The sequence below is a fragment of the Mycobacterium kansasii ATCC 12478 genome, assembly GCF_000157895.3.
In the GTDB taxonomy this organism is placed as follows: Bacteria; Actinomycetota; Actinomycetes; order Mycobacteriales; family Mycobacteriaceae; genus Mycobacterium; species Mycobacterium kansasii.
Genome location: NC_022663.1, coordinates 3799435 through 3857105, shown reverse-complemented (window position 1 = coordinate 3857105; position 57671 = coordinate 3799435). Strand labels below are relative to the sequence as shown.

At 64.7% G+C, this 57671-nt stretch carries 43 protein-coding genes and 2 pseudogenes (2 of these 45 only partly in view); 24 read left to right on the top strand and 21 right to left on the bottom strand.

The features are described from left to right. The 4 genes from MKAN_RS16765 to MKAN_RS16750 form a co-directional block, all read right to left on the bottom strand. Positions 1-1403, bottom strand: partial view of an aerobic carbon-monoxide dehydrogenase large subunit gene (locus MKAN_RS16765; RefSeq protein ID WP_023370107.1) — the 5' portion only. 1009 nt of this gene lie to the left of the window's left edge; only the first 1403 of its 2412 coding nucleotides appear in the window; the start codon lies at positions 1401-1403; the stop codon falls past the left edge of the window. After that, positions 1400-1879 (bottom strand): (2Fe-2S)-binding protein, encoded by a 480-nt coding sequence (locus MKAN_RS16760; RefSeq protein ID WP_023370105.1) that lies wholly within the window; start codon positions 1877-1879, stop codon positions 1400-1402. The genes MKAN_RS16765 and MKAN_RS16760 overlap by 4 nt, the downstream gene beginning before the upstream one ends. A gap of 85 nt (positions 1880-1964) precedes the next feature. Further along, entirely contained in the window at positions 1965-2855 is an 891-nt protein-coding gene (locus MKAN_RS16755) for an FAD binding domain-containing protein (protein ID WP_023370103.1), read from the bottom strand. Positions 2856-2886: 31 nt separating this feature from the next. Further along, positions 2887-4047 carry an XdhC family protein gene (locus MKAN_RS16750; protein ID WP_023370101.1) on the bottom strand — a complete coding sequence of 387 codons (1161 nt, stop codon included), beginning with the start codon at positions 4045-4047 and terminating at the stop codon, positions 2887-2889. Positions 4048-4080: 33 nt separating this feature from the next. Between MKAN_RS16750 and MKAN_RS16745 the strand changes: the two genes are divergently transcribed. Both MKAN_RS16745 and MKAN_RS16740 read left to right on the top strand, forming a co-directional pair. Then, complete coding sequence (locus tag MKAN_RS16745) at positions 4081-5046, top strand: LysR family transcriptional regulator (RefSeq protein WP_023370099.1); 966 nt, start codon at positions 4081-4083, stop codon at positions 5044-5046. A gap of 17 nt (positions 5047-5063) precedes the next feature. Next, positions 5064-5282 (top strand): dodecin family protein, encoded by a 219-nt coding sequence (locus tag MKAN_RS16740; RefSeq protein WP_023370097.1) that lies wholly within the window; start codon positions 5064-5066, stop codon positions 5280-5282. Positions 5283-5448: 166 nt separating this feature from the next. Here the strand turns inward: MKAN_RS16740 and MKAN_RS16735 are convergent, their stop codons facing one another. Genes MKAN_RS16735 through ttfA form a run of 5 tightly spaced genes read right to left on the bottom strand, consistent with a single transcriptional unit; the run spans position 5449 to position 9193 of the window. Next, a complete protein-coding gene (locus MKAN_RS16735) occupies positions 5449-6093 on the bottom strand; it encodes a TrmH family RNA methyltransferase (protein WP_036394739.1) in 645 nt (214 codons plus the stop codon). Beyond that, positions 6090-6980 (bottom strand): hypothetical protein, encoded by an 891-nt coding sequence (locus MKAN_RS16730; RefSeq protein ID WP_023370093.1) that lies wholly within the window; start codon positions 6978-6980, stop codon positions 6090-6092. The genes MKAN_RS16735 and MKAN_RS16730 overlap by 4 nt, the downstream gene beginning before the upstream one ends. Before the next feature lie 10 nt (positions 6981-6990). Beyond that, positions 6991-7530 (bottom strand): orotate phosphoribosyltransferase, encoded by a 540-nt coding sequence (gene pyrE, locus MKAN_RS16725; RefSeq protein ID WP_036394736.1) that lies wholly within the window; start codon positions 7528-7530, stop codon positions 6991-6993. Continuing rightward, positions 7517-8290 (bottom strand): SDR family NAD(P)-dependent oxidoreductase, encoded by a 774-nt coding sequence (locus tag MKAN_RS16720; RefSeq protein WP_023370089.1) that lies wholly within the window; start codon positions 8288-8290, stop codon positions 7517-7519. The genes pyrE and MKAN_RS16720 overlap by 14 nt, the downstream gene beginning before the upstream one ends. A gap of 45 nt (positions 8291-8335) precedes the next feature. After that, complete coding sequence (ttfA, locus tag MKAN_RS16715; protein ID WP_023370087.1) at positions 8336-9193, bottom strand: trehalose monomycolate transport factor TtfA; 858 nt, start codon at positions 9191-9193, stop codon at positions 8336-8338. 178 nt (positions 9194-9371) lie between these two features. Between ttfA and MKAN_RS16710 the strand changes: the two genes are divergently transcribed. Together MKAN_RS16710 and MKAN_RS16705 are read left to right on the top strand one after the other, a co-directional pair. After that, entirely contained in the window at positions 9372-9812 is a 441-nt protein-coding gene (locus MKAN_RS16710) for a DsrE family protein (protein WP_023370085.1), read from the top strand. Positions 9813-9866: 54 nt separating this feature from the next. Next, entirely contained in the window at positions 9867-10709 is an 843-nt protein-coding gene (locus tag MKAN_RS16705; protein WP_023370083.1) for an enoyl-CoA hydratase/isomerase family protein, read from the top strand. On the opposite strand, the gene clpB is transcribed toward MKAN_RS16705, so the two are convergent. Further along, entirely contained in the window at positions 10706-13252 is a 2547-nt protein-coding gene (clpB, locus tag MKAN_RS16700) for an ATP-dependent chaperone ClpB (RefSeq protein WP_023370081.1), read from the bottom strand. The two genes, MKAN_RS16705 and clpB, sit on opposite strands and share 4 nt — an antisense overlap. Before the next feature lie 313 nt (positions 13253-13565). On the opposite strand from clpB, the pseudogene MKAN_RS16695 reads away from it, so the two are divergent. The 4 genes and pseudogenes from MKAN_RS16695 (at position 13566) to MKAN_RS16680 (ending at position 26688) form a co-directional block, all read left to right on the top strand. Continuing rightward, positions 13566-14203 (top strand): annotated as a pseudogene (locus tag MKAN_RS16695) (GAP family protein). A gap of 137 nt (positions 14204-14340) precedes the next feature. Beyond that, on the top strand, positions 14341-15519 hold the full coding sequence (locus tag MKAN_RS16690; protein WP_023370075.1) for an FAD-binding oxidoreductase: 1179 nt from the start codon (positions 14341-14343) through the stop codon (positions 15517-15519). Positions 15520-15609: 90 nt separating this feature from the next. Continuing rightward, positions 15610-16500: an aldose 1-epimerase gene (locus tag MKAN_RS16685; protein WP_023370073.1), complete on the top strand. Its 891-nt coding sequence runs from the start codon at positions 15610-15612 to the stop codon at positions 16498-16500. A 168-nt stretch (positions 16501-16668) separates the two neighbouring features. Further along, positions 16669-26688 carry a PPE family protein gene (locus MKAN_RS16680; RefSeq protein WP_023370071.1) on the top strand — a complete coding sequence of 3340 codons (10020 nt, stop codon included), beginning with the start codon at positions 16669-16671 and terminating at the stop codon, positions 26686-26688. A gap of 241 nt (positions 26689-26929) precedes the next feature. Here MKAN_RS16680 and MKAN_RS16675 read toward each other — a convergent pair whose 3' ends face one another. Continuing rightward, a complete protein-coding gene (locus tag MKAN_RS16675) occupies positions 26930-28180 on the bottom strand; it encodes an MFS transporter (protein WP_042313729.1) in 1251 nt (416 codons plus the stop codon). 1115 nt (positions 28181-29295) lie between these two features. Between MKAN_RS16675 and MKAN_RS16670 the strand changes: the two genes are divergently transcribed. From MKAN_RS16670 to MKAN_RS16655, 4 genes are all read left to right on the top strand, one after another. Then, positions 29296-30246, top strand: a complete 951-nt coding sequence (locus tag MKAN_RS16670; RefSeq protein WP_036394653.1) for an NAD-dependent epimerase/dehydratase family protein — start codon at positions 29296-29298, stop codon at positions 30244-30246. A 124-nt stretch (positions 30247-30370) separates the two neighbouring features. Continuing rightward, a complete protein-coding gene (locus tag MKAN_RS16665) occupies positions 30371-31672 on the top strand; it encodes a UDP-glucose dehydrogenase family protein (protein WP_023370065.1) in 1302 nt (433 codons plus the stop codon). A gap of 11 nt (positions 31673-31683) precedes the next feature. Then, the gene (locus MKAN_RS28820; RefSeq protein WP_160937843.1) at positions 31684-32607 is read left to right on the top strand and encodes a Gfo/Idh/MocA family protein; all 924 of its coding nucleotides are present in this window, start codon (positions 31684-31686) and stop codon (positions 32605-32607) included. After that, complete coding sequence (locus tag MKAN_RS16655) at positions 32604-33779, top strand: FAD-dependent oxidoreductase (RefSeq protein ID WP_023370061.1); 1176 nt, start codon at positions 32604-32606, stop codon at positions 33777-33779. Before MKAN_RS28820 ends, MKAN_RS16655 begins: the two co-directional genes overlap by 4 nt. On the opposite strand, the gene MKAN_RS16650 is transcribed toward MKAN_RS16655, so the two are convergent. From MKAN_RS16650 to dnaK, 4 genes are read right to left on the bottom strand one after another with little or no spacing between them, the layout of a single operon-like run. Next, positions 33739-34110, bottom strand: a complete 372-nt coding sequence (locus tag MKAN_RS16650; RefSeq protein WP_023370059.1) for a heat shock protein transcriptional repressor HspR — start codon at positions 34108-34110, stop codon at positions 33739-33741. The two genes, MKAN_RS16655 and MKAN_RS16650, sit on opposite strands and share 41 nt — an antisense overlap. Continuing rightward, positions 34110-35297 (bottom strand): molecular chaperone DnaJ, encoded by a 1188-nt coding sequence (gene dnaJ, locus MKAN_RS16645; RefSeq protein ID WP_023370057.1) that lies wholly within the window; start codon positions 35295-35297, stop codon positions 34110-34112. Before dnaJ ends, MKAN_RS16650 begins: the two co-directional genes overlap by 1 nt. 58 nt (positions 35298-35355) lie before the next feature. After that, on the bottom strand, positions 35356-36021 hold the full coding sequence (grpE, locus tag MKAN_RS16640) for a nucleotide exchange factor GrpE (protein ID WP_023370055.1): 666 nt from the start codon (positions 36019-36021) through the stop codon (positions 35356-35358). Beyond that, the gene (gene dnaK / locus MKAN_RS16635; protein WP_023370053.1) at positions 36018-37883 is read right to left on the bottom strand and encodes a molecular chaperone DnaK; all 1866 of its coding nucleotides are present in this window, start codon (positions 37881-37883) and stop codon (positions 36018-36020) included. The genes grpE and dnaK overlap by 4 nt, the downstream gene beginning before the upstream one ends. Positions 37884-38417: 534 nt before the next feature. Here dnaK and MKAN_RS16630 point away from each other — a divergent pair. Further along, positions 38418-39848: an amino acid permease gene (locus tag MKAN_RS16630; protein WP_036394650.1), complete on the top strand. Its 1431-nt coding sequence runs from the start codon at positions 38418-38420 to the stop codon at positions 39846-39848. A 4-nt stretch (positions 39849-39852) separates the two neighbouring features. On the opposite strand, the gene MKAN_RS16625 is transcribed toward MKAN_RS16630, so the two are convergent. Then, positions 39853-40404: a nucleotidyltransferase family protein gene (locus MKAN_RS16625; RefSeq protein WP_225722787.1), complete on the bottom strand. Its 552-nt coding sequence runs from the start codon at positions 40402-40404 to the stop codon at positions 39853-39855. Between the two features lie 52 nt (positions 40405-40456). Here MKAN_RS16625 and MKAN_RS16620 point away from each other — a divergent pair, with 52 nt between their 5' ends. The 10 genes from MKAN_RS16620 (at position 40457) to MKAN_RS16575 (ending at position 50678) form a co-directional block, all read left to right on the top strand. Continuing rightward, entirely contained in the window at positions 40457-42796 is a 2340-nt protein-coding gene (locus tag MKAN_RS16620) for a xanthine dehydrogenase family protein molybdopterin-binding subunit (protein WP_023370047.1), read from the top strand. Then, positions 42793-43680, top strand: coding sequence for an FAD binding domain-containing protein (locus MKAN_RS16615; protein WP_023370045.1), 888 nt, complete (start codon positions 42793-42795; stop codon positions 43678-43680). Before MKAN_RS16620 ends, MKAN_RS16615 begins: the two co-directional genes overlap by 4 nt. Then, on the top strand, positions 43673-44176 hold the full coding sequence (locus tag MKAN_RS16610; protein ID WP_023370043.1) for a (2Fe-2S)-binding protein: 504 nt from the start codon (positions 43673-43675) through the stop codon (positions 44174-44176). The genes MKAN_RS16615 and MKAN_RS16610 overlap by 8 nt, the downstream gene beginning before the upstream one ends. Before the next feature lie 58 nt (positions 44177-44234). Beyond that, positions 44235-44783: a hypothetical protein gene (locus MKAN_RS16605; RefSeq protein WP_023370041.1), complete on the top strand. Its 549-nt coding sequence runs from the start codon at positions 44235-44237 to the stop codon at positions 44781-44783. Positions 44784-45171: 388 nt separating this feature from the next. Beyond that, positions 45172-45987, top strand: coding sequence for a TIGR04255 family protein (locus MKAN_RS16600; protein WP_023370039.1), 816 nt, complete (start codon positions 45172-45174; stop codon positions 45985-45987). Further along, a complete protein-coding gene (locus tag MKAN_RS30580) occupies positions 45984-46631 on the top strand; it encodes a hypothetical protein (RefSeq protein ID WP_129111855.1) in 648 nt (215 codons plus the stop codon). Before MKAN_RS16600 ends, MKAN_RS30580 begins: the two co-directional genes overlap by 4 nt. A gap of 259 nt (positions 46632-46890) precedes the next feature. Continuing rightward, positions 46891-47328 carry a hypothetical protein gene (locus tag MKAN_RS30575; RefSeq protein ID WP_129111854.1) on the top strand — a complete coding sequence of 146 codons (438 nt, stop codon included), beginning with the start codon at positions 46891-46893 and terminating at the stop codon, positions 47326-47328. 310 nt (positions 47329-47638) lie between these two features. Continuing rightward, positions 47639-48226 carry a hypothetical protein gene (locus MKAN_RS16585; RefSeq protein WP_023370030.1) on the top strand — a complete coding sequence of 196 codons (588 nt, stop codon included), beginning with the start codon at positions 47639-47641 and terminating at the stop codon, positions 48224-48226. A gap of 70 nt (positions 48227-48296) precedes the next feature. After that, positions 48297-48833 carry a hypothetical protein gene (locus tag MKAN_RS32090; protein WP_023370028.1) on the top strand — a complete coding sequence of 179 codons (537 nt, stop codon included), beginning with the start codon at positions 48297-48299 and terminating at the stop codon, positions 48831-48833. A gap of 90 nt (positions 48834-48923) precedes the next feature. Further along, on the top strand, positions 48924-50678 hold the full coding sequence (locus MKAN_RS16575; RefSeq protein WP_023370026.1) for an Hsp70 family protein: 1755 nt from the start codon (positions 48924-48926) through the stop codon (positions 50676-50678). 4 nt (positions 50679-50682) lie between these two features. Here the strand turns inward: MKAN_RS16575 and iniC are convergent, their stop codons facing one another. From iniC to MKAN_RS32085, 3 genes are all read right to left on the bottom strand, one after another. Beyond that, positions 50683-52164, bottom strand: coding sequence for an isoniazid-induced dynamin-like GTPase IniC (gene iniC / locus MKAN_RS16570; protein WP_023370024.1), 1482 nt, complete (start codon positions 52162-52164; stop codon positions 50683-50685). Positions 52165-52180: 16 nt separating this feature from the next. Further along, complete coding sequence (gene iniA, locus MKAN_RS16565; RefSeq protein ID WP_023370022.1) at positions 52181-54004, bottom strand: isoniazid-induced dynamin-like GTPase IniA; 1824 nt, start codon at positions 54002-54004, stop codon at positions 52181-52183. Positions 54005-54106: 102 nt separating this feature from the next. Beyond that, the gene (locus MKAN_RS32085) at positions 54107-55504 is read right to left on the bottom strand and encodes an Isoniazid-inducible protein iniB (protein ID WP_155254705.1); all 1398 of its coding nucleotides are present in this window, start codon (positions 55502-55504) and stop codon (positions 54107-54109) included. On the opposite strand from MKAN_RS32085, the gene MKAN_RS32080 reads away from it, so the two are divergent. Beyond that, entirely contained in the window at positions 55493-56176 is a 684-nt protein-coding gene (locus MKAN_RS32080; protein WP_051480529.1) for a hypothetical protein, read from the top strand. The genes MKAN_RS32085 and MKAN_RS32080 overlap by 12 nt on opposite strands. Positions 56177-56761: 585 nt before the next feature. On the opposite strand, the pseudogene MKAN_RS32075 reads toward MKAN_RS32080, so the two are convergent. Both MKAN_RS32075 and MKAN_RS16555 read right to left on the bottom strand, forming a co-directional pair. Further along, positions 56762-56854, bottom strand: a pseudogene (locus tag MKAN_RS32075) (IniB N-terminal domain-containing protein); the annotation flags it as partial. A 283-nt stretch (positions 56855-57137) separates the two neighbouring features. After that, positions 57138-57671: the 3' portion of an Rv0340 family IniB-related protein gene (locus MKAN_RS16555; protein WP_023370018.1), read on the bottom strand. Its footprint extends 6 nt past the window's final position; 534 of the gene's 540 nt are visible here — the last part of the coding sequence; the start codon falls outside the window, past its right edge; the stop codon is at positions 57138-57140.

Genomic DNA, 57671 nt, shown 5'->3' with positions numbered 1-57671 from the left:
TCGCCTTGCTGCCTTCTGCGCCGTTGTTCCTCGCGTAACGCGTCGTAGCCGATCATGTCCATGGCCTTGCGCATGGTGGCCTCGTAGTCACCCGAGTCGTACACCCAGCCCGTCTTGGTGGTGTACGGGAATTGCTCGGGCTTCAACAGGTTTCGCAGTCGCAGCTCGGCCGGGTCCATCTTCAGCTCGAAGGCCAGACAGTCCACCAGCCGCTCGACGAAGTACACGGCCTCGGTAATCCGGAAGGAGCACGCATAGGCCACCCCGCCGGGCGCCTTGTTGGTGTACACCGCCGTCATATGGCAGTAGGCGGCTTCCAGGTCGTAGCTGCCGGTGAACACCCCGAAGAAACCGGCCGGGTACTTCGTCGGAGCCGCCTGGCCGTTGAACGCGCCGTGATCGGCCAGCACGTTGGACCGCAGCGCCAGAATCTTGCCGTCCTTGGTGGCCGCGATCTCGCCGACCATGATGTAGTCGCGGGCGAAGCTGGTGGAGGTCAGGTTCTCGCTGCGGTCCTCCATCCACTTGACGGGCTTGCCCAACACCAGCGAGCCGACGATCGCGCACACATAGCCGGGGTAGATCGGCACCTTGTTGCCGAACCCGCCGCCGATGTCGGGTGAGATGACCCGGATCTTGTGTTCGGGAAGCCCCGCGACCAACGCGTACAGCGTGCGGTGGGCGTGCGGTGCCTGCGAGGTGGTCCACAGCGTCAGTTTGCCGGTGACCGGATCCAAATCGGCTACCGCACCGCAGGTTTCCATCGGCGCGGGGTGTACCCGCGGATAAACCATCTCCTGCTTGACGACGACATCGGCCTTGCCGAACACCGCTTCGGTAGCGGCCGCGTCGCCGGTCTCCCAGTCGAAGATGTGGTTGTCTGTCTTGCCCTCCAGGTCGGTGCGGATCACCGCCGCGGTCGGGTCGAGCGCCTTGCGGACGTCCACGACAGGATCGAGTGGGTCGTACTCGACGTCGATGAGCTCCAGCGCATCGCGGGCCGAATACCGGTCTTCGGCAACGACGAACGCCACCTCTTGGCCCTGGAAGCGCACCTTGTCGGTGGCTAGCACGGCCTGCACGTCATTCGCCAGTGTCGGCATCCAGGCCAGGCCCTTCTCCGCCAGGTCGGCGCCGGTCACCACCGCCTTGACCTTCGGATGGGCAAGGGCTGCAGTGGTGTCGATACTGACGATGCGGGCGTGCGCATACGGGGAGCGCAGGATCGCCAGGTGCAGCATGCCGGGCAGCGTGACGTCGTCGACGTAGGTGCCGCGGCCGCGGATGAAACGGGGATCCTCCTTGCGGAGCATCCGGCCGTGGCCGCACGGCTTCTGGTCGTTGTCAGCGGTGTCTTCCGGCCGTCCCTCCGGGGCCGGCGGACGTGACTCGATGGTGGTCATGACTCTGCCTTTGCGGTGGAGTTCTTCGCGGCCCATTGGATGGACCGCACAATTGTGGTGTATCCGGTGCACCGGCAGATCTGTCCGGAGATCGCCTCCCGGATGGTCTGCTCGTCGGGATCGGGGTTGCGGTCCAGCAGCGCCCGGGCGGTGATCATCATGCCCGGTGTGCAGAAGCCGCATTGCAACCCGTGGCAGCGCATGAACCCTTCTTGCACCGGGTCGAGTGATCCGTCAGCCCCCGCCAATCCTTCAACGGTCCGCACGTTGTGTCCGGATGCCATGACGGCCAGCATCGTGCACGATTTCACCGGGACGCCGTCGACGTCGACCACGCAGGTTCCGCAGTTGCTGGTGTCGCAGCCCCAGTGAGTTCCGGTGAGCCCCAACTGATCCCGGAGGAAGTGCACTAGCAGCATCCGGGGTTCGACCTCGGCGGTGACCTGTTCACCGTTGACGGTCATGTTTACCTGCATGGCTTCTCCTTATCGGGTCGGTATCTGGGAGCACCTCGCGCTTGCGGGGGACTGCGCCCCGGCTTCGCCGTGCTTGCGATCGTCTTTAGTTCCCTTCCGGCTCAGGGATGTTGCGCACCCGCTCGGTCGCGGTACGCAGCGTGCGAATCGTTAATTCGGAAGCCAGGTGCCGCTTGTACTCGGCGGTGCCGCGTATATCGGTCACCGGATCGCAGGCTTGGCTTGCTTGCCGGCCTGCCTCGGCGAAGGTTTCCTCGGTGGCCGGCCGGCCCAACAGCGCCTGGGAAAGCTCGGCGAGCGCTGTCCTATCGGGATTCACCGCGGTGAGACCCACCCGGACGGCGGCGATGGTGTCGCCGTCGAGCGTGATCGACGCACCGGCTGCGGTGACTGCCCAATCACCAACCCGCCGTTCAACTTTCGCATAGGCGCTGGAGGTGTTGTGCCGCAGCGGGATACGTACCTCGACCAGGAGCTCGTTGTGCGCCACCGCGGTCTCGTATGGTCCGACCATGAAGTCGTCGATCGCAATCTCACGCTCGCCCGACGGCCCCCGTGCCAGGCATACGGCGTCCAGCACCGTGCACACCGTCGACAGGTCCTCGGCCGGATCGGCCTGACACAGCGAACCGCCCAGGGTACCGCGGTTGCGGACCACCGGGTCGGCGATCACGCGTTCGGCATCGCGAAAGATCGGGCACACCGCCGCAAGCGTGTCGGACTCCAGGATCTCGCGATGCCGGGTCATGGCGCCGATGCGCACCAGGGTCGGGTCGGTGATCACGTATCCGAGTTCGGGCACCAGGTCGTTGATGTCGACCAGATATTCCGGGTTGGCGATACGCAGCTTCATCATCGGCAGCAGGCTGTGGCCGCCGGCGACCACTCGCGCCCCCTCCCCCAACCGATCCAGTAATCCGATGGCGTGGTCGACGCTGGTCGCACGCTCGTATTCGAAGGGCCCAGGTACTTGCATGCGCCCAGTGTCAGCCGCTGCTCAACGAGCGTCAATATCGACTTAAGTGATCGCTGAACTCGCCTTCTACCTGCGCGTCATGGTGGATCCGCCCGTCGGTCTCGGCCAGCGGGCGTCCGCGGCCGCCCCACCGCCGGGCGATGATGTCGGCGGCGATCGACACCGCCGTCTCCTCGGGCGTACGGGCGCCGAGGTCCAGTCCGATCGGGCTGGACAACCGGCCCAGTTCGGCGTCGGTCAGCCCGACCGCCCGCAGCCGCCGCAACCGGTCGTCATGCGTCCGGCGCGATCCCATCGCCCCGACATACCCGACGCGGGGCAGCCGCAGTGCCACCTCGAGCACCGGCACATCGAACTTCGGATCGTGAGTGAGCACGCAGATCACCGTGCGCTCGTCGACAGCGCCCGCCTCCGCCTGGGCCGCGAGGTAGCGGTGCGGCCACTCGACGACGACCTCGTCGGCCGTCGGAAAGCGCACCGACGTGGCAAAGACGGCGCGAGCGTCGCAGACGGTGACCCGATAGCCCAGGAACGATCCCTGCCGCGCCAGGGCGGCGGCGAAGTCGATCGCGCCGAACACCAGCATCCGCGGGCGCGGCGCGTAGCTGGACACGAAGACCTCCATGCCTTCGCCCCGGCGTTGCCCGTCGGGGCCGTACTCGAGAATTTCGTTGCGGCCCAGCGCAAGCAGACCACGCGCGTCGTCGACGACCGCAGCGTCGGCACGCTCGGAACCGAGCGATCCGGCAATCGCGTCGGGATGCACGACAAGCCGCCGGCCCACCCATTGGGTATCCGGGTGGGTGATCACCGTCGCGATCGCGACCGGCCGATGGGCGGCGATGTCCCGGGCCACCGCGCCGAGTTCGGGAAACGTTGACTGCGAGACGGATTCGACGAAGACGTCGATGATGCCGCCACAGGTCAAGCCCACCGCGAAGGCGTCATCGTCGCTGACACCGTACCGTTCCAGCCGGGGTGCCCCGCTTTGTACCACCTCGGTGGCGAGTTCGTAGACAGCACCTTCCACGCAACCACCCGACACCGAGCCACTTACCGAACCGTCGGGCGCCACCACCATCGCCGCACCCGGGGGCCGGGGCGCGGACCGCAATGTCCGCACGACCGTCGCCAACCCCGCGGTATCACCGGCGCGCCAGATCGACAGCAGCTCGGCCAGCACGTCACGCACCCCCTTAAACTAAGCCAGAAGTAGGCTCTTTCCATGACTCCGGCTCAACTTCGGGCCTATTCGGCGGTGGTGCGACTGGGCTCGGTACGAGCGGCCGCCGCAGAACTCGGCCTCTCCGATGCCGGCGTCTCCATGCACATCGCTGCGTTGCGCAAGGAGCTCGACGACCAACTGTTCACCAGGACCGGTGCCGGGTTGGCGTTCACCCCCGGCGGGCTGCGGCTGGCCAGCCGGGCAGTGGAAATTCTGGGCCTGCAGCAACAAACGGCGATCGAGGTCACCGAGGCCGCCCACGGCCGCCGGCTGCTGCGCATCGCCGCGTCCAGCACCTTCGCCGAGCACGCGGCACCGGGCCTGATCGAGCTGTTCTCGTCTCGAGCCGACGACCTGTCCGTCGAGTTGAGCGTGCATCCGACGAGCCGATTCCGCGACCTGATTCTGTCGCGGGCGGTTGACATCGCCATCGGCCCTGCCAGCGAAAGTTGCCACGGCGTCGACGGTTCGCTATTCGTACGGCCATTTCTGAAGTATCAGATCATCACCGTCGTGGCACCCAACAGCCCACTGGCCGTTGGCATTCCGACGCCCGGTTTGTTGCGCCAGCAGCAGTGGATGCTTGGCCCCTCGGCGGGCAGCGTCGACGGAGAGATCGCTACCATGCTGCGGGACTTGGCGATTCCAGAATCACACCAGCGAATCTTTCAGAGCGATGCCGCTGCACTCGAGGAGATCCGGCGAGTCGGTGGTGTCACGCTGACCATCGGCTTCGCGGTCGCCAAGGACCTGGCCGCCGGACGGTTGGTGCACGTGACTGGTCCGGGACTGGATAGGTCCGGCGAGTGGTGTGCCTCGACGTTGGCGCCCTCGGCCCGTCAGCCGGCGGTGTCCGAACTGGTCCGGTTCATCACCACCCCGCGGTGCACCCAGGCGATGATCCGCGGCAGCGGAGTCGGTGTGGCGCGGTTCCGCCCGAAGGTCCACGTCACCTTGTGGAGTTAGCTATACGCTTTACCCCCATGAGCGTGTACAAGGTGATCGACATCATCGGGACCAGCCCCACCTCCTGGGAGCAGGCCGCGGCGGAGGCGGTGCAGCGGGCGCGGGAAAGCGTCGACGACATACGGGTGGCCCGAGTCATCGAGCAGGACATGTCGGTGGACTCGAGCGGCAAGATCACCTTCCGGATCAAGCTCGAGATCTCGTTCAAGATGAGGCCGGCCAAACCGCGCGATTAGGCCTCATCCGAAGCCGTTGCGGTTGCCGGGCAGTTGCGCCTCTGGCTTCGAGCGTGCGCGTGTGGCCCCGAGTGTGCATCCACGGCCGTGACCGTGTACTCAAGGCTCAGGATCCGCCGCGGCGACACCACAGCCACACACTCGAAGCCACAAGCACCCACTCGATTCACCAAGCTCGGGACAGGTCAGCATGCTGCCTGATCCACGCATGCATCGCGATCCCGGCGGCCACGCCGGCGTTGATGCTGCGGGTCGAGCCGAACTGGGCAATCGACAGCGTGACCGACGCCCCGGCGCGGGCGTCGGCGGTGATGCCCGGTCCTTCCTGACCGAACAACAGCAGGCACTCCCGCGGCAGCGTCGTCTCCTCCAGCCGCACAGCACCCGGGACATTGTCGACGGCGACCACCGTCAATCCGGCACCAGACGCGAAGTCCAGCAGCTCGGCGGTGCTGTCGTGGTGACGCAACCGCTGATAGCGGTCGGTCACCATGGCGCCACGGCGATTCCAGCGCCGACGCCCGACGATGTGCACGGTGTGCACCGCGAACGCGTTGGCGGTACGCACCACCGAGCCGATATTGGCGTCGTGGCCGAAGTTCTCGATCGCCACATGCAGCGAGTGCCGGCGAGTATCGATGTCGGCGACGATCGCCTCCCGGGTCCAATACCGGTAGGCGTCGACGACATTGCGAGTATCGCCGTCGCGCAACAACTCTGGGTCATACCGCAGGTCGTCGGGCAGGTCACCCACCCAGGGACCGACACCGCCGGCCGGCACCGCCCATTCGGTGGGCCCCGCTTCGTTCATCGCGACGTCCACACCGCGGCGTGAGTGCCCACGATCGCCACCGTCGCATACAGCAGCGCCTGGTTGATTTCACCCTGGGTGCACAGCGAGGCGTCGACGTGTACGGCGTCGCGGGACGCATCCGGCAGGATCAGCACCGATGCCCCATAGGTCGCGCACGCCGGGCTCAGTCCGCGGCCGGGCAGCGTCGGCGCGGCAAGCAGCATCATCGGCCCGCCGCGGGCGGCGGAATCGTCGCGATAGCGGGTCGCCAGCGCGTCGGCCGCCAACCCCAGCAGCATGTACCCGTTGCCGGTGAACGCCGCCGGGTCCCCGAGCTGAATCTTGGTCACCGGCGTACCGTCGGCGCGCCAGGCCGACAAGCTGGTGGTCTTGACCGTCAGACCGGTGTCGTTCTGATTCGTCGGCAACATCCCCACCGGAAACGCGGCCGGGTAAGCGGCCGCGGTATTGGCAATTCGGTCGTGCGGCGAATAGGTATACACACCGCGCACCGCGCTGCGGTCGGTCAGCGGGCCCAGACAGACCGTGCCGGTGAGCCGGTCGGGCGGCGCCGACAGCGGCTTGGCGATATCGTGCACCTTGGTCATCGCGTCGTCGCAACTGCCGAGGCCGGTCGACTCCAGCGGATGGGATAGCGCTCCGTAGAGGCCATAACGAACGTCCTCGGGTTTGGCATGTGGGGCATGCGGATCGCTCGGCGAAGCATCGACGTCAACCAGCACATAGTCACCGGACCAGCGCAGATTCGACACGGCCATGTTCCACCCCAGCACCGGCAGCGACTCGCCCAGCCGGGCGCTCTGGGCGCCGTAGATGCGATCCGGTGCCGAACGGGAGCAGGCCAGGCAGGACAGGACCACGATCAGCGCAACCAGAACACGCACCGCCGGTGGCCTAGCCCAGTCCCAGGTCGGCAAGCCCCAGCACGCTGCGGTACGGCAGACCTTCGGCCTCGATGGCCTCGGCGGCACCGGTGGCGCGGTCTACGACAACGGCCACGCCGACCACCTCGCCTCCGGCGTCCTGGACGGCGTGCACCGCCGTCAGCGCGGAGTTGCCCGTGGTACTGGTGTCCTCGACCACCAGGACCCGCTGGCCGGACACCTCGGATCCTTCGATAAGTCGTTGCAAGCCATGGGTTTTCGTTGACTTCCGGACGACGAACGCATCGATCGGGCGGCCGGGCGCGTGCATGATGGCCGTCGCCACCGGGTCAGCACCCAGCGTCAGACCGCCGACGAGCGCATAGTCCCAGTCGGCGGTGAGTTCGCGCATCAGCCTGCCGATCAGGGCCGACGCCCGGTGGTGCAGGGTGGCGCGGCGCAGGTCGACGTAGTAGTCGGCCTGTTTGCCCGACGACAGCGTGACGCGCCCGTGCACCAGCGACAACCGGCGTACCAGCTCGGCAAGCTCGTCGCGGTCAGCTTCGGCCACGACCACCGCCGACGCGATTGACCGCCGCCCTGACCAGACCCCGTGGCATCAGCCGCCCGGCCGTGCCAATTGCCTTGTACTGCAGGCCCGGAATGCTGATCACCTTGCCGCGGGTGACATCGGCCAGGCTTTGGCTGACCACGTCGTCGACCTCGAGCCACATGAACGACGGGACCTTGGGCATCTCGAGGCCGGCCCGGGCATGGAATTCGGTGTGCACATAGCCCGGGCATACGGCGTGCACGCCCACACCGGTGCCCTGCAGCCCGTTGGCCAGACCCTCACTGAACGAGATCACCCAGGCTTTGGAGGCCGAGTAGGTCGACCCACGACCGGATAGCAGACCGGCGACGCTGGCGATATTGATGACGGTGCCCGCGCCGGCTTCGAGCATGGCCGGCAACGCGGCCCGGGTCAGTTGCATCACCGCCGTGACGTTGACGTCGAGCTGCGCCTGCAGCAGGGCGGGATCGGTCGTCCAGAATTCCCCGGAAGTGCCCAGACCGGCATTGTTGACCAATACCCGGACGCCCCGGGAGAGCCGTTCGGCGACCTTGGCGCGGTCGGCCGCGTCGGCCAGGTCGGCGGGCAGGACCTCGACGCCGCCGGCCTGCGCCTCCAACTCGCCGGCCAATTGCTGTAACCGGTCGACGTCACGGGCGACGAGAACGAGGTCGTAGCCGTCACGCGCGTAGCGTCGCGCGTAGCCGGAGCCAATCCCGGAAGTCGGACCTGTGATCAGCGCGACGGGCCGTGGCATGAGCGACAGTGTACTGACCGGCAGCCGGCTCCCAGGGCCCCGCTATCAGTGCTGGAAGTTGCTGGCTTGCCGGCCGTTACGACCCGCCGGCGGCGGACGCCGAAAGCCTTCGGGACGACCTTCGTCACGACGCACCGGCTCGGCCACCCGACGAGCCGGATCGGGTATCAGCCCGGCGGCCGGGTCGACCTGAGCGCGCCGGGGCGGCAGTTCGGCCTGACGTGCGGATGCCAGCGGACGGCCCGGTGCTGCGTTGCGCGCCGGTTCTGCGCTCTCTGGAGAGGTCTCGTCCTGCGGCAGTGGCGGCAACACCCGTAACAGGTCGTTGAACTGGCGCACGGTGCGCAGCCCCTCGTCCCACTGCGTGCGGGTGCTGGAGATCGGCATGCTGACGAGCGTCCAGTTCTGCTCGTTCCACATGATCTCGGCGCAGTCGGGTGCAGTGTGCGCGAAGGTGACCATGCGCCGATCGCAGGCCCGGCGGGCCGCGTCGAGATTGGTGGAGTACACCATCCGCGGCCCGATCGCGCCGAGCAACCAGATGTCGCTTTCCCGTGGTTCTTTGAGTCCCTTGAGCCGCAGGTCCACCACGACGTTGGTGCCCACCTTGCGGTGCAGGGCGATCACCGTGGCGACTTCCTCGAGATCGAAGATGTAGACGGCCTCGCCGCGAATCTGACCCAGCACGACGTTCTTGGCCGGGACATCGCCGACCGTCGACATCACACCGCGCTTCCAGCGATGCAGGATTTCGGTCGACTCGCGCTCGTAGTCGAAGCCGTGCGACCGCGCCCACGACCTACGACGTCGGCTGCGCCCGCGTCGTCGATCGATGTCGACGTACAGCAACACCACCGCACCGACGAAGCACAGCGCGGACAGCGTGAACCAAAGCGGGACCACGGGAGACAGCCTATCTGCTGATGGGCCCGAATAAAGAATCCGAGCAGGTCACAACCGAATCACAGGAGTCAATACCGGGCTTGTCGCATGTCCCGGTCGCATGTGACGGCAAACGTATTTCACTTCCGGGTGGATCATTGCCGACATCGAATCCGCACTATCGAGACGGGAGTCAGCTGTGTCCCTATCAGACGAGACGCTGCATATCGACGTTCCGGTCGAACTCGACGAGGTGAAGGTCGTGTTCAGCGTGGCATCGCTCACCTTCGAAGGGGACATGCCGGCCGTCCTGTTCCACCTGGGAATCGTCGTGGCCGACGCGGCCGCCTGGCAGATCAGCTCGCACGTCGTCGCCGTGTTCCACACGAACGCCGGACACGTGACACTCGACGACCAGGCCTACAACGCCAACCGGCACGTCAGCACGGGCAATCCGTACAAGCGGGTGCTGGCCGACCTGATAGCCAAGGGCGTGCACATCGAGTTGTGCGGGGCCACCGCGAGGGCCAACGGTTGGCGCAATGCCGACCTGATCCCCGGAACCAGGATCAACAGGAACGCCATGGCCAGACTGACCCAGCTGGTGCAGCAGGGGTACGTGAAGATCTCGGAGGCTTAGGGATATTGGAGACGTATCAGGGACGTATCAGGGACGTATCAGGGAGGCGTAGGGATGTATGAGGATTACCGGCTCATCCGCACCTCCAGGGCGAACGGCGTCTGCCTGGCGACGATCGATCATCCGCCGATCAACTTGCTGGACATGCCCCTGCTGACCGAGATCGACCGGCTCTTGGGGGAAGTCGCCAGCGACGACGGGGTGCGGGTGCTGATCGTCGACTCGGCCGATCCGGAGTTCTTCATCGCGCATGCGGACGTCTCGCTGCTCGGCGACTTGCATGGCCGTCCCGAAACTGCGGACACCGCACTGCACGACGAACTGTCGTTCTTCCACGCGATGACGGAGCGGATCCGAACCCTGCCGAAGGCAACCATCGCGGTCATCGAGGGAATCTGCCGTGGTGGTGGCTGCGAGTTCGCGATGGCTTTCGACATGCGCTTTGCCGCGCTCGGCACGACCGTGCTGGGCCATCCCGAGGTTTCGGTGGGAATCATTCCCGGTGGCGGAGGCACTCAGCGACTCCCCCGGCTGGTCGGTCGCGGGCGGGCCCTGGAAGCGATCCTGGGTTGCCTGGACATCGACGCCGCGACGGCCGAGGCCTGGGGATACCTCAACCGGGCGCTGCCGGCCGACGAACTGCGCGGGTTCGTCGACAGGCTCGCCGCCCGCATCGCCTCGAGCCCGCCGACGGCGATCGCGGCCGCCAAACGCGCGGTGGACGCCGCCCTGGACGAGCGGCTGGACGTCGCGACCGGCCTGCGCATCGAGGATCAGCTGCTTCGCGAAACGCTGGCCGAACCCGCAGCACGCCGACTGCTTCAGGCGATCATCGACGCCGGCGCCCAGACCCGAGACTTCGAGCGGGGCGCCGCGCCGAAACCGCCCGCGTCCTAGCCCAGGATCAGCGCATCGCCGTCAGCGCTGACATTGACCGGCACCACGTCGCCGTCGTGCACCTCGCCGGCCAGCAGCATCTTGGCCAGCTGGTCGCCGATGGCCTGCTGGACCAGCCGCCGCAACGGACGCGCGCCGTACACCGGGTCGAATCCGCGATGCGCCAGCCACTGCTTGGCTTGCAGCGACACCTCGAGCTGCAACCGCCGTTGCGCCAGCCGTTTCTGCAGCTGCGCCAGCTGGATGTCGACGATCTGAACCAGTTCCTCGGGGTTGAGGCCCTCGAAGATCAGCACGTCGTCCAGCCGGTTGATGAACTCCGGCTTGAACGTCGCGCGCACCGCGGCCATCACCTGCTCCTCGCTGCCGCCCGATCCCAGGTTGGACGTCAGGATCAAGATGGTGTTGCGGAAGTCGACCGTGCGGCCATGGCCGTCGGTGAGCCGGCCTTCGTCGAGCACCTGCAGCAGCACGTCGAACACGTCGGGGTGAGCCTTCTCGACCTCGTCGAACAGCACCACCGTGTAAGGGCGGCGGCGCACCGATTCGGTCAGCTGACCGCCGGCCTCGTACCCGACATAGCCGGGCGGGGCACCGATCAACCGGGCCACGGTGTGCTTCTCGCCGTACTCGCTCATGTCGATGCGCACCATCGCGCGCTCGTCGTCGAACAGGAAGTCGGCCAGCGCCTTGGCCAGCTCGGTCTTACCGACACCGGTCGGGCCGAGGAACATGAACGCCCCGGTCGGCCGGTTGGGGTCGGAGACGCCGGCCCGGCTGCGGCGCACCGCATCCGACACCGCCTGCACCGCCTTCTTCTGCCCGACCACGCGCTTGCCCAGCTCGTCTTCCATCCGCAGCAGCTTGGCCGTCTCGCCTTCCAGCAGCCGGCCGGCCGGGATGCCTGTCCACGCCGACACCACGTCGGCGATGTCGTCCGGACCGACCTCCTCCTTGAGCATCACCTGCTCACGGGCCTGGGCCTCCGGCAGCGCCGCGTCGAGCTTCTTCTCGACCTCGGGGATCCGGCCGTACCGCAGCTCGGCGGCCTTGGCCAGGTCGCCGTCGCGTTCGGCGCGCTCGGATTCCCCGCGCAGGGCTTCCAGCTGCTCCTTGAGCTCACGGACGATCTCGATGGCGTTCTTCTCGTTCTGCCAGCGCGCGGTAAGTTCTGCCAGCTTTTCTTTCTGGTCGGCCAGCTCGGCGCGCAGCTTCTCCAGCCGCTCCTTGGAGGCCTCGTCCTCCTCCTTGGCCAGCGCCATTTCTTCGATCTCCAGCCGGCGTACCAGCCGCTCCACCTCGTCGATCTCGACGGGCCGCGAGTCGATTTCCATCCGCAGCCGGCTGGCCGACTCGTCGACCAGGTCGATCGCCTTGTCGGGCAGGAAGCGGGCGGTGATGTAACGGTCGGACAGCGTGGCCGCCGCCACCAGTGCCGAGTCGGTGATGCGCACGCCGTGGTGCACCTCGTAGCGGTCCTTGAGGCCGCGCAAGATGCCAATGGTGTCCTCCACCGACGGCTCCCCGACGAATACTTGCTGGAATCGACGCTCCAGCGCGGCGTCCTTCTCGATGTACTTGCGGTACTCGTCGAGCGTGGTCGCGCCGACCAGCCGCAGCTCGCCGCGCGCCAGCATCGGCTTGATCATGTTGCCGGCGTCCATCGCGCCCTCACCGGTCGCGCCGGCGCCGACGATGGTGTGCAGCTCGTCGATGAAGGTGATGATCTGACCGGCCGAGTTCTTGATGTCGTCGAGGACCGCCTTGAGCCGTTCCTCGAACTCGCCGCGATACTTCGAGCCGGCGACCATCGAGCCCAGGTCCAGCGCGATGATCGTCTTGTCCCGCAGGCTTTCCGGGACGTCGCCGGCGACGATCCGCTGGGCCAGGCCCTCGACGATCGCGGTCTTGCCGACGCCGGGCTCACCGATGAGCACCGGGTTGTTCTTGGTGCGACGGCTCAGCACCTGCACAACGCGGCGAATCTCGTTGTCGCGCCCGATAACCGGGTCGAGCTTGCCCTCGCGGGCCCGCGCGGTCAGGTCGGTGGAGTACTTCTCCAGCGCCTGATAGGTCGCCTCGGGTTCGGGGCTGGTGACGCGGGCGCTGCCGCGCACCTTGACGAACGCCTCCCGCAGGGCTTGCGGGGAGGCGCCGTGGCCGTTCAGTAGTTTGGCAACGTCGGAGTCACCGGTGGCCAGGCCGACCATCACATGCTCGGTGGAGACGTACTCGTCATCCAGCTCGGTGGCCAGCTGCTGAGCGGCGGTGATCGCCGCCAGCGATTCGCGGGACAGTTGCGGCTGCGTGCTCGCGCCGCTGGCCTGCGGCAACCGGTCGAGAAGCCGCTGCGCTTCGGCGCGGATGCCGGCAGGCTCGACGCCGACGGCCTCCAGCAGCGGCGCGGCGATTCCGTCGGCCTGCGTCAACAGGGCCATTAGCAGGTGAGCCGGCCTGATTTCGGGATTGCCGGCGGCCGAAGCGGCCTGCAGAGCCGACGTCAGAGCCGCCTGCGTCTTGGTGGTCGGATTGAAAGAGTCCACGACAACTCCGTTCGGGATCTACGTTCGGTGAAAAATGCTTGTCGGGATATAGAACGCCGTCAATGTTGAGTCTGTTCCGCTCAAGCCTAGGTTGTCGGCGAACGCCCGGCCATATGTCTGATACCACCTGACTCAGCTTGGTAACAAGAGACCACCGATGTCCGGGAAGCCGGCGGTGCCCGACGGCGACGACCGCACGGCGGTGGTGGGCGGCGCCCGGAAGCTCAGTCCCGCCTCTGACGGCAGGTGCGACACCACGACGTCAGCTACCGTTCTGCGCGTGACGGTCGGAGAGTCTTCCTAAACGGTTGAAGTGGCGCCGCTTGCCCTGGTGGTCACGGTTTCGCCGCTATCGATCATCCCGGGAGTGCTCGTCTTGCACACGCATCATCCGCGGGAGAGCGGTCTGGCCTATCTCACCGGCCGGCTGGTGGGGCTGGCGGGGCTGACCGCACTTTCCATCAGCATCTCCAACCTGTTGGGCGGTCTGCGTGAGACGCCCCCCGCATGGGCGTCCTGGCTGCGGATCGTCCTGGGCATAGCGCTGATCGGTTCGGCGTCATACGCTGGCTGACCCGCCGCGGTCACGACCACATACCGGCCTGGATGCGAACGCTCACCTCGGTCACACCCGGGCGGGCGGCGCCGACCGCAGCGGCACTGACGGTGCTCAATCCCAGGGTGTTATTCATCTGCGCGGCAGCCGGATTGGCAATCGGCACCGTCGCACTGGGTAACAGCGGGACGATGATATCGGCCGCGCTCTTCGTAGCTGTCGCCGGCGCGTCGGTCGCGCTTCCGGTGTTGGCCTATACCGTCGCCGGTGAGCGCCTCGACGCTCCGCTGGAGCGACTGAAGAATTGGATGGAAAAGCACAACACCGCACTAGTGGCGGCCATCCTGCTGGTGATCGGGTTAGCGTTGCTGCACAAGGGAATTCACGCTCTGTAAGGCGTGGCGAGTTGCGCTCGCCGCTGGCTTTCCCGGATCGGGGCGGTGTTGCCCGCAGTAGCCGGGAGTCACGTTAGATGTTCGAGGATGTGCGAGATCGCTGAGCACCACGTCCGGCGGGCCTAGAATCGGGGTCCGTGGGCCTCGAGGACCGAGATGCTTTGCGGGTGCTGCGCGACGCGTTCGCCCCCGCGGAGGGCCGCAACGACCTCGTCCGCCGGTTCTACACCAACTGGTTTGCCCTCGACGCTTCGGTGCGCGACCTGTTCCCTCCCGAAATGGACAGTCAACGAGCAGCTTTCGCGCATGCGCTGCACTGGGTGTATGGCGAGCTCGTCGAGCAGCGCGCCGAAGAACCGGTGGCCTTCCTGGCCCAACTCGGTCGGGACCACCGCAAATACGGCGTGCTGCCAACCCAGTACGACACCTTGCGCCGCGCGCTGTATCAGACGCTACGTGGCTACCTGGGCCAGGAAAGCCGGCGAGCGTGGACCGACACCGTCGAGCGGGCCGCCGACCAGTCGCTGAAGCTGATCACCGGGGTGATGAGCGGCGCCGCTGACGCCGAGCAGGGGCCCGCGTGGTGGAACGGAACGGTGGTCGAACATGCCCGGGTGTCGCGTGACCTCGCGGTCGTCCGCCTGCGTCTAGACCAGCCGCTGGACTACCACCCCGGCCAATACGTCAACGTCCATGTCCCGCAGTGCCCCCGCCGCTGGCGATACCTCAGCCCCGCCATCCCCGCCGACCCCGACGGCCGGATCGAGTTTCACGTCCGCGTGGTGCCCGGCGGCCTGGTGAGCAACGCCATCGTCAACGAGACCCGGCCCGGTGACCGGTGGCGATTGTCCAGCCCGCACGGCGGCTTTCACGTGGACCGCGACGGCGGCGACGTGCTCATGGTCGCCGGTAGCACCGGCCTGGCGCCGCTGCGGGCACTGATCCTGGACCTCAGCCGGTTTGCGGACAACCCGCGAGTCCACCTGTTTTTCGGAGCTCGCTATTCCTGCGAGCTCTACGACCTGCCCATGCTGTGGCAGATTGCCGCACACAATCCGTGGCTCTCCGTCTCGCCGGTCTCGGAGTACCCCCGCGACCCGTCCTGGGCCGCCGACTACCCCGACGTATCGCCGCCGCGCGGCCTGCATGTGCGTCAGACCGGGCGGTTGGCCGAGATGGTCACCAAGTACGGCGGTTGGGGCGACCGGCAGATCCTGATCTGCGGGGGCCCGAACATGGTGCGCGCGACCAAGGCCGCTCTCATCGCCAAAGGCGCACCGCCGGAACGCATTCAGCACGACCCGCTGTCGCAGTAGGGTGGCGCCGGGCCGCACCGCACCGCGGTACCGGCCGCGCCGCCACCCAGAGCCGCCGATCAGGCCGGAACGGCCAACTAGGCTGATGGGGTGCACGTCGTCACCCTGCGCGACCCGTCCTCATCGGTGGTGGCGCAATTCGTGCCCGAGGCCGGGATGATCGGCAGCGCGCTGACCGACGGCGGGGTGCAACTGCTCGGTCAGCGAAGAGGTCTGGACGCCTACATCACCGCGGGAAAGACGATGGGGATACCGATTCTGTATCCGTGGGCGAATCGGCTGGGCGCCAATACCTATACGGCCGAAGACGCGACGGTGACGCTGACTGCCGGGGCTAACGGAGTTCGCGCCGACCCGGCCGGGCTGCCGATCCACGGTGTCCTGGCCGCATATCCCGGCTGGCGGCTGACGGCCGAATCGGCGAACGAACTGACCGCCGAGCTGGACTTCGGCGCCGACCCGACATTGCTGGCCAGCTTCCCGTATCCGCATGTGCTTGCCATGTCCGTGCGGCTCGCGGAGCGCACGTTGACGGTACGCACCACCGTCACCGCGACCGGGGACCGAGCGGTGCCGCTGTGCTTCGGCTTCCACCCGTACCTGCACATCCCGGACGTCGCCCGCGGCGAGTGGACCATCGAGACGGCGAGGCTGCGCCGTCTGTATCTCGACGGGCGCGGACTGCCCACCGGCGAGACGGCCGAGCAGCCGGCGATGTCACGGCGATTGCGTGACGAGAGCCTGGACGACGGCTACGACCAGGTCGACGACGGGTCGGTCTTCGCGGTCTCCGGCGGCGGCCGCCGCCTGCAGGTGTGTTTCGAACGCGGCTACCCGGCGGCGCAAATCTTCGCGCCCCCTGGTGAGGACGTGGTGTGCTTCGAGCCGATGGCTGCGCCGACGGATGCGTTGCGCCGCGGCGGTTATCGGGTGGCCCGCCCGGGTGAACCGGCGATCGCCCAGTTTTCGATCCGCGTGTGAGCCGGCGCCGCTCACCCGCGCAAGCTCTGAATTTTTTTCTCCCAAACAAATACGGTCCGGCCGCGCACTTTCGAATAATCGTTACGCTAGGAGACTCACGGACCCGAGGGATGCGACGGGATTGTCTGCCTCTGTGACGGCGACCGACGGTTCCAGCCAGGAGAGCTGATGAATTTCGCGGTCTTGCCCCCGGAGATCAACTCGGCACGTATGTACCTCGGCGCGGGGCTGGGGCCGATGCTCAATGCGGCGGTGGCCTGGGACGGTCTGGCTGCAGAGCTGGGTTCGGCCGCGACGTCGTTTTCCTCGGTGACCTCGGGGCTGGCAGGTTCCTTCTGGCAGGGCCCTGCCTCAACAGCGATGGCTGATGCGGCCGTCCCCTATCTGGGCTGGTTGAATGCGGCGGCAAGCCAGGCTGAGCAGGCGGCGCTGCGGGCACGGTTGACCGCGGCCGCGTTCGAGGCGGCGCTGGCGGCCACGGTGCATCCGGCGATCATTTCGGCCAACCGCACTCAGCTTGTGTCACTGGTGTTTTCGAACCTGCTCGGGCAAAACGCGACCGCGATCGCCGACGCTGAAATTCAGTACGAACAGATGTGGGCCCGGGACGTGGCCGCGATGTTGGACTACCACGCCCGGGCGTCGGCGGCCTTGTCGACGCTGACGCCCTTCCCGCCGACGCTGGCGCGCCTGGTTAACCCAGCCACCGTCAATGCCGCCGCGGCGGCCGCCCAGGACATTGTGGTTCCCTTTCGCAACGTCGGCTTGGCCAACGTTGGCCGGGGCAACGTCGGCAACGCCAATATCGGCGATTTCAACTTCGGGTCGGGAAATACCGGCAGCAGCAATATCGGCAGCGGCAATATCGGCACCAACAACATTGGCTTCGGAAATTCTGGTCCGATGTTGACAGCGGCGCTTCGCAACATCGGCTTCGGAAATACAGGAAACGGCAACATCGGTATCGGCAATACCGGTGACAATAATATCGGTTTCGGCAACACCGGCACCGGGAACCGCGGAATCGGGCTCAACGGGGACAACCGCTGGGGTTTCGGTGGTATGAACTCGGGCACCGGCAACGTCGGCTTCTTCAACTCGGGCACCGGTAACGTGGGGATCGGGAATTCGGGCAGCGGCAACTGGGGCATCGGGAACTCGGGTAACGGCTACAACACGGGTATCGGAAATTCCGGCGACGTCAACACCGGCTTCTTCAACTCGGGTGTCGTCAATACGGGTATCGCCAACTCCGGCGGCAATAACAGCGGCAGCTGGAACTCGGGCAGCTTCAACACGGGCGCCTTCAACGTCGGCGACTACAACACGGGTTGGCTGAACTACGGCAACTACAACACCGGCATCGCCAACGCGGGCAACGTTGATACCGGGGCCTTCATCTCGGGCAGCTACAGCAACGGCCTCTTCTGGCGGGGCGATTACCAGGGCGGCGGCCCCGGTATCGGCAACACGACGAGCATCCCGTCGTCGGGCTTTTTCAATTCCGGCACCGGCGCCGCATCCGGATTCTTCAACTCCGGCGCCAACAATTCAGGCTTCGTCAACTCCTCGACCGGAAGCCAAGGCAACACCGGAATCGGCAACTACGGAGCCCTGCTGTCGGGGCTGGTGAATACGGGCAACACGATGTCGGGCCTCTTCAACGCGAGCACGCTGAGCCTCGGCACGGCGGCGCTTGTCTCGGGTGCCGTCAACACCGGCAACCACATGTCGGGTTTCTTCGGTGGGCCCTCGAATGTCAATGTCGGCTTCGCCAACAGCGGCCGGCTGAATTTCGGCGACGCCAACATCGGCAGCTTCAATTTCGGCAGCGGGAATGTCGGCAGCGCGAACTTCGGCAGCGGAAATGTCGGCGACACGAACCTGGGCAGTGGGAATTTCGGCTTTTTCAACGCCGGCTTCGGGAACCTGGGCAGCTACAATATTGGCTCGGCAAATCTGGGCAGCTACAATATCGGTCCCGCGAACTTCGGTGAATTCAACATTGGCCTCTGGAACGCCGGCGACAGCAACCACGGATTTGCGAACACCGGCAACAACAATGTCGGCTTCGGCAATACCGGCAGCAACAATGTCGGTGTCGGCCTCACCGGCACCGGCCAGGTCGGGTTCGGCGCCCTGAACTCCGGCGCCAACAACATCGGCCTGTTCAACTCCGGCACCAATAACATCGGCCTGTTCAACTCCGGCACCGGCAACGTCGGCGTCGGCAACTCGGGCACCGGCGACTGGGGAATCGGCAACCCGGGCACCGGCAATACCGGTATCGGCAATACGGGTAGCTACAACACCGGCCTGTTCAACGCCGGCATCATCAACACCGGCTTCGCTAATACGGGCGACTACAACACCGGCGCCGCCAACCGGGGCAGCTTCAACACCGGTTGGTATAACCCCGGCGGCTACAACACCGGATGGTCCAACCCGGGCGACTACAACACGGGCGTGTTCAACACCGGAAACGTCAACACCGGCGCGGTCAACTCCGGCGATTTCAATAATGGCTTCTTCATCAGTGCCGACAACCAGGGCCAGATCGCCCTCAACCTGAATATCACCACTCCGACCGTACCCATCGATTTCGAGATTCGAATCCCAATCTACAAGATATATGACCTCGGCGGGCAGGAATATACCATTCCCGGCTTTTATTACCCCAAGACGGCTTTTGGAAACTTCTACCTCGGCCCGATGACCATTCCGACGTCCTCGATCTCCGCTCCTCATGTGACCCTCACTACCGGCAGCCAAACGACTGCGATCGAGATATCTATCCACGGCGCCCTCGAGGGACGGACTATTCCCATCATCAATATCGCCGCGGCACCGGGTTTTGGGAATTCGACGAGTGGTCCGTCGTCGGGGTTTTTCAATAGTGGGTCGGGTAGTTCGTCGGGGTTCGGTAATTTCGGGGCCAACAATTCGGGGTGGCAGAATTTCTCGACGGGGGTGTTGGGGAATTCGGGGTGGCGCAACGTCGGTGCGTTGCAGTCGGGGGTGGCCAATCTGGGCAACACCATCTCGGGTTGGTACAACACCAGCACCGTCGATCTGGCCGGTGTGGCCCAGGTTTCCGGGGTGGCCAACATCGGCACCGATCTGTCCGGGGTGTTGCACAGCGCGTCGGGCACGCTGTTCAACGCCGGGTTGGGCAATGTGGGTCAGCTCAATGTGGGCTGGGGCAACCTGGGCAGTTTCAACATCGGCAGCGGCAATGTCGGCGACTACAACCTGGGCAGCGCCAACGTCGGCGAGCACAACCTGGGCAGCGCCAATATCGGCAGCGCCAACATCGGGTTCGCCAATACCGGCACCGCGGTGGTCTCGGGGCTCGACAACATCGGGATCGCCAACACCGGCAGCCACAATCTGGGCTGGGCCAACATCGGGGTGGGCAATATCGGCTTGGCCAATACCGGCACCGGCAATATCGGTATCGGGCTCAGCGGGGATCATCAGGTCGGGTTCGGGGCATGGAATTCCGGCACCGACAACATCGGTTTGTTCAACTCCGGCAGCAACAACGTCGGCTTTTTCAATTCCGGCACCGCCAACTTCGGCATCGGAAACTCCGGTAGCTACAACACCGGCATCGCCAACACCGGCACCACCAACACCGGATGGTTCAACTCCGGGGCACTCAACACCGGCGTGGCCAACGCCGGAAGCTACAACAGCGGCTGGTACAACACCGGCGCCACCAACACCGGCATCGCCAACCCCGGCGCCCACAACACCGGCTGGTTCAACACCGGCACCTACAGCACCGGCATCGCCAACGCCGGCACCCTCGACACCGGCGCCTTCATCACCGGCGACATGGACAACGGCCTACTGTGGCGCGGCAACTCCCAAGGCCTCTACGGCGGCAATTACACAATCCATGTTCCCCAAATACCCGTCAATGTGAACGGGACGCTCTTCATCGATATCCCCATTACCACGGTCTTTGACGGCAACACCGTCTATAGCGGCATGACCATCAGTGATATTCCCTTCGGATTCACCAACCACATAGGTCCCATCCCCGCGCTGGTAGGAACAATCAATGCCCTGTACATCCCGCAAGTCACGCTGGCCAGTCCCACGCCCGCGCCGCATGGGACCATCGGATCGCCGAGCACTCTACCGATCATCGGGTACGGCACTATCGGTCCCTTCGATATCACCATTTTCAATTTCGGCATGGCGCCTGGCTACGGCAATTCGACCAGCCTGCCCTCGTCGGGATTCTTCAACAGCGGCATCGGCAGCTCATCGGGCTTCTTCAATGTCGGCGCGAACAATTCGGGCTGGCAGAACGTTTCGTTCGGAGGCCTCGGAAACTCGGGGATCAAGAACTGGGGTTCGGCGCTGTCGGGCCTGGCGAACCTGGGCAACACCATGTCGGGCTGGCTCAACACCGGCACGGTGGACCTGTCCACCCCGGCCAACGTTTCCGGATTCCAAAACGTCGGCGTCAACCTGGCGGGCTTTTTCCGCGATTACGTCACGGATGCAACGGACTTCAATCTCGGCCTCGGTAATGTCGGCAATTGGAACGTAGGTTTCGGCAATATCGGCGACTACAACCTCGGTTCGGGCAACAACGGCAGTTTGAACGTCGGTAGCGGAAATATCGGGCTCTATAACCTTGGTCCCGGCAACGTGGGTAATTACAACGTCGGGTCCGCCAACCTGGGCAGCTACAACGTCGGCCTTGGGAACTTCGGCGCGAACAACTTCGGTCTCGGGAACTTCGGCGACTTCAACACCGGTTTCGGAAACGCCGGCGACGCTAATATCGGCATCGGCAACTCCGGCACCGGCAATATCGGCATCGGGCTCACCGGCACGGGCCAGGTCGGGTTCGGTGCGCTGAATTCGGGCAGCGGCAACAGCGGCTTGTTCAACTCGGGCACCAACAACATCGGCCTGTTCAACTCGGGCACCGGAAACGTCGGCATCGCCAACTCCGGCACCGGCAACTGGGGCATCGGCAACTCCGGCCATATCAACACCGGTTTGCTCAACGCCGGTGACATCAACACCGGCCTCATCAACGCCGGCAATGTCAACACCGGCATCTTTAACGCCGGCGGTTACAACTCCGGAAGTTTCAACGCCGGCAGTTTCAACACGCTTGGATTCAACGCCGGCAACTACAACACCGGCTACCTGAACACCGGCGACTACAACACCGGTTTGGCGAATTCAGGCGATGTCGACACCGGTGCTTTCAACCTGGGCAGCTACTCCAACGGCGTCTTATGGCGCGGCGACTACCAGGGCCTGGTGGCCATCGACTACGAGATCGTCATCCCCGACACCGCCATCCCGGCCTATCTGGACCTTCAGGTGCCGGCCAATCTCCCGTTCAGCGCCACACTCGGCACCTTGGTTCTGGACAGCTTCACGCTTCCGAAATACACCGCCGACGTCAAAATACTCGGTTTCCTGAAATTCGAGGCCGTCAGTGTCGGGCCGATCACCATTCCCAACATTTACATTGACCTGCCGTCGATTGCCGGAACCCTCGGCTCCCCGAGTTCTGTTCTGCAGCTCAGCGGGCCCGGCTCCATCGGGCCCATCAGGATCCCGATCGTCCACATCCCGGCCGCTCCGGGCTTCGGGAACTCGACCACCGTGCCGTCGTCAGGTTTCTTCAACACGGGCAACGGCAGCTCATCGGGCATCGGCAATGTCGGCGCGAACCTTTCGGGTTTCTGGAACGCCGCCTCCGGCGGCTCGGGCATCTCCGGCTACAAGAACCTGGGCGATCTGACATCGGGCGTGTCCAACTTCGGCAATACCATTTCAGGCTTCCTGAACACCGCCACGGCAAGTCTCGCAACGCCTGCCGACGTTTCCGGAATCGGAAACACCGGCAGCCACATTTCCGGCCTCTTCAATGGTTTATCGAACATCAACATCGGCTTTGCCAACCACGGCGATGTGAACGTCGGCAGCGGAAACGACGGCAGCTACAACCTGGGTAGCGGCAACGTCGGCAGTGACAACGTCGGCTTCGGAAACTTCGGTGACGGCAATATCGGCTCGGGAAACTGGGGCAGCGGCAACGTCGGTCCGGGTAACTGGGGCAGTCACAACACCGGACTGGGGAACTTGGGCGCCAACAACGCCGGCCTTGGAAATCTGGGTGACTTCAACGTCGGTTTCGGCAACGCCGGCAACGCCAATATCGGCCTCGGGAACACCGGCAGCAACAACATCGGCATCGGGCTCACCGGCAACGGCCAAGTCGGATTCGGCGCGCTGAACTCAGGTAGCGGCAACAGCGGCTTGTTCAACTCGGGCAGCAACAACGTCGGCTTGTTCAACTCGGGCACCGGAAACGTCGGCATCGGAAACTCGGGCACGGGTAACTTCGGCATCGGCAACGCGGGCACCGCAAACACCGGTATCGGCAACCCGGGAATCGGCAACTGGGGCTACGGCAATCCGGGCAACTACAACACCGGCATCGCCAATACCGGCAGCGTCAACACCGGCTTCTTCAACACCGGCGACGTCAACAGCGGAACCGCCAACCCGGGCGACTACAACAGCGGCTCCTACAACACCGGCAACACCAACACCGGCGTCGGCAACACCGGCGATTACAACACCGGATGGTTCAACAGCGGTGACTACAACACCGGCGTACTCAATTCGGGCAACGTCAACACCGGCGTTCTCATCGCCGGCAACTACAACAACGGCTTCCTGTGGCGTGATGATTACCAGGGTTTGATCGCGATCGAGGCCGGTATCTACATTCCCGAATTCCCGTTGCTGAATCTGGATATGGGCCTGCCGGTGAATATTCCGCTTGATCTCGGCATGTCGAACCTCAACATCCAGGGTTTCACTATTCCGGAGTTCAAGGCGAGCGTCTTAAACTCGGACTATCTCAGCGTCGACATCGGGCCCATCGTCATCCCCACCATTACCGGCGTCCTGCCCCAGCTGACCGCCCAAGTCGGCTCGCCGACGACAACGGTAGGCGCCATTCTCACCAGCGGCGTGGGTCCCATCGACATCAAATTCATCGACATTCCCGCCCGACCGGGTTTTGGGAATTCGACGAGTGGTCCGTCGTCGGGGTTTTTCAATAGTGGGTCGGGTAGTTCGTCGGGGTTCGGTAATTTCGGGGCCAACAATTCGGGGTGGCAGAATTTCTCGACGGGGGTGTTGGGGAATTCGGGGTGGCGCAACGTCGGTGCGTTGCAGTCGGGGGTGGCCAATCTGGGCAACACCATCTCGGGTTGGTACAACACCAGCACCGTCGATCTGGCCAGTGTGGCCCAGGTTTCCGGGGTGGCCAACATCGGCACCGATCTGTCCGGGGTGTTGCACAGCGCGTCGGGCACGCTGTTCAACGCCGGGTTGGGCAACGTGGGTCAGCTCAATGTGGGCTGGGGCAACCTGGGCAGTTTCAACATCGGCAGCGGCAATGTCGGCGACTACAACCTGGGCAGCGCCAACGTCGGCGAGCACAACCTGGGCAGCGCCAATATCGGCAGCGCCAACATCGGGTTCGCCAATACCGGCACCGCGGTGGTCTCGGGGCTCGACAATATCGGGATCGCCAACACCGGCAGCCACAATCTGGGCTGGGCCAACATCGGGTTGGGCAATATCGGCTTGGCCAATACCGGCACCGGCAATATCGGTATCGGGCTCAGCGGGGATCATCAGGTCGGGTTCGGGGCATGGAATTCCGGCACCGACAACATCGGTTTGTTCAACTCCGGCAGCAACAACGTCGGCTTTTTCAATTCCGGCACCGCCAACTTCGGCATCGGAAACTCCGGTAGCTACAACACCGGCATCGCCAACACCGGCACCACCAACACCGGATGGTTCAACTCCGGGGCACTCAACACCGGCGTGGCCAACGCCGGAAGCTACAACAGCGGCTGGTACAACACCGGCGCCACCAACACCGGCATCGCCAACCCCGGCGCCCACAACACCGGCTGGTTCAACACCGGCACCTACAGCACCGGCATCGCCAACGCCGGCACCCTCGACACCGGCGCCTTCATCACCGGCGACATGGACAACGGCCTACTGTGGCGCGGCAACTCCCAAGGCCTCTACGGGCTCAACTACACCATCACGGTTTCCGAAATCACCGGGTACTTCGACTTCTCCGTGTTCGGCGATATCCCCCTAAACGCCACCATCACCCCGGCCAACATCGACGCCTTCACTATTCCGACGATTCCCTTCAGCGGACTCAACGACCATCTCGGCGGCAAAGTAGAGGGCACGGTTGGACCCATCTCGATATCAGCCATCTCCTTCAGCATCGCCAGCCCCGCGGTGGATCTACGTTTCGGCAGCTCCGACGGTTCGCCGGTGGTGGACATCGGCGGCAACGGCAGCGTCGGCCCCATCTACCTTCCGCTCATCGATATCCCGGCCAGCCCTGGGTATTTCAACTCCACCGTGCTGCCGTCGTCGGGTCTCTTCAACGCCGGCACGGGTAGCTCTTCGGGCTTCTTCAATGTCGGTACGAACAATTCGGGCTGGCAGAACATGTCGTTCGGAAGCCTCGGAAACTCGGGGATCAAGAACTGGGGTTCGGCGCTATCGGGCCTGGCGAACCTGGGCAACACCATGTCGGGCTGGCTCAATACCAGTTCGCTGGACCTGTCCAGCCCGGCCAACGTTTCCGGATTCCAAAACGTCGGCACCGACCTGGCGGGATTGTTCCGCGACGGAACGAGCACGGTGTTCAATGTCGGGCTGGCCAACCACGGCATCATGAATTTCGGCAGCGCCAACATCGGCAACGACAACATCGGCAACGGAAATGTCGGCAGCTTCAACTTCGGCAGCGGCAACATCGGGGACCACAACATCGGCAGCGGCAACCTCGGCGGCGCCAATGTCGGCAGCGGTAACCTCGGCAGCGGCAACATCGGGTTTGGGAACGTCGGTAGCTCGTTGACGGCGGGGTTGAACAACATCGGGATGGGCAACACCGGAAGCCACAACTTCGGCTGGGGGAACACCGGAGACGGCAATATCGGCTTCGGTAACAGTGGCAACGGAAATATCGGTTTTGGGCTCACCGGCGACAACCAACGCGGCTTTGGCAGCCTCAACTCCGGCAGCGGCAATATCGGGTTGTTCAATTCCGGAACCAACAATATCGGCATCGGCAACTCGGGCACCGGAAACTGGGGCATCGGCAACTCCGGCAGCTACAACACCGGCATCGGCAATACCGGCAGCACCAACACCGGATGGTTCAACTCCGGCATCGCCAACACCGGGATCGCCAATTCCGGCAACTACGACACCGGCTTCTACAACGCGGGCGAAACGAACACGGGCAGCTTTAACAGCGCAGACCACAACTCGGGTGGCTTCAACTCGGGCAGGTACAACACGGGCTACTTCAACGGCGGCGACTACAACACCGGCATCGGCAACACCGGTGACGTCAACACCGGCGCCTTCAACTCAGGCAACTACAACAACGGCTTCCTCTGGAGAGGCGATTACCAGGGCCTGGTTCAACTCTCCTACAAAGTCACCATTCCCGAATTCCCGTACCACGGCGATGTGCATGGGCTCGTCGAACTGCCAATCCAGGGCACCATCAATGAAATGACCCAGGACGCGTTCACCATTTCAAAAATCCGGATTAAAGTCGTTTTGCATCAATGGCCCGGCATAAATATCACCGTCTATGACGGTGATATCGGCCCCTGGACCATTCCTGAGCATGTGCTTTCCACCCCGATTCATCTCGATGACATCGTTCGCACAACCTTCGAAAAGTCCGGCGGTGGCACGGCGGGCCCGTACACCTTCGGTTTTGACTTCGTCCAGGGACCGGGATTCTTCAATTCAACGACGACTCCGTCGTCAGGCTTCTTCAACTACGGCAGTGGCACGTCGTCCGGGTTCTTCAACTCCGGCGACGGTCTATCGGGAATCATCAACACCGGCACCAACCATTCGGGCATCTGGAACGCCGGCGGACTGGAAGACTCGGGCTTCTTCAACTACGGCGCGCTGGCGTCGGGCCTGTTGAACAGGGGCAACACCATCTCGGGCATATTCAATACCAGCACCGTAGATCTCGCGACGCAGGCATTTGTATCCGGCGTCGCAAACATCGGCACCCAGGTGTCCGGCTTCTTCCGCAACGTCAGGCTGCCGTAACCGAACAGATCCGAACCCGACCAACCGAACACCGCCAGTTCGGCCCGCAGCACCGCACCTACGTCGGCCAGGCAGTCCCCTTTCGAACGCCAAGACGGCGGCCGCATCGAACTCACATCACAACGCCACACCGTCATCAACGGCGCCACCCAGACCCTTCCCGCCGGCGATTCCCGAGGAACAGCGAAAAATCCTCACCCACTTCGGCATCAAGTCGGGGTGCTAAGCGAAATGTCCAAACTCAGGCTTGAGTCTGATCAATCCCGATGACGCAGTTGTCCAACCGGTACAACCCTGCCACGGCCAGCAAACCAACGACAACCAGCGCGCTCCAAACGAGTTCATCGGCGTGGAAGCGGTGCGCGGCGCTCATCAGCGACCCGATCCCACAATTGCCGATAAGGACTCCAACTCCCATGATCGTGCCGTAAAACCCCTGATGAGTCGCAACCAGCTGATCGTCTGACAGCAAAGAGACGGTACGCATCTCGAACGGAAACATCACCGCCGAAGCCGCGGCAAGCAGGACCGCGGAGAACAACAATGCTGTTATGGCGGCCGCAGTGCCGAACCTCTCGCCGTTCGGGGCCACCGCGAGAGGAAACAACGACGCTGTCATCACCATCGCCCCGACAACCAGGCTGCGCCCGGGTCTCCATCGCGAGGCGAACCAGTCGGTGATGCGTAGCTGAATGGTGATGGTGACCAGGCTCGATAGCGCAAACATTCCTGCCACCAGGGAGGATTGGTGATTTGGCGCCAAGACCGTCGCCTGGATCGGAAGTGCCAAATAGAATTGGGACGATAATACATAACGCCCAGTCATCGCGGCGGCAAATGCCAAGAAATGCCGGTTGCCAACTACCATTCGCCAGTCCTGCAAAATCGAGCGCTGTTCTCCGACCACCGGATTCGGATCGGCCGCCCGTTGGGGCAATGCATTCAGCTGCGCGACAGTCAGTGCCGCGAAGGCGCCCGCCGCACAGAGGGTAGCTACTCGGAAATCCAGTGCTAACAGTGCAGATCCAACCAGCGGCCCCAGCAAGATACCTGCCTGATAGAAGACGTTGAACATCGCAAACGCCTCGACTTTCCGGTCCCCGGAGTCAGCCGCGAGATAGGCTCGCACCGCGGGACTGAACAGCGCCACAGCGAAACCCGTTGCAGCAGCTGCGATCAGCAAGCTGGGCAGGGATTGCGCGACTACCAGCAACGCAAAGCCGCCAGTTTGTATCAAGCACCCGGCCACGATCGGCAATTTGTAACCAAATCGCTCAGCAAGCGTTCCACCAACGAAGAACATTCCTTGTTGGGAAAAGTTACGCACGCCTATGACCAGACCCACCGCCCAGGTAGCCAGTCCGAGTGGCCCGCTAAGGTAGTCCGCCAGGTACGGCATCAACATGAAGAACCCCATGTTGATGCCGAGCTGGTTGATCATCAGCAGACGGCTGGGATAGTTGAAACTGCGAAATTGCGTGAGAAGCGCCATCACCACCCCGCGTCGGCTCGGCTGACGGTTATCAAGCCATTGAACGTCGCGTAAATCTCGTCTGGCCCGGCGGGAGGCTCGCCGCCTAGTAATGCATGCCCGCTGCAGTGCTCATCGCAAAGGGCTTCAAGGTGGCATTCTTCAAGTGGGACTAAGACGCCATCGTTCGGCCGTAGCGGGACCGCAATTTCAGTGTCATTCTCAAGCATATTGTCCAACTTTCATCACAGACACTAACCGGGTGCCAAGTCAGCGAATAGAATTTCCGTCCATTTCAAAGTTTGTGGATGCAGACCCACAAACATGAACAAAATCCAACTGGTTGGATTTCTGGATGCCGCCAAGTTTCTTGCTACGGAGCGTTCACGTCATCTACATGATGATGACAGAACAACCAATATGCTTGGCCGACTCACAGGATCCGACACAAATTCATGTTTCCGCTGATGTGGACAGAAGGGTCAAGTCAAGAGGCGGCTATCGACGCGGCACGCCGACCCGTACAACACATCAACCACAACCGGTCAAGACCTAAAACTCTCGCCCTTCCTCTGCACATCGCAGGACTCGAATGCAAAATGCAATGCTCGGTGCAATTTGACATTCGGAAATCGACTTCAGCTACGAGCATCCTATGGGGTCATACCCCCGACCGGTATATGACTTCGCTTACATTGCGGTGCCGGATAGCCATGGCCATGCATGGAAGGGGATGTGCACGGCAACCGGCCACCAACCGAACCGATCGCGATGCGCTGATACGGCCGCCGGTCGCTCTTGACAGGAATACTCCCAGGGGGTATACATTGCGTCGTACCTCCCGGGGGTATAACTGGGTCGTTATGGTCAACGCCTGGTGTCAGGTGGATGGCTGCGCGCCGGTATTGCCTGGGCTGCTATCCAGGACGAGATGTCCTGGACCATGGCCGTTCGGGCATGAAGATCAGCGTGCAATTTGGCGGGCTCCTCGTCATGCGGTCATTGCCGATCGATGCAACCGCAGTTCCGGACGCACTTGATCGAGGCGCGCTACGTGCTCCGCCGGAGCCAGCCGGAAACGGCGTTACGACCCGATACATGTGACAAGCGGAAGACGAGTGCCGAAAGGTGAATCGATGAATCGACGTGCCGTAGTGACAGGTGGGGCAGGATTCCTGGGTTCCCACCTGGTGGATGCGCTGGTTCTGGATTCCTGGCAAGTGGTGGTGGTTGACGACCTATCTACAGGTTCGCCACTAAATCTCACGAAACATCTGGGTCAGACCTATTTCGAGATGATGGTGACCAACGTCTGCTCTGACTGGACGGTGGCCGGTCCGGTGGATCTCATCCTGAATTTCGCGTGTGCGGCTTCGCCCCCGCAGTACCTGAAGCGGCCGATCGAGACGCTGCATACCGGCTCGATCGGAACCCAGAATGTGATTGAGTTGGCGCTCAAAAAGGGCGCCAGGCTGGTGCACGCTTCGACCAGTGAGGTATACGGTGACCCGCTCATCCATCCGCAGTCGGAGGAATACTGGGGCAATGTGAATCCGATCGGCCCTCGCAGTGTCTACGACGAGTCGAAACGATACGCGGAGGCGCTAATCGCGGCCCACGTCCGGGCGCACGGGCTGGACGGCGGGATAGTGCGAATCTTCAACACCTATGGCCCCAGGCTGCAGCCGGGCGATGGACGAGTCGTGTCGAATTTTGTTTGGCAGGCATTGTCGAATGCCCCGCTGACCATCTATGGCGACGGCGCGCAGACCCGGTCTTTCTGCTACGTCGATGACATGACCCGAGGGATTCTGGACTTCGCGCGTCTTTCTGGCGAATTGGGTCCCGTCAATCTCGGTAATCAGGAGGAGGTCACCATTGCCGAACTTGCCACGCTGATTTGCGACATAACCGGCGTTGGAACCTCCGAAGTATATCGGCCGTTGCCGATCGATGATCCGACACAGCGTTGCCCGGAGCTTTCCCGAGCGCGGGAACTCCTGAATTGGAATCCGGAAATTGGGCTCCGCGAGGGCTTGGGCCGGACTGTTGACTGGTTTCAATTGTCATTGGGAATTGCGAAGTAAGCCGGCGATGGTAAGTAACGATTCCGAGGCTGGCTCCGTGCGCGCAACGCACGTAGCGCGCCGGGACAGGACGACATGGTCCCTGCGCGCCGGCCATGTCGGCAACGCTGCATAGGTACCCATCATGTCGAATATCAGCGGCAAGGTGGTGGTTGTCGGTGCGGGCTACGTGGGTCTCACCACGGCGGCGTGCCTGGCATCGTTAGGTCATACGGTCGACTGCGTCGACATCGACGAAGCGAAGATCGCCGCGCTAGCAACCGGGTCGGTGCCGATTATCGAGCAGGGCCTGCCGGAACTGGTTCAACAGGGCATCTCGTCGGGTGATCTGCGATTCCGGAGCGACCTGGCAGCGGCGATCACCGAAACCGGATACGTCATCTTGTGCCTGCCCACGCCGATCGGGGAGGACGGTGCCGCGGACCTGTCCGCAGTATGGACTGTGGTGCGCCAACTGGGTTCGCTATTGCCCAGCGGATGCGTCGTTGTCACCAAGTCGACGGTGCCGGTCGGCACGGCGCGGCGCATCGCGGCGCTGATCGGTCGACCGGACGTCGCGGTGGTGAGCAACCCGGAATTCCTGAGCGAAGGCACCGCGGTCTTCGATTTCTTCCACCCGTCCAGGATCGTCATCGGCGCCGACGATTCTCGGGCGGCCGAGCGGGTGCTCGGCCTCTACGACGGGATCGATAGCGACGTCGTAATCACCGACCCGCCCACCGCGGAGTTGACCAAGTACGCGGCCAATTGCTTCCTGGCGTTGAAGCTTTCCTATGCGAATGCGATGGCCGAGCTGGCTGAGTTCCTAGACGCCGACGGCGTGGCCGTGCTCGACGCAGTCGGGCGCGACCCCAGGATTGGTGGCGGATACTTCAATCCGGGGCCGGGCTGGGGCGGTTCATGTCTACCCAAGGACACCGACGCGCTGCGTCACATGGCGCAGTCGGTCGCGATGCCGTTCACGCTACTGGAGGCGGCAATCGAGACGAACGCCCGTCAACCCGGGCTGGTGGTGGACAAGGTGCGTGAGGCGGCCGGCGGCACACTGACCGGAGCCACGATCGGAGTCCTTGGGCTGACCTTCAAGGCGGGCACCGACGACGTGCGCTATTCACCGGCGCTTGCTGTTGTCGAAGGCCTGGTCGCCGAAGGAGCGGTGGTGCGGGCCTACGACCCGGCCGTGGCAGCGCCGGCGCCGGGCTGGACGAATGCCCTAATGCTGGCTACATCGGCCTACGGTGCCTGCGACGACGCGGCGGTGTTGGTGGTACTTACCGAGTGGCCCGAGTTCCGGAAATTGGAATGGTCGCGGTTAGCCGCAGGCGTGACACGGCGTACCGTCGTCGACAGCCGCAACCTGCTAGATCCCGAGATCCTCGCCGAGGCCGGTCTGCGCTGGATCGGGATGGGACGGTCGTGCACGTGATGGTGCGGCCCGTGCCACAACGAGACCCGGAGCGGGTGATCTTCTGCGGTGCCGGTCGGTGGGGGACGAAACTGATCCGAGCCTTCCTGGCTCAGGGTGCTGCTCCGGCGGGCTTCGTCGTGCGCTCGGAGGCGACGAGGCAATGGCTGGCGGCCGAGTATCCGCATGTCCCGGTCGACACCGACGCCGAACGATTCATCGCCGAGACCCACGCGGACGTCGTCGTCGTTGCGACGCCGACGGAGACTCACGGCCGGATAGCGCAGATGGGGCTGCATCAGGGTCGCGACGTCTTCGTCGAAAAGCCACTGTGCACCGATCCCAATGAGGCACGCGCGCTCGCAGCGGCGGCACGGGTCCGAAACACGGCCCTGTTCACCGGGTTCGTCTATCTCTATCACCCCGCCTTCGTCGCGTTGCGGCGCGCGGTGGCGACGGAGAGCATCGCGCAGGTGCGGTTCTCATGGGTCCGGCCTGCGCTGGCGGGACCGCCCGCGTGGGAACTGCTGCCACACGAGCTTGCCCTGGCGTCGGTGCTTCTGGGCGAGTCGCCACGGGCGCTGTCGATCGAAGTCAACGGTGAACTGTGCCGCGGTCACTGGACTTCTAAGGATGGGGCAAGGATCGACATCAGACTCGACGGCCGCGCCGGAATGTGCAAACGCAAGGAACTTTCGGTGCGTACCGTCGCAGGTGATGTCTGGACGTGGACCGACCACGAACTGGTGCGCTATGACCGGAAATCGCCCGAGACCCCATTGCAGCGCACGACATTCGGACCCACGGAACCGCTTCGCCGGGAGGTAGAGTGGTTCCTCGCCCACCGCCGGTGCTCGAATGCGGTGCGGCAGGAGATCGATCGGTCGGTCGCAATTACGACGATTATTCACGACGCCCTAACCGCTGCCGCGCCCGGCCGGGGGGTGCCCAAGTGAAGCATCGGTCTAGCGTCTGCGTCGTCGGTGCGGGCATCTTCGGAGTTTCTGCGGCGCTAGCGCTGGCCCGCGACGGCTGGTGGGTCGACCTATTGGAGTGCAGCTCCGACATTCTGACTGGCGCTTCGGGGTGCAACATCTTTCGGCTGCATCGCGGCTACCACTATCCACGCAGTCTGGCAACCGCAGTCGAATGCCGGGACGCCGAGCGATCGTTTCGGGCAGAGTACGACGAGGCTGTGATCGACGACAGTCAACATCTGTATGCGATCGCAGCGGAAAACAGCTTGGTCGATGGTGCTCAGTTTCTGGCCCACTGCGCCGCGGCGGCTCTGCCCGTGGAGCCGGTTGACCATCCCATAGTCAGACGCTCCGCAGCAGAGTTGCTTGTGTCGGCCAAGGAGTCGCGGATCGATCCGAACCGCCTGGCTGCGGCCGCCCGCGCGAAGCTGCGCGCTGCCGGAGTCAGGGTCCGCACCGCCACACCCGCACATCCCAGCGTGACCGCCGGTTACGACTTCGTGGTGCTGGCTGCCAATCACGGAAACAACGCCGTGCTCACCCAGCTCGGAATTCCAGCCCCGCGCAGGCAATTTGAGGTCTGCGAGGTGGCGGTGCTGGAGGACGTCGAGATTGGGGACATCGATATCGTGGTGATAGACGGTCCATTCGTTTCGCTCTCGCCATACGGTCGCAGCACCGGAAGGTTCCTGCTCTACGACGTCGAGCACAGCGTCCGATATCGCGCAGTCTCGACCGCGTTCGAGCCGCCCGAGGAATTCTCCGCGGCACTGGTCAGCAGCAAGCCGGCACCGGTGCCCGAAAGCACCGTTGGGGAGATGCTGGACACCGCGTCACGGTTCGTGAGAGGGCTGCAACATGCGCACCACGTCGGTTCGCTGCTGAGCGTGCGCACGGTTCTACCCGATGTGGATCGTACCGATGAGCGGCCAACCATCGTTGAATGGCACAACGAAACCACGTTGTCGATATTCTCTGGAAAGATTGTCACCGCGATGACGGCCGGCCAGGCCGTCATTGGAGCGTTACGTTCCCGTACCGGTTTTCCGACGACGATCACCGGTAGTCCGCCGGAAGGACGAGAGCGGGCGAGCGACCGGCGCCCTCCGCTCACCGGCGCGGTTGCCAGAGGACGAGGGCCGTGCTCTTAGGCAACACCGCAAGCTCACGACGTTGATTGGCGCGCAGGACCGCCAATTCCTCGGCCATTTCCTTGACCCTCGCCTGCAGCGCTTCCACCTGATTCGTCAGCTCGATGATGCGCTTGATGCCGGCGAGGTTGACGCCCTCTTCCTGCGAAAGATGCTGCACCTGACGCAGCAGGTCGACGTCACGCTCCGAATAGCGCCGCCCCCCACCCGAAGTGCGCCTCGGACTGACCAAACCCAGCCGGTCATAGGTGCGCAGCGTTTGCGCGTGCATGCCGGCCAGCTCGGCAGCCACCGAGATCAGAAACGTCCGAGACTCGTCCTTCTTGGCCATCAGCGATTACCCGCCCAACCGGCCCTGGGGTTGAACCCACTGGACCGCTCAGCCGCCGCGTAAGCCTGAAGTGCCTCTTCGGCGACGCCTTCCAAATTCGGCGGAACGGCCACCTTCACAGTGACGAGCAGGTCGCCGCTACCGCCGCTGCGCTTGGGCACACCACGTCCGCGCACCCGCAAGATTCGACCGTCGGCGGTGCCCTTCGGCACCCGAACGCCGACGGTCCCGTCCAGCGTCGGCACGGAAAGGGTTGAGCCCAAAGCCAATTCAGTAAAGCTGACCGGAACTGTGACGGTCAGGTCATCACCGTCGCGCCCGAACACGGGGTGCGGTCGAACATGCACCGTCACATACAGGTCTCCCGACGGCGCACCGCGCAACCCGGCTTCGCCTTGGCCGGGCAGTCTGATCCGCTGTCCGTCCTCCACGCCCGGCGGGATCCGCACGTTGATGGTGCGGGTACGGGTGGTGACGCCAGTGCCTTTGCACTCATCACACGGGTGCTCGATGATCGAGCCGCTACCCCGGCAATCGGTGCAGGGCTCGGAGAAGCCGAACGCGCCCTGATTCCGGTTGATCACCCCGGCGCCGTTGCAGGTCGGACACACCTTAGGGCTGGTGCCCGGGCGCGCTCCGCTGCCGTGGCAGTTGGTGCACGGCGCCGGACTGGTCAGCCGCAACGGCATCGCCACGCCCTTGGCGGCCTCCACGAAATCAAGCTCGGTCTCGGTCTCCAGATCGTTGCCGCGTCGCGGCCGGCTGGGGCGGGCGCTGCCGCCGCGGCCGAACAACCCGCCGAACAAGTCACCGATATTGGTTCCGCCGGAACGGCTGGCGGCGTCGAACAAATCGTTGAGGTTGAACTCGGCGCCATCGGAGCCGTAGCCGCCTCCCCCGAAGCCCCCGAAGCCGCCGGCGTCGAACCTACGACCGCCGAAACCGCCGCCGGCGAACAGCCGGCGCGTTTCGTCGTATTCCTTGCGCTTGGCGGGATCGGTGAGCACTTCTTTTGCCTCGGAGACCGCCTTGTAGCGATCCTCGGCCGCCTTGTTGCCCGGGTTTCGGTCGGGATGATTCTCGGCGAGCAACTTTCGAGCCACTCGCTTGATTTCTTCAGCAGTGGCCTCAGAGGAGACGCCTAGCTCCTTATAGAAGTCCTTCTCGACCCATTCTCGCTGGGCCATGTTGCGTCACCTCCTCACCTTCGTCTCTGTAGTTTTGTCTCACCTGTGATTCTCGGCCTTATTCACCGGGCACGTCGGCGTTATCGCTCGTGTCGGGCTGCTCGGTTTCGACCGGCTCGTCGGCGGCGGGCGGTGCGTCCGATTCGGCCGTGTCGTCGGCAACCGTGTCGACGACGGCGACCAGGGCATTTCGCAGAACATGCTCACCGAGCTGGTAGCCCTGCCGCATGACGGTTCCGATCACCGGCTTGGCGTCTTGTCCGCCACCGCCCTCGTGCTGCACCGCCTCGTGCAGCACCGGGTCGAAATCCTCGCCCTCGGCGCCAAATGGCTTCAACCCCAGGCCGGTCAATGCGCTCATCAGCTTGTCGGCGACGGCCTTCAGTGGCCCGGAATCCAGGTCTCCGTGCTTGCGCGCCCGCTCGATGTCGTCCACCGCATGCAGCAATTGGCTGACAACGGCGGCCTTGGCCCGGTCCGCCGCGGCCTGCTGGTCACGCAGCGCACGCTTGCGATAGTTGGCGAAGTCGGCCTGCACCCGTTGCAGATCGGCGGTTAACTCGGCAACCTTTTCCGCCAGTTTGTCGGTGCCGACCGCCGAGCTCCCGGGTACCGTCCCTCCCGGCGTATCGCCGGGAGGGACGTGGCGTACCTCGCCCGTTTCCGGATCGATGCGCCGCTTGTCGGTGACCGTCACCTGTTCGTGTGGGTTGCTGTCGGTCACTTGGACTCCCGGTCGTCGTCGACCACCTCCGCGTCCACCACGTCGTCAGCTGAGCCCGACGGGCCGCCGCCCGGCTGCGCCGCGCCCGCAGCGCTGGCCTCAGCCTGGGTGGCCTCGTAAATCACCTGTCCGAGTGCCTGCGATTCGTGGCCGAGCTTTTCCATCGCCGACTTGATCGCGGCAATATCAGTGCCACCAAGTGCGGTCTTGGCCTCTGCCACCGCGGCTTCGACCTTGCTCAGCGTGTCCTCGGGCACCTTTGACCCGCCTTCGGCCTCACGCTGTTCCTTAACGAACTTCTCGGTCTGGTAGACCAGCGTCTCGGCCTGGTTGCGGACGTCGGCCTCCTCGCGACGCTTGCGGTCCTCCTCGGCGTGCGCCTCGGCGTCCTTGATCATCCGGTCGATCTCTTCCTTGGACAGGCCCGAGCCTTCCTGGATCCGGATGGTGTTCTCCTTGCCGGTGCCCTTGTCCTTGGCCGTGACATGCACGATGCCGTTGGCGTCGATGTCGAAGGTGACCTCGATCTGCGGGACGCCGCGGGGCGCCGGCGGGATGCCGGTCAGCTCGAAGGAGCCGAGCAGCTTGTTGTGCGAGGCGATCTCGCGCTCACCCTGATAGACCTGGATCTGCACCGACGGCTGGTTGTCGTCGGCGGTGGTGAAGGTCTCCGACCGCTTGGTCGGGATCGTGGTGTTGCGCTCGATCAGCTTGGTCATCACGCCGCCCTTTGTCTCGATACCCAGGCTCAGCGGCGTAACATCAAGCAGCAGAACATCTTTCACCTCGCCCTTGAGGACACCGGCCTGCAGCGCGGCACCGACGGCCACAACCTCGTCGGGGTTGACGCCCTTGTTGGGCTCCTTGCCACCGGTGAGCTCCTTGACCAGGTCGGTCACCGCCGGCATCCGGGTCGAGCCGCCCACCAGCACCACGTGGTCGATGTCGGACACCGAGATACCGGTGTCGGCGATCACCGACTGGAACGGCTTGCGGGTGCGGTCCAGCAAGTCTTGAGTGATGCGCTGGAACTCTGCCCGGGTCAGCTGCTCGTCGAGGAACAGCGGGTTCTTGTCGGCGTCGACGGTGATGTAGGGCAGGTTGATCGAGGTGCTCTGCGAGCTTGACAGCTCGATCTTGGCCTTCTCGGCGGCTTCCCGCAGCCGCTGCATCGCCATCTTGTCCTTGGTCAGGTCGATGCCGCTGGTGCCCTTGAACTTGTCGACCAGCCAGGTGACGATCCGGTCGTCCCAGTCGTCACCACCCAGGTGGTTGTCACCACTGGTGGCGCGTACCTCGACCACGCCCTCGCCGATCTCCAGCAGGGAGACGTCGAAGGTGCCGCCACCGAGGTCGAAGACCAGGATCGTCTGTTCTTTCTCGCCCTTGTCCAGGCCGTAAGCCAGCGCGGCGGCGGTCGGCTCGTTGACGATCCGCAGCACGTTGAGGCCGGCGATCTGGCCGGCGTCCTTGGTGGCCTGGCGCTGGGCGTCGTTGAAGTAGGCGGGCACGGTGATCACCGCGTCGGTGATGTCCTCACCGAGGTAGGCCTCCGCATCGCGCTTGAGCTTCATCAGGACACGCGCGCTGATCTCGGGCGCGGTGTATTTCTTGCCGTCGATTTCGATGGACCAGTCGGATCCCATGTGTCGCTTGACCGAACGCACGGTGCGGTCGACGTTGGTCACCGCCTGGTTCTTGGCGGGCTGGCCGACCAGCACCTCGCCGTTACGCGCAAACGCGACGACAGACGGAGTGGTCCGTGAGCCCTCGGAGTTGGCGACCACGACGGGGTCACCACCCTCCAGCACGCAGACGACGGAGTTGGTGGTCCCGAGGTCGATTCCGACCGCACGAGCCATGGTGATTCCTCCTGAGTATGTAGACCTTCTGTACTGCACTATGCTGAGTGAACCCCGCTCAAGCCTGCTCCCAGCGAGACTGGCTGTCAAACAGGGTTGAGCTTGGTCCACTCAACTTGTCGATCATGCTAACGGCATTGGTCTCGCTCTTGTTCCCGGGGTCGGCTGTTGACATCTCTTCCGGCGGGTCGACGGATTCATCTGCCGCGGCGGACCGGTGGCGGTGCAGTCGCCCGAAGTCCCAACGGATGCCGGCCTATGCGGTTTGCCTGGTGGAGGCCGCCGAGGGGCGCGACGCGGTGAAGACCACTTATCGCATGTTCGGCGAGTGTGCGTTTACGGCGCCGAGCGTGAGCCGAGGGTCGAGTTCCTGCACTCCGGCTCGCCCTCAGCACACACTCGTCGCCACCAAACCACAGTGAAAATCCGCCCGCCGCTCAGCGCTCCCATGCATCATGCGTTACCTGGCGCTCGTGGGATAGCCTGGCACCCAGTCTCGCGGCGTTTCCGCAAGCTACGGCGATAGGGAATTCGATGGCACCGCCTCCTAGCATGCTTACCCGCGAAGACTCCGGTTACCACAAAACCCTCAACAATCGGCAGCTGCAGATGATCGCGCTCGGCGGCGCCATCGGAACCGGACTTTTCCTCGGCGCCGGCGGCCGGCTCGCGTCGGCAGGACCGGGGTTGTTCCTGGTCTACGGGGTCTGCGGGATTTTCGTCTTCCTGATCCTGCGCGCGCTGGGCGAACTGGTGCTGCATCGCCCGTCGTCCGGATCGTTCGTGTCTTACGCCCGCGAATTCTTCGGCGAGAAAGCGGCTTTCGTGGCCGGCTGGATGTACTTCCTGAACTGGGCCATGACCGGGATAGTCGACACCACGGCGATCGCACACTACTTCCATTACTGGACGGCGTTTCACGTGATTCCGCAATGGGCACTCGCGTTGAGCGCGCTGCTGGTGGTGTTGTCGATGAATCTGATCTCGGTGCGCCTCTTCGGGGAATTGGAATTTTGGGCCGCCTTGGTCAAGGTGCTGGCGCTGGTGGTGTTCCTTGTCGTCGGGACGGTTTTCCTGGCCGGACGTTTCAAAGTCGACGGTCAGCAGACCGGGGTATCGCTGTGGAGCAGCCACGGCGGACTGCTGCCGGCCGGGCTGCTGCCGCTGGTGCTTGTCACGTCCGGGGTGGTGTTCGCCTACGCCGCCGTCGAACTGGTCGGGATCGCCGCCGGGGAAGCGGCCGAGCCGGAAAAGGTCATGCCGCGGGCGATCAACTCGGTGGTGTTCCGTATCGCGGTGTTCTACATCGGCTCAACCATCCTGCTGGCGCTACTGCTGCCCTATACCGCCTACCGAGAACACGTCAGCCCGTTCGTCACCTTCTTTTCCAAGATCGGTTTTGCCGGGGGCGGCAGCCTGATGAACCTCGTGGTGCTCACCGCCGCACTCTCGAGCCTGAACGCCGGCCTGTATTCCACGGGACGGATCCTGCGATCGATGGCCATCAACGGCAGCGGCCCGAGATTCACCGCACCGATGTCGAAGAACGGTGTGCCCTATGGCGGAATCCTGCTCACCGCCGGAATTGGCCTGTTCGGCATCGTCCTCAACGCCATCAAACCGAGCCAGGCCTTCGAGATCGTGCTGCATATCGCCGCAACCGGAGTCATCGTGGCCTGGGCGACCATCGTGGCGTGCCAATTGCGATTTCACCGTTTGACGACCGCCGGGACGTTGCAGCGCCCGCATTTCCGGATGCCACTATCCCCCTACAGCGGCTGGCTCACCCTGGTTTTCCTGGCGGCCGTCCTGATCCTGATGCTGTTCAACCAGACATACGGACGCTGGATGCTCGCCGCGATGCTGGTGGGCATCCCCGCCCTCATCGGCGGCTGGTATCTGGTGCGTCACCGCGTGCTGACCACCGCCCACCACACCGCAGAAACGACCCAGCCCACCCAATAGCGCTTCACAGCGGTTCGTCGATGTCGACGCCGCTGGCGAGGTCGCCACAGTCGACGACCTCGACCCCCTGCGCCCTACGCAAATAAGCGGCCGCCCCTCGGTCCCCCGAGATCGCGCCCAGCACTGCCGGCCAATGCCCGCGGGCGATAACCACCGGATGTCCGGGCCGTTCGCCGAAGTACGCCCGCGCCAGACCACTGCGGGACGCCAACGCGCGGTTGACCACTCGCGCCACCACCGAGGCGTCGACATCGGGTGTATCGACGACGTGTAAGACGGCGTAGTCCGCGTACATCCGATCGGCCTGCGCAAGGCCGGCGCGCACCGACGCGCTCAGCCCCTGTTGCCAATCCGCAGCGGTAATCGCGGTGACACCGGGCGGGACCGTCACCTGGGCAGCACCGAGAACCACGACGACTTCGGTGCAACCACCGCCCGCCAGCGCATCCAGCGCGGCCTCGAGCCAACCTTCCACGAGGACCTTCGGACGTCCATACCGCCGCCCGGCACCTGCGGCTAGGAGGAGTCCGATGACTATCGACTCCGATAATGCCACTCTCATATGATGACATTGGGCTTCTCAGAAGGCGACAACCAGATGGAGCACCATGACTCAGGACTTGCAGGGGACCAGCGCTACCCCGGCGCCCCGCTACGCCGGCACCCGCGTGCAGCGCGTCGAAGACAGCCGGCTGCTGACCGGGCACGGCAGCTTCGTCGACGACATCTCGCGGCCCGGCATGCTGCACGCCTGCTTCGTGCGCAGCCCGTTCGCGCGGGCCCGGATCAACAGCATCGACGCCTCGGCAGCGCTGGCACTGCCCGGCGTCCACGCGGTGTTCACCGCCGCGGACCTCAATCCGGATGTCCGAGAGGCCTGGCACGCCGTCGCGGGTAAGGACATCCCGGACACGCCGCGGCCCCCGCTGGCCCAAGGCGAAGCGAAGTTCGTCGGCGACCCGGTTGCCTTGGTCGTCGCCGAGAACCGCTACCTGGCCGAGGACGCGCTCGAACTGGTCGACGTCGACTACGAGCCATTGCCGGCAGTCGTCGACTTCAGGCGGGCGCAGTCCGCCGATGTGCTGGTGCACGACAGCTACCCGAACAACGTGGCCGGCGGGATGGGCGGGGCGCCGCCCGATGAAAGCATTTTCGCCACTTCGCCTTACGTCGTGGAAGAGCACCTATACCAGCAGATCTACCTGCCCGTGCCGATCGAGACCCGCGGCCTGGTGGTCGAGTGGTTGGCGGCTTCCGGAGAACTGACCGTCTGGGCGTCGACCCAGACTCCGCACGAACTGCGCGCGTTCTGTGCCCGCCTGTTAGGCATTGCGGCACAACGGGTTCGGGTTATCGCGCGGGACACCGGCGGCGGCTTCGGCCAGAAGGTCGTCCCGATGCGCGAAGACATGTGCATCATGCTGGCCGCCCGGAAGGTGCCCGCGGCGCTCAAGTGGATCGAGGACAGGCGCGAGAACCTGATGTCGGCCGGGCAGGCGCGCCACGTCGACGGCAGGGCCAGGATGGCGTTCGACGACGAGGGCAACATCGCGGCCGCCGACATCGACTTCGTCCAGGACATCGGGGCTTATCCGACGCCTTACCCGGTGTTGACCACGGCCGCCATCGGAATGTTCTTCCCGGGGCCGTACCGGGTGCCCAAGGCCAGCTTCAACTACAAGACGGTCTTCTCCAACACGGCGGGGTTGGCGGCCTACCGCGGTCCATGGCAGTTCGAAAGCTTCGCGCGCGAGATACTTCTCGACATCGCCGCGCGCAAGATGAACATCGATCCCGTCGAGCTGCGCCGGCGCAATCTGCTGCACCGTGACGAGATGCCGTACTTCAGCCCCACCGGCATGCCCTACGACCACGTCGCTCCGATCGAGACGTTCGAACAGGCCGTGAAAATCGTTGACCACGAGGGTTTCCGCAAGGAACAGGCCGAGGCCTTGACGCACGGGCGCTACCTGGGCCTCGGCTTCTCGGCCTACATCGAAGCCACGGGCGCTGCCACCGGTCACATGGCTACCGAGGGCGCCACCATCCGGATGGAACCAACCGGCAAGATCACGGTCTACGTCAACGGCGGCTCGAGCGGAAACAGCTTGGAAACCACCGTTATTCAGCTGACCGCCGACGTGCTGGGGGCGGATTTTGATGACGTGGGCACCATCCAGGGCGACACCGCGACCACGCCGTACGGGGCCGGGACCCAGGGCAGCCGTAGCGGACCGATGACCGCCGGGGCCGTCAGCGAGGCGGGGACCATGCTGCGCGAAAAGATCGTCAAGCTGGCCGCACATCGCCTGAAGGTGGCCGAATCCGAAGTGGAACTGGGCCATTCGCGCGCCGCCGTACGCGGCGATCCATCCCGGCAGGTGACTTTCGGCGAACTGGCTGACGTGGCCTACTACTCACCGCAGCAGTTGCCCGCGGGAATGTCGCCCAATTTGGAGGCGACCGCTCGGTTCAACTCGCCCAACCCGATTCACTGGGCCAACGCGACGCACGCCTGCACCTGCGAAGTCGACACCGCGACCGGCAAAGTCACGCTGCTGCGCTACATCGTCAGCGAAGACGTCGGGCCGATGATCAACCCGGCGATCGTGGAAGGACAGATCGCCGGCGGAACGGTACAGGGGATCGGCGGCGCACTGCTGGAAAACCTCGTCTACGACGACGACGGCAACCCGCTGGCAACGACATTCGTCGACTATCTGCTGCCGACCGCCACCGAGGTGCCGCTGATCGAATACGGGCACGTCGAAATCCCGGGCCCGGGCCCGGGCGGATACAAGGGCGTCGGCGAAGGCGGGGCCATCGGATCGGTGCCAGCAGTGATCAACGCGATCAATGATGCCCTGGCGCCGCTGGGCGTAGCCATGACCCGGCTGCCGGCCAGTCCGGCGTCGATCGTCTCGCTATTGGAAGAGGCGTCGCGGTGAAGCCCGCAGCGTTCGACTACCACCGCCCCGACACGGTCGAAGCGGCCGTGGGCCAGCTGGCCGAACTCGGTGAAGACGCGAAAATCCTTGCCGGAGGCCAAAGTCTGGTGCCGATGTTGTCGATGCGGCTGGCCTACTTCGATCATCTCATCGACATATCCCGGCTGCCCGAGTTGCACGGTATCGAAGCCCGCGGCGACCAACTGTGGATCGGAGCGGGAACCACCGAGGCCGTGGTTGGTGCCGATGCGCAAGTGCGCCAATCGGTTCCGTTGCTGAACTTGGCGACGCCGTTCGTCGGGCACTTCCAGATCCGCAACCGCGGCACCCTGGGCGGATCGATCGCTCATGCCGATGCCGCCGGTGAATACCCGGCGGTGGCACTGGCCCTGGACGCGGTGATGGAGGTGCTTTCGCCGCGAGGGCGACGAGAGATCGCTGCCGCGGACTTCTTCGCCGGCCTGTGGGAAACCACCATGGAGCCCGACGAGGTGCTCACCGGCGTCCGGTTTCCGGTGTGGAATGGCCGATCCGGCTTTGCGATACGCGAATTTGCGCGCCGGCACGGCGATTTCGCGATCGCCGGGGCAGTCGTCGGGGTGCGGCTCGACGACCATGACCGGGTGTCGCGCTGCGCGATCGGGTTGCTGGGTCTGGGCGCCACGCCCAAGCGCGCGACGGCGACCGAAACCGCGGTCACCGGCATGCCGCTGCACGAGGTGATACCCGAGGAAATCGGCCGGGCGGCCATGTCGGAACTCGACGACATTCCGTCGGACCTGCAAGGGTCGGCGTCGTACCGCAGCCGGGTGGGTGCCGCCATGACGGCGCGTGCCTGGACCCAAGGAGCCCAGCAAGCAACCGTCGGAGCCAGTTATGCATGAGCGATCAGTCCAGTTCTCGGTCAACGGAAATTCCGTCGCCGCCAGCGTTGAACCGCGGATGACGTTGGCGGACTTCCTGCGTGACAAATGTGGGCTCACCGGCACTCATCTCGGGTGCGAACACGGTGCGTGCGGCGCGTGCACGGTGTTGCTGGACGGCGCTGCCGTGCGCTCGTGCCTGCTGTTCGCGGTCCAGGCCGACGGCATGGAGGTGACGACGGTGGAGGGTGTCGCATCCCCCGGCGGCGAGCTTTCGCCGGTGCAATCGGCGCTGCGGGAGTGCCATGGACTGCAATGCGGCTTTTGCACGCCCGGTTTCGTCATGTCGATTACCGCGCTCTTGAACGACAATCCCCAGCCCTCCGACGACCAGATACGCGAAGCCCTGTCCGGGAACTTCTGCCGATGTACCGGCTACCAGGGCATCGTCGCGGCCGCACGCCGGGCCGCTGAAGTAATAGGCCACACCGAAGCCGAAGGCGCGTCACTGCGGTAACTTGCGTCACCTGCTGCGTAATCTGAGTTTTGGTCTTTGAGAATCTCGGGAGTAGCGCGTGCGGTTATTACAGATCGGGGCGGCCCTGCTGGCGGCGGGTGCGCTCGGCGCCGGATGCGATTCCACTATTGACGGCAGGCCGATCGCCGGACCGGGTGCTGGGCCAATCGAGCCGTCGTTCCCGACGTCGCGGCCCAGTACCTCGCCACCGAGCGGCACGGCGCCGCTACCGCCGACAACGCCGAGCCCGACTACGCCGGCCGGTGCCATTCCGTTGCCGCCCGACCAGAACGGTTACGTCTTCATCGAAACCAAATCCGGCCAGACCCGCTGCCAGATCAACAAAGACAGCGTCGGCTGCGAGGCGCCGTTCACCAATTCCCCGATCAAAGACGGCGAGCATGCCAACGGCGTGCACATCACCGCCGCCGGCACCGTGCAGTGGGTCCTCGGCAATCTCGGCGCGATCCCGACCGTCACCATCGACTACAAGACCTACGACGCGCAGGGCTGGACCATCACCTCCACCGCCGATGGCACCCGCTTCCAGAACAACAGCACCGGGCATGGCATGTTCGTCAGCATCGACCGGGTCAACACCTTCTGAGCTGGGAAGCGCCACGGCGTCAGTACAGTCCGGAAAGTTGACCCGGCCAGCAACTGCCTTCGTCCAAGCAAGTGGTGTATGACCTCCGCTACCTGTAGATGTGTCATAGCTCGGTCAGACGGGCGGTCACCACGTGATCCTTTGACACGGTTCGAGTCAACAGATGGAGACAAAGCTGTTATCGGCCCCTTTCCAGAAGCTCTTGGTTGATGAGCATCGCCATCCGCAAGCTTCGACTTGCCGCGCGGTTTGGTGGTGACATTCGATGCCACGTCGATGGGTGCAGGAGCCGACGTCGCGCACGGGTTGAGTGTTCATTTTGGTATAGTTCTGAGTACGTATTCTGGTACGCGTCTAACTTGGCTGGAGCAGATAGGTTGACTTAGGCATGTACCCCAACCGGGAGGTCTTCCCCAAGGCGCCACTGGCGCTGGTCACAACTGAGATTCGATTCACCGACTCCCCGCGTCTGCGACAGCAGGAAACACTTGACGCGGTAGCAATCGCATTGGAGGATCGCTTCCCACTCAACACTCCGCAGACCAGTGTCACGTTCAATGTCGGAAGCCTTGGTCCAGGTGTTCTTCCCCAGGTGGAACAGGAGCGCCGGGTCGTGTTGACGAATACGACCAGAACCGAATCAGTCACAATAACGCCGTCTTCGTTTATCTGCGAGACCACGGCATACCGCGAATTCGATGACTTCCGTGTGGGGGTGACCGCTGTATGCGAGGCTCTCATCGATGCAAATGTCCGCCCCGCACTTGTGCGTGTAGGTCTTCGCTACATCGACGAAGTACGCGTGCCAGAACCCATAACCGACGTGCGCGCGTGGGCCAAGTGGATTGACGACGGCATCATAAGGCCTCTGACCATAGGTCCCGACGATGTCGCCGTACGTAATGTGCAGGGGCTCGTGACGTTCGACCTCGGCGACGGGAAGGGCCTCAACTTCCAGTACGCTGCACTAAATCAGACTCCCGTTGTTCAACCACAGTTTCTGAACCGGGGGCAATTTGAGCCTGGCCCGTTCTTTGTCCTGGACTTCGATGGATTTCGCGACTTTGGTGAGCAAGACGTGGTTCGACTGGACGCGGATGAAGTCACTAACGTCCTCACGGCTGTCCATGACCCAACGGGCGCCATGTTTCAGCGTGCAATTACGGAGGATGCCCGAAACCTATTTCGAGGAGGGACCACATGACGGCAGCTGCAATGACGCGCTTGACCCGTACCGGTACAAGCGCGGGCGGCGATATCAAAGATTATCCAATAGTGCCAATTGGAACTCGCGCGCTATCAATCGAAGTCGACGACCTCCGGACGCAAACCGACTTGGCCGGTGAGCAAGTGCAGGACTTGCAAAATAAAGTCCGTGCGCTGAACTTGGATCAAAGAACGCGCAACAAGAGCAAACACGATGTCCCTGCTCTCCTTAACGAGCTCGCGTATCAGCGTGGCATGGCCTGGACCCACATCGCTGAGATTGCCGAAGTGAGCGTTTCGGCAGTTCGCAAGTGGCGCAAGGGCTATGACGCTTCTCCCGAAAGTCGGAGCCGACTTGCGAAGTTCACAGCCCTCCTCGACACACTCGAAGAGGAGGCGCACATTGACGACCCTGCAACTTGGATGGAAATGGAGCTACCGCTGGCTGCCGGTTACTACATCCGACCGCTCGACCTGTACCTTAACGGACAAGATATGGCGCTCTTCGATATTGCTGAGCAGCGCGGACCCGTCGAGCACATCCTTGACAGCGTACGACCCGGCTGGCGCGCTAACCGCAGCAGCTTCGAGGTGTTCAGCGATACGGACGGGATGCGCTCCATTCGCATACGTGGTGAGTAACGACGGGCATGGACCCTATTGATCCAGAACATCTTTATGACGAGCGCGGTAGCGTCGCACGCACTCGCCTATCTTTCAGGGTGATGTTTTCAAGGACGTCGTCTTGCCAGGCTTCGGACACGAGCCGCGACTAGTACAGATAGTCGCGCATCCTTGCTCGATGCGCGAAGGCACATGTCTCCGTCCACGAATCACTGTCGCGCCGGTTGAGGAACATAGCCGCATTCAGGGAAATGGATGGAACGGGAACCTGAGGATAATGCCGCTTGCGGAACTCTTGGATGGCAAGCACTATGCGGCAAAGTTTGTAGATGTCACAGCTGCCCCGTCTGAACTTTTGCATCTCGACGACCGCATCGCTACGCTTAGTGACCGCGGTATCTATGTGCTCCAGCAGCGAATTGTAAAGCACTATACCAGGTTCGAGATAGACATCCCCAGCCTCGCGAAGGGGACCGCACCCGTCCTTTGGGAAATGCATCAGCAACGGGACTGGGTGGAAACAGTTCTCGATGATGAAGACGACTGGACCGCAGAAAATCTCAGCGCGGAGGAAATCGCATTCGATGCCTGGCTTCAAGAGGGCGACCCGCCTCGACGCAAGCAGCTGCAGAATGACCACGTCCACGCGGACCTCAGAAGAGCTGCACACAGGGCAGCCCTGGCGCGACGGGCGGAGATTGAAGGTCGGGCATGAGATGGCACGTTGCTCGCCGCTTGTCCAGCGGCCGAGGTGACCGCACGGCCAACAAGTCGGGCATTCTGCCAGCATCACCTCGCGTCGCGCTCGAGCGGACCACTGCCGTGCGACGGCCGCCGCCGCAAAGGTCGCTGCAACTGCGACCGCCTCCTTGCGGCGGCATACCATTGTTCACCGGCCCAGTCCCAGTACGAAGAGCAAAGGTCCCCGGCAATTTCACGTGCAGATGGTCTCCGTATTCGTCAGCATCGACCGGGTCAACACCTTCTGAGCCGGGTAGCGCCACGGCGTCAGTACCATCGGTTTTGTGGCACGCTACGGACCACCCGAAGACTTCCACAACCAGCCGACCCAGTATGGCGGCTTCGGAGCGCGCGGATACCCGCCGGCCGGCCGGCCTCCGCCAAACCAGCCGTATCAGCAAGCCCCTCCCCCGCAGGCCCAGCCCGGACCGCCGCCCGATCAATTCCCGCCGCCCGACCAATCCGAACCCCCCGAGCAATCCGACCTCGACGAAGAACCCAAACCCTGGTACCGCAAGCCAGCGACGCTGATCGGCTGGGCGCTGCTGTGCCTGATCCTGATCGCGCTGATCATCTACGGCATCACCCAGCTGATGGGTGATCAGCAGGGCAGCAACCAGACCCCGACCAGCACGACGACGACGGCACCCACGACCACCACCACGACAGTGGAGTCGGCCACGACCACAACGACGCCATCGCCGACGACGACAGCGGAGGCTCCGCCGGCCACCACGCCGCAAGGCCAGCCGCCGGCTCAGCAGCCGACCCATGCCCCGACGCGGCACTTCCCGCATCTGCCACCGTTGCCCTCGGTGATCACCATCCCGGGAATGCCGTCGCCGATCACCCTGCCGCCGAACCTGCCGTAAGGCTGCTGATCGGTAACGGTCCGCGTGGCTGCCGTATGCCGGAGGCCGTCGCGGGCTAGCATCTGCGGCCGTGGCAAGGTACGACCCGCCCGATTACGGCGCCGACGACCCGACGGTCTTTGGCAACTACGGATACGGTGACGGCCCGGGCGGATACGGGCAGCAGCCCCAACCGACGCCCCCCACCCCGGGATGGCGCAAACCGCTGGCATTGGTCGGGTGGGGCGTACTGATCGCGGCCCTCATCGCGCTGATCGTGTACGGCATCATCCAGCTTGCGCACGGACGCCCCACCCCCGCGTCGGTCACCACCACCGTCACCACGACCACGCCGCCGACGACCACCACGGCACCGACCACGACCACCCGGACCACGACGACCACCACCACCACGACGACCACGACGACGACGACCACGACCACGACCACGACCACGACCACAGCACCGACCACGACAGCACCGACCACGACAGCACCGACCACGACCACCACGGCACCGACGACAACGACGACCACGGCCAACCCGTCGCCCGGGGCGTTGCCGACTCTGCCGTCGCAGATCACGCTGCCGATACCGACCGTGATCAACTTGCCGCCAGGCCTCTGAGCCGATCCCAGCACTTCGACGGCGGCTATCGTGGGGAACGGCCGTCGGCCACCAATCGCCGGCAACGCAATGGACCCCAGGGGGTGCGAGATGAGCGTTTCGCTCGGGTTGTCCATCGGGGTGGCCAACCTGGTCGCGGCCCGGGCGGATGGCACCCCGATGCGACGGGCATCAGTGTTACGGCTGTTCGAGCATCGGGCAGCCGAAGTGGGCCTGCCAGAAGAGAACCCGGGCGTGACCGAGCCGGGACTGGTGTTGCGCGGTTTTGTCGAACGGGTCGGCGACCCGGCCCCGCTGGTGGCGGCCGACGGGACCAGGCATCAAGGCGAGGCCCTCACGGTGGAAGCACTCAACGCCATGGCACGAACCGTCGGCTACGGCGCCCCGATCACCGTCGCGGCTCCGGCCTACTGGTCCGAAGGCCAGTTCGCCGCACTGCGGGGAGCACTGCGCAGCCAGCCCGCATTGGCGCCCGACGGCGTGCCGGCGGCGGTGATCTCCGATGCCACGGCCTCGCTGGCGGCGCTGCACGCCAGGCCCGGATGCCCGACGAGTGGGGTCGTCGCGCTGTGCGACTTCGGCGCCGGGGGTACGAGCGTAACCTTGGCCGACGCCGGTTCGAATCTCCGCCAGATCGGCCCGACGGTTCGGTACCGCGAGTTCTCCGGCGACGAAATCGACCAGCTTGTCCTGGGCCACCTGCTCAGAGTGGCCCCCGATGTCGACGGCACGGAGGTGTCGGGCACCGCCACCAGCATGGGGTCGGTGACGCGTCTCCTCGGCGGATGCCGGGCCGCCAAAGAGCAACTGTCGGCCTTGACGACGGCAACCATTGCCACCGGCGCCGGCGAGGCGGTTCGGCTGTCGCGCAACGATTTTGAGCAACTGATCGCCACCCCGCTGGACCGGTTCGTCGGCTTTGTCGAAGAGATATTGCAGCGCAACGGGTTTCGGGTCACCCTGGCCGCCGTAGCCACGACTGGCGGCGGCGCCGCGATCCCGCTGGTCACCACCCGCCTGTCGGAACGCTTGCAGGTGCCCGTCTTCACCACGCCGCAACCCTCGTCCAGCGCCGCGATCGGCGCGGGCCTACTTGGCCAGGCACAGTCGTCAGCGGGTGCCCCGACCGGTGCCGGACCCGCCGTCGACGCAGCTACTCATATCGTCGGCGCGGTCGTCCCCACCGAGGCAGCGCCGACGGCGTGGGTCAATCCACCCGCCACCGAACCGGCCAACCTCCCGCTGGCCTGGTCCGAGGACGCCAACACCGGCAACGAACCGGTCCCCTACACCGGCCCCGATGCCACTGGTGAATACGGTCGCACCGCAACGGCTTTCGACCAGCAGCGTGACCAGCCGCCGGCTATCGAAGCCGAACCTCTGCCGTGGTACAAGCGCGCCGCCGTGGTCTTCAGCCTGGCCGCAGCAGGTTTGGCGATATTGGTCGCGGTGGTGTTGGGGCTGATACTGAGCCCGGGCAAAAGCAGGCCGGTCAACACCACATCGCCGGTGCCCCCGCCGACACCGCAGACGGTGACGGTGGTCGGGCCGAACAACAGCCCCACGGTGACGGTGATAACACCAAGCACCACAACGCCGCCGCCACCGCCGGCCACAACGACAACCGCCCCGCCATCGACCACCACGACGTCGCCGCCCACGACTACCACGACCACCACCACGACGACTGCTCCGCCGACCACGACAACAACCCAGCCGACCACCACCAAGCCGACGACCACCACGGCGCCGCCGACGACTACCGCGCCGCCGACGACCACTCAACAGCCACCGACAACGACAGCCGCGCCCGTCACGCCGACCACAGCGGCACCGGGGACCTAACGGGTCAGCGCCGTGCGGCGAATCCGGCCACCATCGCTTCCGCACTGCGCACCGCCGCGCGACAGGCCCTGGTGGTGAATGGATCGTTGAGCGGGTGTTCGGCTCGGCGGCGCCAACGCTGCACCGCGGCGAGCGCGGCGCGTGGACCGTCATGGTAGTTCTCCGGACTCAGGCCCAGCCGGGCTGCGGGACTGGTACCGGAGCCACCGATGATGCGGCGCAGCGATGAGAGTTCATCCTCGTTCAATGTCGTTGTCCGCGAAGGCAACAGACTGAGCACTCGGAGTTCCTCGAAGGCGTGGGTGTCGGCCAACAGCGGGTCGATGTCGGCGATCACGTACGGCGTCGCCATGACCGGGTGCAGCTGCACAAACCGGCGCAACGACACCAGCGCGGTATGCGCCTTGAGCATGTCGGCGCGTTGCGCGAACTGCTGATCGATCACCTTGCGAAGCTCCACCAGCCCGCTGCGCTCCAGCAATTCGGCTGCCAGCCCCGACGAATCGGTGATACCGGCCGCCAGCAGGGCAATCGAAATGCGGATGCCGAACATGCCGAACCGCTCGAGCACCTGCACGCGCGTGCCCGCATCCACCGGTAACGAACTGTCCGGCCGGACAAAACGATCCACGCTCAGCAAGGCTTTGTTGAGTTCGGCGGGATCTGCGCCAGCCAGCTTCTTCAATGCGACAAACTCGGCCTGGCGCAGCGTGCGCGCGGTCAGCGCGAGCAGCCCGGATACCGGTACCACCGCCTGACAGACGCCCGTGCGGCTCAGCTCACTGGTGAACCGCTTGGCCACATCCTTGGCCGAGACCATGGCGTCGATGCGCCCCGCGCCGATCTCGTCAGCCCGCGACGCCACACCGATGATTCCCAGCGCACCCGCCGAACCACCCACGAGGCCGCCGATCTGTTTGAGCAAGGCAACGTCCGCGGCGTTGAGAGTGCGAAGCAGAAACACCACCGCGTCCACCCGCGGCACCCCGTCGGCGGGGATCAAGAGCCGCAGGGTGCGCTCGGAGGTATCGCGCGCCAGCGACGACGTGCCCGGGGTGTCGATGATGGTGGCCCCAGCCAATTCCTCGGCGGGCCACTCGACGTCCAGGTCGACGACGTCGGCGGGGTCGAGCCTGCTCAAGTCGAAACTCAGACCGCCCCGATGCGTGATCGGCACATTCGTGCGCCGTCCGCCGCGGTGGTTGGCGGTCACCCTCGGGGCCGGACCGTGCCGGAACCAGGTCACGATCCGGGTTGCCTCGGTGGCATCGGTCGGGGCGATGTCGTCGCCGACAAGCGCGTTGACCAGAGTGGATTTGCCCGCCTTGAGCGTGCCGGCCAGGGCGATCCGGATCGGTTCACCCAGCCGCGCCCTGATGCGCTCGAGCTCGTAGAAGACGTCTGCCCGCTGCCGGTAGGCCGGCTCACCCCGGTAGGCCTCGATGGTTCCGCCCAGAATCGCGCGGACCCGATCGGTTGTGCTCACTCTCGTCCCAGCAGCGTCAGCATGGCTTCAACTTGCGCAGGTTGTCGGTCACCTGGTTCAGGATGTCGAGCTGTCGTTCGAGTTCGCGAATCCTGGTGTCGCGCTCGGCTTCTTCCAGGTGTGCCGCGGTGACGGTGGCTTGCAGCGATTCATTCAGCGATCGGGTGAGCTCGTTGGCGATCTCGCGGTAGTGGTCGCGTAACGTGCGCTGGATCATCTTGAGCCGGTCGCGCGACTCCTTGCCGACCACGAACGAGACGTCGTCGACGAAGCGCCGCACATTGGTCTTGGCCTCGGCGCGGGCCCGCAGCAGCCGGTTCTCCTTGTCCTCCTTGTAGGCCATGCGGCCGAGTATCAGCCCGGCCCCGACCGACACGGGGTTGAACAGACCGAGACCGGCCACTGAGGACAACATCCCGATCATCACCACGCCGCCGTAGGAACCCCGCAAGCCGGAAACCATTTTCTGCGCCTTGCCGGCTGGCTTGGCTTCCAGCCGGGCCAGCGCCTTGAGCTGGCCGAAATCCGCGCCCATAGCGCGCTTGCTGAGCTCCGGGGACATCACCGAATCCAGTCCCGCGTCGGTGAACGAGCTGGCGACGTCGTCAGCCAATGCCTCGGCGCGATGATATGCCCAGACGAAGTTGTCCCCGACGGCCGTGGCAATCGCGTTTTCCACGTCGGCGCCGATCTCGGCCCAATGCAGCGTCGGGTCACACGAATCGATTTGCCGCTCAGCATCTTCGGTGACCGCGCGGAAGCGCGCCCGCAAGTCGTGGTCCACGTCGGTGCTCAGGTCGGTGAAACCGTCATTGAGCACCTGCTGCCACAACGCGGTCTGCTGCAGCGCATCCTGGGCTTCGCGCTTGCGCCTCTCCAAGTCGGAAGCCAGCCGGTCCCGCATCGCCGGGTCGTTGATGACCGACAATTCCGAACCGACGGATATCGCTAATTGCTCTGCCGCCGAGTGTATTTCACGTAGAACTTCGTCACGCACCCGGTCGGTCTCACGGGACAGCACCTTCTCGCTGAGGAACTTCACGATCGCCGGGAAGTTGGATTCTTCGTTGAGTTCCTTGTCGTTCGACGTGACGGCATGGCTGCGCAACAATGACGAAACGGGGACGATCGGCATGGGCACGCGGGCCCGCTGCAGGTGCGCGGCATTGGTGTTGACGATCTCGCGCCAATGCGGGTACAGATCGGTTTTGGTGGCCACCACCGCCCCGACCGGACAGACCTGGTGGGCCTTGCACAGAAACCACATCTCCGGTTCGGTGAATTCCTGGCTGGCATCGCTGACCATCAGGAGCGCGTCGGCGTCGGGCAGCAGCCCCAGTGTCGCCGACAGATGCGGCTGCCCGTGGCCACCCACGCCGGGGGTGTCGATGAACGTCAGCCCGCCCTGAAGCAGCGGACTCGGCGCGCCGATCTCCACTCGAAGTACGGCGCGGCCGCGTGCTTGCGGGGCCCGACGCAGATCGGTGGTGATGTCGTCGACCGGGATGTCGACGGCCGTCGTCTCGCCGTTGGGCCCTGCCGCCAAGATGATCCGAGCCGACGGCTGGGCGCTGTAGCTGACGACGGTGATCAGGACGGTGGCCTCGTCGTCTCCCACCCGCGCGACCGGCAGATTGAGCAATGCATTGAGCAGTTGGCTCTTCCCCTGTTTGAGCTGGCCGGCGATCACCACCCGGATCTGCGGGTCGGTGATCCGCGCGCGGGCGCGCCTCAACCGTCGCACCAAATCACCGCGTTCGTTGAGTTCTGCGATCGCGATGGTGTGATCGATCAATTCGACGATCACACCGACCCGACGCGGGTCATCGGGTTGAGTCACCGCACTGCCCCACTTTCTCGATCGCCTGCAATTACGGTAGGCGCACGAACCGGCGGGGACCACGAAGGTCCCCGCCGGTTTTCGCGCGCCGGCTCCGCCGAATCAGAACCCGTGCGGACCCATCGGCCCGTGCGACGGCGGCTCAGTGTGCATCGGCGGCGTGTGTGGCATCGGCGGCTCATGGCCGAACACCGAGGGACTCGGCGGCTCGTGCTGGACCGGCGGCTCGACCGACACATGCTCCTGCGGCGTTATCACGGGCGCGTGCTCAACCGGAGGAATGTGCGCCGGCGCAGGCGTAGGCGTCGGCGCGTGCGGCGCCGGTGCGCTGATCACCGGAGGTTGCGCGCCACCGAGTCCGACAGCGCCCGGGCTGTGGACGACGGGACCACCAGCCGACGGCGGCGTCACCTGGCCGTCGGCCCCGGCGCCCGCGCCTCCCTGGATGACGGGGCCGTGGACCGTAGGGACGGTCGGGCCATGCTCGGCCGGGGTGCTACCAGCGCTGACGCCACCGCCGAGTGCGGCGCCTTCGTGGCCGAGGATGTCACCATGGGCCCCGCCGGCGGTGGTTCCGCCTAGCCCGGCTTGGCCACCGAGGCTGGTGTCGCCGCCGACGCCTGCAGCGGTGCCGCCGAGCCCCGCGGCAGTGCCGCCGCCCGCCCCGTTCGCCGTGCCGCCGAGCCCCGCAGCTGTGCCGCCGCCCGCGCCCGTCGCCGTGCCACCGAGTCCGGCAGCTGTGCCGCCGCCCGCTCCGATATGGGTGCTTTCGCCGCTCACGATGTCGCTGCGGCCGACCGCTCCAATGCCCAGGCCGGCACCGCTGGTAAAGCCCGTTTGACCGCCCACGCCGACGCCACCCAGTGGGCCTGAAATATGCGGGGTGGCCGCGCCGCTCAGGGCAGCGCCTTCGCTTGCGATCAACCCGGCCTGGCTGCTCGCGCCCAGCGATGCGTTGCCGCCGATACCGGTCAGGCCGCTGACGTTGGTTACGCCGGCGAGCCCACCACCAGCTGAGGCGGCTGCCCCTCCGCTCAACGCTGCCTGTCCGCCCAGGCCGAGACCGGCCTGGCTTGCGATACCCGCCGAACTGGCGATACCCGCCTGGCTCGCGAGACTCGCCTGGCTCGCGACCGCGGCCTGGCCAGCGATACCCGCCTGGCTCGCGACCGCGGCCTGGCCAGCGATACCCGCCTGACTAGCGACCGCGGCCTGGCCAGCGATACCCGCCTGGCTCGCGATGCCCGCCTGGCTCGCGATACCCGCCTGGCTCGCGATGCCCGCCTGGCTCGCGATACCCGCCTGACCAGCGACCGCGGCCTGGCCAGCGATACCCGCCTGGCTGGCGACCGCGGCCTGGCCAGCGATACCCGCCTGACTGGCGACCGCGGCCTGGCCAGCGATACCGCCACCGGCACTTACCGCCGCCTGGCCTCCAATACCCGCCGCTCCGCCAACAGCGCCACCGGCCTGACCCCCAATGCCACCTTGGCCGCCCACACCGACCTTGCCTACAAGACCGCCACTGGCCTGACCACCGATCGCGCCGCCGGCCTGACCACCCAGGCCGCCGCTTATGCCTCCGCCCAAGCCGCCACCAATCACGCCACCGGCCTGACCACCAATCGCCCCGCCGACGCCACCACCAAAGCCGCCACCGACCGCGCCGCCAATCACGCCACCGGCCTGACCACCAACACCAGCGCCAACCACACCACCAGCCTGACCACCAATCGCGCCACCGACGCCACCACCAAAGCCGCCACCGGCCGCGCCGCCGATCACGCCACCGGCCTGACCACCAACACCAGCGCCAACCACACCACCGGCCTGACCACCAATCGCCCCACCGGCCTGACCACCGAGGCCAAACCCGGCGCCACCACCAAAGCCGCCACCGACCGCGCCGCCAAACTCGCCACCAATCACGCCACCGGCCTGACCACCAACACCAGCGCCAACCACACCACCGGCCTGACCACCAATCGCCCCACCGGCCTGGCCACCGAGGCCAAACCCGGCGCCACCGCCGAAGACGGCATCACCACCGATGCCGCCGCCCAGGCCCCACCCCAGTTCGGCACCAGCCTGACCACCAACGGCGGTCTGGCCTCCAAGACCAAAGCCCACACCGGTCTGCAGTCCCAGACCCGTCTGAGCACCCACACCTAGGCCGGCTCCAACTTGAGCTCCAATTCCGGCCTGAAAGCCGGCAGAAAAACCTAGACCAGCCTGGGCACCCAAGCCCGTCTGCGCGCCAAGCCCGAGGCCTAACCCAGCACCAACCTGGGCGCCGATCGCGCCCTGGACTCCGGCACCGAAGCCCAGACCCACCTCACTGCCAAAGCCTCCAGTCGGGGCGGCAAACACGACACCGGGAACGAATCCGCTCGCACCCGTCTGCCAACCCAGCCCGCCCTGGCTCCAGACCCCGGCACCCAAACCACTGCTCAGCCCAGTGGCCAAACCGGCGCCCACATCCGTCGCAATGATGTTTGCTGCGGAGGCGCCCAGCTCGCCCGCGAACAGGCCCTCACCGCCTGCCGTAGCACCGGCGTCGCTCATGACGGCTCCGGCATCCTGGGCAACAACCCCGGACGACAGGCCGCCCCCGTCCGATGCCAACGCAAGGCCGTGCTGATCGGCCACCGCCTGCTGTACACCACCGATCGGGTCACCGGCACCAAGATCAAGGAAAGGCAGCGCGCTGGCCGCGGCCGACGAGAACTCCGCGGGCGACACATTGATCAAACCGGCGTTGGTCATGGCCTGCCCGGGAGCGGCGACGAACGACCTTGCCGCGTCTTCACTGCGGAACAGGCTCAGGATGTAGTCGACCAGCGAGGTCATGTTCATGTCCCTTCAATTCAATTTGTGGAGTTGTTCGCCGAGAAGACCGGCGCTCTGCCATCAACGCTATGGAGTCAGCATCCCGCCGAAATCGGGGTCAGATCCCCCGGTCAGTCAGGTACCCATCGGGATCGGCCGGGCCACCCCATTAGGGGGTTAGGGGAAATTGACGCGCCCCTATGCGACACCGAAAACAGCCCCTATCAACCGCATTTCTGGACGTCAAAAAGCCACCGGTCAAGCCTTCAGCGGGCGATCAGTCAGATCAGCAACTAATTGAATGTCACCCGTGGATACCGAACCCGTGGTGATCGGGGTCGGCGGTGTGCGGGTGAATGATCGGGTGGTCCCAGATCGCCGGGTCGTCCGCCGGGAAACCACCGTGGTCGAACGTCGAATCGGGCAGGTCAGCGCCGGCGAGCAGCACCGACGGCTCATGCGGTTCGATCCCGACTGGATAGGGATCGGTGGGTATATCGCCGGACCCCGGCAAGACCGGCTCGTTGATCACATGGCTTACCGGGCTGTGCGGTTGGAACGCCGGCGCCGTGGTGTGCGGCGAGAACGCATCGAGGGCAGCCGCCGCCGCACCGCTCGCCCAGACGTTGCCATGGTCGGCGATTTGCGTCCCGGCAGTCGCGCCGGCCGAACCGGCCATTGACAGCGAATCCGACACTACTGGGATCAGATTGTTAACGTCGGCGCTGGTCACATTCGTAAGGTGAGCGTCAGCGATCGCCTGGGCAGGGTTGGCCGCATAGCGCGCGGCCGCCTCCGGATCGCGTACCAGCGAGATGACGAAGTCGAGCAACGAGTT

Bases quoted from the DNA above. Each gene is read 5' to 3' on its own strand.
- MKAN_RS16760 (WP_023370105.1), bottom strand. From the start codon at position 1,879: ATGCAGGTAAACATGACCGTCAACGGTGAACAGGTCACCGCCGAGGTC.
- MKAN_RS16755 (WP_023370103.1), bottom strand. From the start codon at position 2,855: ATGCAAGTACCTGGGCCCTTCGAATACGAGCGTGCGACCAGCGTCGAC.
- MKAN_RS16745 (WP_023370099.1), top strand. From the start codon at position 4,081: ATGACTCCGGCTCAACTTCGGGCCTATTCGGCGGTGGTGCGACTGGGC.
- MKAN_RS16740 (WP_023370097.1), top strand. From the start codon at position 5,064: ATGAGCGTGTACAAGGTGATCGACATCATCGGGACCAGCCCCACCTCC.
- MKAN_RS16735 (WP_036394739.1), bottom strand. From the start codon at position 6,093: ATGAACGAAGCGGGGCCCACCGAATGGGCGGTGCCGGCCGGCGGTGTC.
- MKAN_RS16720 (WP_023370089.1), bottom strand. From the start codon at position 8,290: ATGCCACGGCCCGTCGCGCTGATCACAGGTCCGACTTCCGGGATTGGC.
- MKAN_RS16705 (WP_023370083.1), top strand. From the start codon at position 9,867: ATGTATGAGGATTACCGGCTCATCCGCACCTCCAGGGCGAACGGCGTC.
- MKAN_RS16680 (WP_023370071.1), top strand. From the start codon at position 16,669: ATGAATTTCGCGGTCTTGCCCCCGGAGATCAACTCGGCACGTATGTAC.
- MKAN_RS16675 (WP_042313729.1), bottom strand. From the start codon at position 28,180: ATGGCGCTTCTCACGCAATTTCGCAGTTTCAACTATCCCAGCCGTCTG.
- MKAN_RS16670 (WP_036394653.1), top strand. From the start codon at position 29,296: ATGAATCGACGTGCCGTAGTGACAGGTGGGGCAGGATTCCTGGGTTCC.
- MKAN_RS16665 (WP_023370065.1), top strand. From the start codon at position 30,371: ATGTCGAATATCAGCGGCAAGGTGGTGGTTGTCGGTGCGGGCTACGTG.
- MKAN_RS16650 (WP_023370059.1), bottom strand. From the start codon at position 34,110: ATGGCCAAGAAGGACGAGTCTCGGACGTTTCTGATCTCGGTGGCTGCC.
- dnaJ (WP_023370057.1), bottom strand. From the start codon at position 35,297: ATGGCCCAGCGAGAATGGGTCGAGAAGGACTTCTATAAGGAGCTAGGC.
- dnaK (WP_023370053.1), bottom strand. From the start codon at position 37,883: ATGGCTCGTGCGGTCGGAATCGACCTCGGGACCACCAACTCCGTCGTC.
- MKAN_RS16630 (WP_036394650.1), top strand. From the start codon at position 38,418: ATGGCACCGCCTCCTAGCATGCTTACCCGCGAAGACTCCGGTTACCAC.
- MKAN_RS16620 (WP_023370047.1), top strand. From the start codon at position 40,457: ATGACTCAGGACTTGCAGGGGACCAGCGCTACCCCGGCGCCCCGCTAC.
- MKAN_RS16610 (WP_023370043.1), top strand. From the start codon at position 43,673: ATGCATGAGCGATCAGTCCAGTTCTCGGTCAACGGAAATTCCGTCGCC.
- MKAN_RS16600 (WP_023370039.1), top strand. From the start codon at position 45,172: ATGTACCCCAACCGGGAGGTCTTCCCCAAGGCGCCACTGGCGCTGGTC.
- MKAN_RS30580 (WP_129111855.1), top strand. From the start codon at position 45,984: ATGACGGCAGCTGCAATGACGCGCTTGACCCGTACCGGTACAAGCGCG.
- MKAN_RS30575 (WP_129111854.1), top strand. From the start codon at position 46,891: ATGCCGCTTGCGGAACTCTTGGATGGCAAGCACTATGCGGCAAAGTTT.
- MKAN_RS16575 (WP_023370026.1), top strand. From the start codon at position 48,924: ATGAGCGTTTCGCTCGGGTTGTCCATCGGGGTGGCCAACCTGGTCGCG.